General features: G+C 46.3%; 52 protein-coding genes (2 of these 52 cut by a window edge). 24 read left to right on the top strand and 28 right to left on the bottom strand.

Annotated features, from left to right (window positions below; translation table 11 throughout):
* The 3 genes from VHA02S_RS04460 to VHA02S_RS04450 all read left to right on the top strand — a co-directional run.
* On the top strand, positions 1-856 hold the 3' portion of the coding sequence (locus tag VHA02S_RS04460) for an ABC transporter substrate-binding protein (protein ID WP_005452943.1). It extends 137 nt beyond the left edge of the window; the window shows 856 of its 993 coding nt (coding positions 138-993); its start codon lies off the left edge, out of view; it ends in the stop codon at positions 854-856.
* Positions 857-944: 88 nt separating this feature from the next.
* Entirely contained in the window at positions 945-1,844 is a 900-nt protein-coding gene (locus VHA02S_RS04455; RefSeq protein WP_005429511.1) for an ABC transporter permease, read from the top strand.
* On the top strand, positions 1,837-3,078 hold the full coding sequence (locus tag VHA02S_RS04450) for a quaternary amine ABC transporter ATP-binding protein (protein WP_029788248.1): 1,242 nt from the start codon (positions 1,837-1,839) through the stop codon (positions 3,076-3,078). The genes VHA02S_RS04455 and VHA02S_RS04450 overlap by 8 nt, the downstream gene beginning before the upstream one ends.
* A gap of 69 nt (positions 3,079-3,147) precedes the next feature.
* Here the strand turns inward: VHA02S_RS04450 and VHA02S_RS04445 are convergent, their stop codons facing one another.
* A complete protein-coding gene (locus tag VHA02S_RS04445; protein ID WP_005452947.1) occupies positions 3,148-3,363 on the bottom strand; it encodes a hypothetical protein in 216 nt (71 codons plus the stop codon).
* A 198-nt stretch (positions 3,364-3,561) separates the two neighbouring features.
* Here VHA02S_RS04445 and VHA02S_RS04440 point away from each other — a divergent pair, with 198 nt between their 5' ends.
* Both VHA02S_RS04440 and VHA02S_RS04435 read left to right on the top strand, forming a co-directional pair.
* Complete coding sequence (locus VHA02S_RS04440) at positions 3,562-4,071, top strand: copper resistance protein NlpE (protein WP_009697899.1); 510 nt, start codon at positions 3,562-3,564, stop codon at positions 4,069-4,071.
* 193 nt (positions 4,072-4,264) lie between these two features.
* A complete protein-coding gene (locus tag VHA02S_RS04435; protein WP_038899339.1) occupies positions 4,265-5,077 on the top strand; it encodes a 5'-methylthioadenosine/S-adenosylhomocysteine nucleosidase in 813 nt (270 codons plus the stop codon).
* A 68-nt stretch (positions 5,078-5,145) separates the two neighbouring features.
* On the opposite strand, the gene VHA02S_RS04430 is transcribed toward VHA02S_RS04435, so the two are convergent.
* Complete coding sequence (locus VHA02S_RS04430) at positions 5,146-5,532, bottom strand: universal stress protein (RefSeq protein ID WP_038899338.1); 387 nt, start codon at positions 5,530-5,532, stop codon at positions 5,146-5,148.
* A 76-nt stretch (positions 5,533-5,608) separates the two neighbouring features.
* Positions 5,609-6,493: a LysR substrate-binding domain-containing protein gene (locus tag VHA02S_RS04425; protein WP_009697901.1), complete on the bottom strand. Its 885-nt coding sequence runs from the start codon at positions 6,491-6,493 to the stop codon at positions 5,609-5,611.
* A gap of 94 nt (positions 6,494-6,587) precedes the next feature.
* On the opposite strand from VHA02S_RS04425, the gene VHA02S_RS04420 reads away from it, so the two are divergent.
* The gene (locus VHA02S_RS04420) at positions 6,588-7,493 is read left to right on the top strand and encodes a DMT family transporter (RefSeq protein ID WP_038899337.1); all 906 of its coding nucleotides are present in this window, start codon (positions 6,588-6,590) and stop codon (positions 7,491-7,493) included.
* A 121-nt stretch (positions 7,494-7,614) separates the two neighbouring features.
* Here the strand turns inward: VHA02S_RS04420 and VHA02S_RS04415 are convergent, their stop codons facing one another.
* Positions 7,615-8,274, bottom strand: coding sequence for an alpha/beta hydrolase (locus VHA02S_RS04415; RefSeq protein WP_038899336.1), 660 nt, complete (start codon positions 8,272-8,274; stop codon positions 7,615-7,617).
* Positions 8,275-8,569: 295 nt separating this feature from the next.
* Between VHA02S_RS04415 and VHA02S_RS04410 the strand changes: the two genes are divergently transcribed.
* On the top strand, positions 8,570-9,661 hold the full coding sequence (locus VHA02S_RS04410) for a transporter substrate-binding domain-containing protein (RefSeq protein WP_038899365.1): 1,092 nt from the start codon (positions 8,570-8,572) through the stop codon (positions 9,659-9,661).
* A gap of 81 nt (positions 9,662-9,742) precedes the next feature.
* On the opposite strand, the gene VHA02S_RS04405 is transcribed toward VHA02S_RS04410, so the two are convergent.
* From VHA02S_RS04405 to VHA02S_RS04395, 3 genes are all read right to left on the bottom strand, one after another.
* Complete coding sequence (locus tag VHA02S_RS04405; protein WP_005452967.1) at positions 9,743-10,261, bottom strand: glycine zipper 2TM domain-containing protein; 519 nt, start codon at positions 10,259-10,261, stop codon at positions 9,743-9,745.
* A 220-nt stretch (positions 10,262-10,481) separates the two neighbouring features.
* Positions 10,482-10,829, bottom strand: coding sequence for a GlpM family protein (locus tag VHA02S_RS04400; protein ID WP_038899335.1), 348 nt, complete (start codon positions 10,827-10,829; stop codon positions 10,482-10,484).
* A gap of 18 nt (positions 10,830-10,847) precedes the next feature.
* The gene (locus VHA02S_RS04395; RefSeq protein ID WP_005452972.1) at positions 10,848-11,207 is read right to left on the bottom strand and encodes a hypothetical protein; all 360 of its coding nucleotides are present in this window, start codon (positions 11,205-11,207) and stop codon (positions 10,848-10,850) included.
* A gap of 227 nt (positions 11,208-11,434) precedes the next feature.
* Between VHA02S_RS04395 and VHA02S_RS26495 the strand changes: the two genes are divergently transcribed.
* Positions 11,435-11,617, top strand: coding sequence for a hypothetical protein (locus VHA02S_RS26495; protein WP_005452974.1), 183 nt, complete (start codon positions 11,435-11,437; stop codon positions 11,615-11,617).
* A 65-nt stretch (positions 11,618-11,682) separates the two neighbouring features.
* Here the strand turns inward: VHA02S_RS26495 and pncB are convergent, their stop codons facing one another.
* Positions 11,683-12,993, bottom strand: coding sequence for a nicotinate phosphoribosyltransferase (gene pncB / locus VHA02S_RS04385; RefSeq protein WP_005452976.1), 1,311 nt, complete (start codon positions 12,991-12,993; stop codon positions 11,683-11,685).
* A gap of 390 nt (positions 12,994-13,383) precedes the next feature.
* Between pncB and VHA02S_RS04380 the strand changes: the two genes are divergently transcribed.
* Positions 13,384-14,109, top strand: coding sequence for an NUDIX domain-containing protein (locus tag VHA02S_RS04380; protein ID WP_038899334.1), 726 nt, complete (start codon positions 13,384-13,386; stop codon positions 14,107-14,109).
* Positions 14,110-14,140: 31 nt separating this feature from the next.
* Positions 14,141-14,794, top strand: a complete 654-nt coding sequence (locus tag VHA02S_RS04375) for a nicotinamidase (protein ID WP_005452981.1) — start codon at positions 14,141-14,143, stop codon at positions 14,792-14,794.
* A 99-nt stretch (positions 14,795-14,893) separates the two neighbouring features.
* On the opposite strand, the gene sodC is transcribed toward VHA02S_RS04375, so the two are convergent.
* From sodC to katE1, 3 genes are all read right to left on the bottom strand, one after another.
* The gene (gene sodC, locus VHA02S_RS04370; protein WP_017818482.1) at positions 14,894-15,406 is read right to left on the bottom strand and encodes a superoxide dismutase family protein; all 513 of its coding nucleotides are present in this window, start codon (positions 15,404-15,406) and stop codon (positions 14,894-14,896) included.
* Positions 15,407-15,433: 27 nt separating this feature from the next.
* On the bottom strand, positions 15,434-15,898 hold the full coding sequence (locus VHA02S_RS04365; protein WP_009697911.1) for an ankyrin repeat domain-containing protein: 465 nt from the start codon (positions 15,896-15,898) through the stop codon (positions 15,434-15,436).
* A 100-nt stretch (positions 15,899-15,998) separates the two neighbouring features.
* Positions 15,999-17,513 carry a catalase KatE1 gene (katE1, locus tag VHA02S_RS04360; protein ID WP_009697912.1) on the bottom strand — a complete coding sequence of 505 codons (1,515 nt, stop codon included), beginning with the start codon at positions 17,511-17,513 and terminating at the stop codon, positions 15,999-16,001.
* 259 nt (positions 17,514-17,772) lie between these two features.
* Here katE1 and VHA02S_RS04355 point away from each other — a divergent pair, with 259 nt between their 5' ends.
* From VHA02S_RS04355 to VHA02S_RS04345, 3 genes are all read left to right on the top strand, one after another.
* Positions 17,773-18,129 carry a VOC family protein gene (locus VHA02S_RS04355; RefSeq protein WP_038899333.1) on the top strand — a complete coding sequence of 119 codons (357 nt, stop codon included), beginning with the start codon at positions 17,773-17,775 and terminating at the stop codon, positions 18,127-18,129.
* A gap of 188 nt (positions 18,130-18,317) precedes the next feature.
* A complete protein-coding gene (locus VHA02S_RS04350) occupies positions 18,318-19,121 on the top strand; it encodes an alpha/beta hydrolase (RefSeq protein ID WP_038899332.1) in 804 nt (267 codons plus the stop codon).
* A gap of 134 nt (positions 19,122-19,255) precedes the next feature.
* Positions 19,256-20,149, top strand: coding sequence for a DMT family transporter (locus VHA02S_RS04345; RefSeq protein WP_038899331.1), 894 nt, complete (start codon positions 19,256-19,258; stop codon positions 20,147-20,149).
* 101 nt (positions 20,150-20,250) lie between these two features.
* Here the strand turns inward: VHA02S_RS04345 and manA are convergent, their stop codons facing one another.
* The 3 genes from manA to malX all read right to left on the bottom strand — a co-directional run bounded on the left by manA (position 20,251) and on the right by malX (position 24,302).
* Positions 20,251-21,438, bottom strand: coding sequence for a mannose-6-phosphate isomerase, class I (gene manA / locus VHA02S_RS04340; protein WP_038899330.1), 1,188 nt, complete (start codon positions 21,436-21,438; stop codon positions 20,251-20,253).
* A 21-nt stretch (positions 21,439-21,459) separates the two neighbouring features.
* The gene (locus tag VHA02S_RS04335) at positions 21,460-22,638 is read right to left on the bottom strand and encodes a MalY/PatB family protein (protein ID WP_038899329.1); all 1,179 of its coding nucleotides are present in this window, start codon (positions 22,636-22,638) and stop codon (positions 21,460-21,462) included.
* Positions 22,639-22,730: 92 nt separating this feature from the next.
* On the bottom strand, positions 22,731-24,302 hold the full coding sequence (gene malX / locus VHA02S_RS04330) for a maltose/glucose-specific PTS transporter subunit IIBC (protein ID WP_038899328.1): 1,572 nt from the start codon (positions 24,300-24,302) through the stop codon (positions 22,731-22,733).
* Positions 24,303-24,539: 237 nt separating this feature from the next.
* Between malX and malI the strand changes: the two genes are divergently transcribed.
* Positions 24,540-25,562 (top strand): Mal regulon transcriptional regulator MalI, encoded by a 1,023-nt coding sequence (malI, locus tag VHA02S_RS04325; protein WP_005453001.1) that lies wholly within the window; start codon positions 24,540-24,542, stop codon positions 25,560-25,562.
* On the opposite strand, the gene VHA02S_RS04320 is transcribed toward malI, so the two are convergent.
* Together VHA02S_RS04320 and VHA02S_RS04315 are read right to left on the bottom strand one after the other, a co-directional pair.
* Positions 25,559-26,299, bottom strand: coding sequence for a DeoR/GlpR family DNA-binding transcription regulator (locus VHA02S_RS04320; protein ID WP_038899327.1), 741 nt, complete (start codon positions 26,297-26,299; stop codon positions 25,559-25,561). The genes malI and VHA02S_RS04320 overlap by 4 nt on opposite strands.
* Positions 26,300-26,390: 91 nt before the next feature.
* Entirely contained in the window at positions 26,391-26,780 is a 390-nt protein-coding gene (locus tag VHA02S_RS04315) for a VOC family protein (RefSeq protein WP_005453003.1), read from the bottom strand.
* A 157-nt stretch (positions 26,781-26,937) separates the two neighbouring features.
* Here VHA02S_RS04315 and VHA02S_RS04310 point away from each other — a divergent pair, with 157 nt between their 5' ends.
* Positions 26,938-27,414 (top strand): peptide-methionine (S)-S-oxide reductase, encoded by a 477-nt coding sequence (locus VHA02S_RS04310; RefSeq protein WP_038899326.1) that lies wholly within the window; start codon positions 26,938-26,940, stop codon positions 27,412-27,414.
* 152 nt (positions 27,415-27,566) lie between these two features.
* Here VHA02S_RS04310 and VHA02S_RS04305 read toward each other — a convergent pair whose 3' ends face one another.
* The 10 genes from VHA02S_RS04305 to VHA02S_RS04260 all read right to left on the bottom strand — a co-directional run bounded on the left by VHA02S_RS04305 (position 27,567) and on the right by VHA02S_RS04260 (position 39,352).
* Positions 27,567-28,979, bottom strand: coding sequence for an alginate export family protein (locus VHA02S_RS04305; protein WP_005453010.1), 1,413 nt, complete (start codon positions 28,977-28,979; stop codon positions 27,567-27,569).
* 101 nt (positions 28,980-29,080) lie between these two features.
* Positions 29,081-30,667 carry a PTS transporter subunit EIIC gene (locus VHA02S_RS04300; RefSeq protein WP_038899325.1) on the bottom strand — a complete coding sequence of 529 codons (1,587 nt, stop codon included), beginning with the start codon at positions 30,665-30,667 and terminating at the stop codon, positions 29,081-29,083.
* A gap of 3 nt (positions 30,668-30,670) precedes the next feature.
* Positions 30,671-32,077, bottom strand: a complete 1,407-nt coding sequence (locus VHA02S_RS04295; protein ID WP_172461352.1) for a Sapep family Mn(2+)-dependent dipeptidase — start codon at positions 32,075-32,077, stop codon at positions 30,671-30,673.
* A gap of 59 nt (positions 32,078-32,136) precedes the next feature.
* Positions 32,137-32,832 carry a ribose-5-phosphate isomerase RpiA gene (gene rpiA / locus VHA02S_RS04290; protein ID WP_017818469.1) on the bottom strand — a complete coding sequence of 232 codons (696 nt, stop codon included), beginning with the start codon at positions 32,830-32,832 and terminating at the stop codon, positions 32,137-32,139.
* Positions 32,832-34,829: a transketolase gene (gene tkt, locus VHA02S_RS04285; RefSeq protein WP_038899324.1), complete on the bottom strand. Its 1,998-nt coding sequence runs from the start codon at positions 34,827-34,829 to the stop codon at positions 32,832-32,834. The genes rpiA and tkt overlap by 1 nt, the downstream gene beginning before the upstream one ends.
* Positions 34,830-34,841: 12 nt before the next feature.
* A complete protein-coding gene (gene tal, locus VHA02S_RS04280) occupies positions 34,842-35,795 on the bottom strand; it encodes a transaldolase (RefSeq protein ID WP_009697922.1) in 954 nt (317 codons plus the stop codon).
* A 4-nt stretch (positions 35,796-35,799) separates the two neighbouring features.
* On the bottom strand, positions 35,800-36,534 hold the full coding sequence (locus VHA02S_RS04275) for an HAD family hydrolase (protein WP_038899323.1): 735 nt from the start codon (positions 36,532-36,534) through the stop codon (positions 35,800-35,802).
* Between the two features lie 23 nt (positions 36,535-36,557).
* Positions 36,558-37,715: an iron-containing alcohol dehydrogenase gene (locus tag VHA02S_RS04270; protein ID WP_038899322.1), complete on the bottom strand. Its 1,158-nt coding sequence runs from the start codon at positions 37,713-37,715 to the stop codon at positions 36,558-36,560.
* Positions 37,716-37,786: 71 nt separating this feature from the next.
* Positions 37,787-38,497: a ribulose-phosphate 3-epimerase gene (locus VHA02S_RS04265; RefSeq protein WP_005453033.1), complete on the bottom strand. Its 711-nt coding sequence runs from the start codon at positions 38,495-38,497 to the stop codon at positions 37,787-37,789.
* Between the two features lie 9 nt (positions 38,498-38,506).
* Positions 38,507-39,352, bottom strand: coding sequence for a Cof-type HAD-IIB family hydrolase (locus VHA02S_RS04260; protein ID WP_038899321.1), 846 nt, complete (start codon positions 39,350-39,352; stop codon positions 38,507-38,509).
* A 212-nt stretch (positions 39,353-39,564) separates the two neighbouring features.
* On the opposite strand from VHA02S_RS04260, the gene ulaR reads away from it, so the two are divergent.
* The 8 genes from ulaR to VHA02S_RS04220 all read left to right on the top strand — a co-directional run bounded on the left by ulaR (position 39,565) and on the right by VHA02S_RS04220 (position 55,916).
* Positions 39,565-40,341, top strand: coding sequence for an HTH-type transcriptional regulator UlaR (gene ulaR, locus VHA02S_RS04255; RefSeq protein WP_038899320.1), 777 nt, complete (start codon positions 39,565-39,567; stop codon positions 40,339-40,341).
* A 291-nt stretch (positions 40,342-40,632) separates the two neighbouring features.
* Positions 40,633-41,073 (top strand): PTS sugar transporter subunit IIA, encoded by a 441-nt coding sequence (locus VHA02S_RS04250; protein WP_038899319.1) that lies wholly within the window; start codon positions 40,633-40,635, stop codon positions 41,071-41,073.
* Positions 41,074-41,084: 11 nt separating this feature from the next.
* Positions 41,085-42,485 carry a PTS fructose transporter subunit IIBC gene (locus VHA02S_RS04245; protein WP_005453038.1) on the top strand — a complete coding sequence of 467 codons (1,401 nt, stop codon included), beginning with the start codon at positions 41,085-41,087 and terminating at the stop codon, positions 42,483-42,485.
* Between the two features lie 121 nt (positions 42,486-42,606).
* Positions 42,607-45,438 carry a GH92 family glycosyl hydrolase gene (locus VHA02S_RS04240; RefSeq protein ID WP_038899318.1) on the top strand — a complete coding sequence of 944 codons (2,832 nt, stop codon included), beginning with the start codon at positions 42,607-42,609 and terminating at the stop codon, positions 45,436-45,438.
* 133 nt (positions 45,439-45,571) lie between these two features.
* Positions 45,572-47,992, top strand: coding sequence for a GH92 family glycosyl hydrolase (locus tag VHA02S_RS04235; RefSeq protein ID WP_038899317.1), 2,421 nt, complete (start codon positions 45,572-45,574; stop codon positions 47,990-47,992).
* Positions 47,993-48,039: 47 nt separating this feature from the next.
* On the top strand, positions 48,040-50,745 hold the full coding sequence (locus VHA02S_RS04230; RefSeq protein ID WP_038899316.1) for a GH92 family glycosyl hydrolase: 2,706 nt from the start codon (positions 48,040-48,042) through the stop codon (positions 50,743-50,745).
* 144 nt (positions 50,746-50,889) lie between these two features.
* Complete coding sequence (locus VHA02S_RS04225) at positions 50,890-53,346, top strand: GH92 family glycosyl hydrolase (protein ID WP_038899315.1); 2,457 nt, start codon at positions 50,890-50,892, stop codon at positions 53,344-53,346.
* Positions 53,347-53,435: 89 nt separating this feature from the next.
* Positions 53,436-55,916 carry a GH92 family glycosyl hydrolase gene (locus VHA02S_RS04220; RefSeq protein ID WP_038899314.1) on the top strand — a complete coding sequence of 827 codons (2,481 nt, stop codon included), beginning with the start codon at positions 53,436-53,438 and terminating at the stop codon, positions 55,914-55,916.
* 63 nt (positions 55,917-55,979) lie between these two features.
* Here VHA02S_RS04220 and VHA02S_RS04215 read toward each other — a convergent pair whose 3' ends face one another.
* Both VHA02S_RS04215 and VHA02S_RS04210 read right to left on the bottom strand, forming a co-directional pair.
* Positions 55,980-56,345 (bottom strand): VOC family protein, encoded by a 366-nt coding sequence (locus VHA02S_RS04215; protein WP_038899313.1) that lies wholly within the window; start codon positions 56,343-56,345, stop codon positions 55,980-55,982.
* A gap of 81 nt (positions 56,346-56,426) precedes the next feature.
* Complete coding sequence (locus tag VHA02S_RS04210) at positions 56,427-57,293, bottom strand: LysR family transcriptional regulator (protein ID WP_038899312.1); 867 nt, start codon at positions 57,291-57,293, stop codon at positions 56,427-56,429.
* 103 nt (positions 57,294-57,396) lie between these two features.
* Between VHA02S_RS04210 and VHA02S_RS04205 the strand changes: the two genes are divergently transcribed.
* On the top strand, positions 57,397-57,671 hold the 5' portion of the coding sequence (locus VHA02S_RS04205) for a LysE family translocator (RefSeq protein ID WP_038899311.1). 337 nt of this gene lie beyond the right edge of the window; the window shows 275 of its 612 coding nt (coding positions 1-275); the start codon lies at positions 57,397-57,399; its stop codon lies off the right edge, out of view.

The raw sequence follows: 57,671 nt of genomic DNA, 5'->3' as shown, positions 1-57,671 counted from the left end.
TATTCTTGAGCACGGCTACGGCTGTGATGCCGAACTCATCCCTGGCGACACCATGCCAACTGGCACCTCAATGATCGAAAAAGGACAGCCCGATGTGGCACCAGAGCTTTGGAGTAACAGCCTTAAAGATGCACTAGATAAAGGTGTTGAAGAAAAGCGCCTACGCTATGCTGGTAAAGCACTCGTCGATGGCGGTGAAGAAGGTTTCTGGATCCCTGCCTACCTTGTTAAACAATACCCTGAAATGAAAACCATCGAAGGTGTGAAAAAACACGCGAAGCTGTTCTCTCATCCAGAAGACAAAGCAAAATCGGCATTTTACAGCTGCCCAGCTGGTTGGAACTGTCAAATCAGCGCCGGTAACCTTTTCAAAGCGATGGACCTTGCCGGATCAGGCTTTGATATTATCGACCCAGGGTCAAGTGCAGGTCTGTCTGGCTCAATAGCAAAAGCCTACGAACGTGAAGAAGCCTGGTTTGGTTACTACTGGGCACCAACTGCAGTTCTCGGTAAGTACGATATGGTGAAAGTGGATTTCGGTAGCGGCGTTGATGAGAAAGAATTTGTCAGCTGTACGACACAAGCTGATTGCGAAAATCCAAAACCAACCATGTACCCACCTTCACCGGTTCACACCATTACGACTGAAGAGTTTGCTTCACGCTCTCCGGCTGCATACAACTACTTCACTAAACGTGGTTTCACCAATGCAGACATGAACCAATTGCTGGCTTGGATGGAAGACAACCAAGCGGACGGTGAAGAAACCATGTTCCATTTCCTAGAAAACTACCCACAGATCTGGACCGCATGGGTTCCTCAAGACGTAGCTAAAAAAGTGCAAGGTGCACTGTAAGACTTAGACGTTTCGTAAATGGTATAGGAATACCAAAATTGTTGTATGCCGAGGCTCACTTGGGTCTCGGCAAGAAAAGGAAGTAAACATGTCTGACTCGAATTGGCTTAGCGAATTCCCAGAAATGGATCGCTCAGATCTCAGAGCTATCCGCAAAACCCTAGATGGTGCCTACCGCGATTTCTCTCGCGAATACGGCGACCTTATTGAATCATTCTTCGATCCTCTTCTCTCATTTCTCGTTTGGTTCGAAAAACTCCTCATTTCTACACCATGGATGATCATCCTTGGTGTGTGTACCGCGTTGGTTTATGCCGCAAGCCGATCGTGGAAACTGGCTGTCGCGTGTTTCGTGTCATTAATCCTGATTGGGTACTTTGGCATGTGGGAAGACACGATGCGGACGCTCAGCATCATCACGGTGTGTACCATGCTCGCCATTGCGCTCGGCATTCCTATCGGTATTGCCATGGCACGCTCCAATCGCGTGCAATCCGTCGTGACACCACTGCTCGACGTGATGCAAACCATGCCCGCGTTCGTCTATCTGATTCCGGTCGTTATGCTCCTTGGTATCGGTAAGATCCCAGGTTTGATTGCTGTTGTGATCTACGCGATTCCACCAGTCATTCGTTTAACCAACTTAGGCATTCGACTCGTAGATAAGGAAGTTCTTGAAGCCGCCACCGCCTTTGGTGCAAGTAACAAGCAACGCTTAGTCGGCGTACAATTACCTTTGGCAATGCCAACCATTATGGCTGGTATCAACCAAACCATCATGATGGCACTTTCTATGGTTGTTATCGCTTCTATGATTGGCGTTAAAGGCTTAGGTCAGCCAGTATTAAAATCAATTACCAACCAGTATTTCACCCTTGGTCTGCTTAACGGGCTAGCAATTGTGGCACTGGCGATTCTGTTTGACCGAGCGTCGCAAGCTTACGCGAAGCGAACCCAAGCACACTTAGGAGATCTGAAACATGACTAAGCCACTTATTGAAATTAGCGGGCTGTATAAGATCTTCGGACCAAAGCCAAAAACAGTGATTGAGCGAGTAAAACAAGGCCAGAGCAAAGACCAAATTCTGGCTGATACGGGTCATACCGTTGGTTTAAAAGACATCAATCTGCAAATTAACAAAGGCGAAATCTTCGTTATTATGGGGCTATCTGGCTCTGGTAAGTCGACCATGATTCGCCACTTCAACCGTTTAATTGACCCAACCATGGGGCAAATCTTAGTTGAAGGCGTCGACGTAATGCAGCTGTCACCAAAAGAGCTAGAAGAGTTTCGCCGCCATAAAATGTCGATGGTATTTCAACGCTTCGGTCTTTTGCCCCATCGTACTGTGGTTGACAACGTAGCTTACGGCTTGGAAATCCAAGGCATCAAAAAAGAAGCGCGTCTTGCGAAAGCCAATGAATGGTTGGAGACAGTTGGTCTGAAAGGTTACGAGAACCAATACCCTGCGCAGCTTTCTGGTGGTCAGCAACAACGTGTAGGCTTGGCTCGTGCACTGGCGACTGACGCCGAGATCCTATTGATGGATGAAGCGTTCTCGGCACTCGATCCTCTGATCCGTAGCGAAATGCAAGATCAGCTGATTGAACTGCAAGAGAAGCTACATAAGACCATTATCTTTATCACTCACGATTTGGATGAAGCGCTTCGCTTGGGTGACCGTATCGCTATTTTGAAAGATGGCGAATTAGTACAACAAGGTTCTCCAGACGAGATTCTGCTCCACCCTGCCGATGAATATGTAGAGGCCTTCGTGAAGGACGTAAACCGAGCACGCGCTCTGACGGTTGAAACCGTGATGCAGCCACCAGCGTATCGCATTGCAGCAACAACCATTGAAGAAGCCCTTGTTGAGATGAAACGCGTGAAACAAGACTACGCGTACCACGTGACCGATGATGGCTATCAAGGAGTGGTTACCAAAGAGAGCTTGCTAGATGCTGCGAAAACCGATGCAGCACAAGAGCTGGCAGAAGAGATCTACGAAGAAGTGCCTGTTGTCTCTCCTGATTCCGTAATTGAAGAAGTACTTCCAGACACCATGTCTTGTGACTACTCACTGCCGGTTGTGGATGACGAAGGTAATCTGCAAGGTGAACTAGAACGTAGCGCCGTGGCTGAAATCTTTACTGATAATACCGAAGAGGAGTCTCCGTCAAAGGAGGTCAAAACACCACCCGCAATGGATAAAGCATCCTAATACGCAAAAGGCTCATCATCTGATGAGCCTTTTTTATCTGGTGGCGGTTTAAAAATTGCGCTACGAAAGTCAAAACATAAACACAAGGAACACAACCAACAGAAAAATACCAAAATAGCTGATGCGTATTCGCATCGCTTTCGACATTGGTTTGTGCGGACGCTTGCCTAAAGTAATAATCGACAGCCCGATATAACCGGTGCAATAACTCAATCTCCACAGGAAAATTTCTATAATAATAGAACGAACAATTGCTCGAAGAACGACTGTAACCAATTCTTCCATTTTCTTCTCCTATCCCTTTTATTTGCAAATCACTGACGTTAAAGATTTTTTCTTACAGAGGCCGTTCAATGGTTTGCTTTGTTCTGACGCAGGTTTAGGAAACAAGTCTATTATTATCACGGTATACCTAAGTGACCTTAGCATACATGCAACGAGATTACTTTGGTATATCAACTTGTTGATTTAGAGAGGAATAAAATGAAAAAGACACTATTAGCACTCACTGGTGCGGTCGTTATTCTAGCAGGCTGTCAGGATGAGAAACCAGCAGAGACAACTGCGGTTGACATTCCTCAGGCCTCAGAAGTTGAAAGCACCGTTGATGCAACACCGATTGAAGAAGAGCAAATGATCACGACAGATACCTTTGTAGATTCTGGTCACAATGCGCAAAATTCGTTGGATTGGAACGGCATTTACAAAGGCAAACTTCCTTGTGCAGATTGCGCGGGTATCGATACAACGTTAACCCTTAACGAAGACGGCACTTATACATTAGTAGAGCTGTATGAAGGCAAAGAAGGCAACCCTATCAAATCAGAAGGTAAGTTCACTTGGAATGAATCAGGCAACACCATTACATTGGTTGATGAGTCTGGTCCAAACCAGTACTTCGTTGGTGAAAACATGCTAATGAAGTTGGATATGAACGGCGAAAAAGCGACTGGCGAACTGGCTTCATTTTACAACCTGAGCAAGATGCCTTAATACGGTATAACCATTTAATCTAGTCCTGATAAAGGCCAAATCCGAGCCTCCCCCGCTCGGATTTTTTCATTCTTGTTATTTAGAACGACAATCAAGAATTTTCATTTATTAAGAAAAATAACAATTCAACCAATTGACGCAAACGATTGCTATTGGTAGATTTCGCCATCTTTCTCATTTGTAAGTATGTCGTATGCAAATCTTTAAACGTTTCGCTGCACTTTTTCCTGCAGTACTTTCTTTCTCTGTTTTCGCTCAAACTCAACCAATCCTTGTGCAAGGCGCGATGGATATTGAAACCAGCACCCTAGTTGAAGCATTGGATGATGCCAAACAAACCACCATTGGTTCTTGGACCTTCTGGCAAGGTGATATAGATGGCTATCCAGTCGTGGTTTCTCGTACCGAAGTTGGCTTGGCGAACGCTGCAGCCTCTACCACTATTGCGATTGAACACTTCAATCCAAAGTATATTATCAACCAAGGTACATCTGGTGGTCACGATCCTAAGTTATACCGCGGTGACATTGTGGTTGGCGAAGCGAGTTTCAACATGGGCGCTTACAAGTCTGAGTTTGCTAAAAAAGGCAAAGGCATCGACCCAACGAAGTGGCAGAACTTCGACGTAACCATGCGTCTACGTGAAAACGGCGAGTTTGTTGAACACAAACAATTTAAAGCGGATCCGGCACTGGTTGAAACCGCTCTTTCTTTGTCTGAAGAATACAAAAAAGGCAAAGTCGTGAGAGGCTTGATTGGCTCAGCGGACGAATGGAACCGCGAAGTGGATCGTATCAACTGGTTCCATGAAACATACGGTACGTCTGTTGAAGAAATGGAGACTTCCTCTGCGGCATTGGTTGCTCAAGCTTACCAAGTGCCTTTCGTTGGTATCCGTATACTTTCGAACACAGATCAACACAAGCAAGACTTCGATCCGCAAACCGCGGTCGATTGTCAGCTATACACGATTGATGTGATTAAAGCGCTGATCAAAAAGCAATAGTCGCTTTTAGAATCATAAAGGGAGGCTTAGCAAAGCCTCCCTTTTACTTTGTAATCTTGAGTGAGGGCTCAGTCCAAATATACGACGAGCAAGTCTGCCTCAATAGCATTGGCGAGCTTGGGAATAGAAGAGAACAAGCGGCTCATAAACTTATGATGGTGACCACACACCACCAAATCGATGTCATTTTCCTTCGCTATACCAGCCAACTTAATATGTAGATCCCCCACCACCACCATGGACTCGCTAATTGGATAATCACTCTGCTTAGCTAAAGCATCAAGTTCTTGCATTAGCTTTTGCTCGTCCTTCGATTCCAGCGCGACCCTATCGTGATCAACAAAAACAAAAGACACCTTACTGTTTGCATCTCTTGCCATCGCAATAGCTTTGTCGATCACTACTCGACTCGAATCTGATAAATCAACTGCCACCAAAATGTGCGCGTAGCTCATGATACTCTCCCAACTGACCTGCCTAAATTAAGTCTAGCATCACAAGGAATACCACGAAGCAATCACACAATCTGCGCTATAAGCACTGCTGTTTAAGCCAGTTAGTCAACTTGATGATTTCAGGCTGACGAGCACGATTCTTCTTATGTACAAAGTAAAAGCTATCCCCAGTTTCTAAGCCGTGAGAGGGGATATAAACCAAGTCTTGAGCCTTATCCCGTTCATTCAACATAAAGTCATTGGCAAACGTAATGCCTTGGTCATAGCGAGCAGCTTCGATAGCCAGCAGCATGTGACTGAAGTGCTGCATATCAATATCTTTTGGCAACTCAAACCCACCGGCTTTGCACCACTCTGACCAATCTTTACCGCGCTCACGATAGATAGAGTCGGTCGAAAGGATCGGATAGTGCCAGAGTGCATTCGGCATTGGTTGGTCTTGAATTTCTTTCCAGATATTGAGGCTACATACCGGATACAAAGTCTCATCATATAAACGCACAGCCACGTAATTACGCTTAGGCTTCTGCACTGTGATAAAACAGTCACCAACGCTGTCGGTTTGTTCTGGATCTCCTGCAACCATGTTGAGCGTAAGATCAATTTCCGGATGCTGACGCTTGAAGTCCGCCAATCGTGGGATTAACCATTTCACCGCCAGCGAGCTGTAAATTGCCAAGCGTAGACTGCCCTTTTCGCCTTCACGCACTTTTTGACTCGCCATCGCAATGGCACTAATAGCAGGACTGATATCTTCAAGATAACGAAAGCCAGTATCCGAGAGCGATAACTTACGCCCCTGACGAATGAACAGGGCTTCACCAAGGTAGTCTTCTAATATACGAATCTGATGACTCACCGCACTTTGCGTCACGTTGAGCTCCTCTGCTGCAAGGGAAAAGCTCAAATTACGAGCAACGGATTCAAAACAGTGGACCGCTCTAAGAGGTGGCAATTTCATTATCTAAAAATCTCATACTTAAACTAATAAATATCATTTCACTTCATCCTATGACATCACCTACTCTTTGGCAAAGAATGAGGAGAGGAATAACGTGAAAGTCACATCTGTCGGCGCAGCCATGCTGCTATTAATTGTTGGCAACCTAATTGCGGTGCTCTCAGACGCTTTGATCAAAAGCGTCGGTAATGAGGTGCCGGTTTTTCAGTTTGTGTTTTACCGACAATTGTCAGCTGTGATGATGTTATTACCCGTGTACCTACTCACTAAACATGCCCCATTAATGGAAGGCTTTAAATGGCATGCGGTTCGTGCGCACGTTTGGTTAACTGGTGCGATTTTTATGGTGTTTGCCATCTCATCAATGCCACTCGCGACCGCGAATGCGATCTTCTATGCCGCACCTTTAATCATGTTGCCACTGGCAGCCATCTTCTTTGGAGAGAAGCTTTCTGCACAATCTATTGCGGCAGCAGTGATGGGATTTGCAGGTGTACTTGTGATTATTCGCCCTGATCAGATTGATTGGGCGGCGCTATCGGCATTGGTTGTCGCAGTCACTTTGGCGATCAACAACCTGCTAATTCGGAAGTTACCGAAGAACCAATCCGTACCACACACACTTTTGATGACGAATCTAGCCGGTATGCCTGTATCACTCTTGTTGGTGTTTATCGAGGGCGAAGCATGGGATTGGAGCTCATTCCCTGTAGCAGCAGGTTCAAGCTTATTCATCATGATTTATGCAGCAACCTGCGTGTTGGCTTATCGCTCTATCGATAGCAACAAAATTGCTAGCGCAGAATACAGCGGCTTGATTGGTGCCGTGATCGTTGGTTTGATTTGGTTCGGTGAAGTGCCAGATATTTTTATGGCAATTGGTACAGTAATGATTGTCGTGCCTCTGATTTGGCTATCAAAACGAGAACGCCGCAAACAAAAGCAAGCACAAGCCGCCAAACTCGCAGAAGAGCAACATCACCGAGCCCCTGCAGCGTAAGTATTTAAAAAGCCGAGCGTTCATCGCTCGGCTTTTGTATTTTAGTATCCGATATTCATGCTCGCTTCTGAAACTCACTCTATGCGCAGACATCAACACAACACCCGAATTGTCGTTGCCCTTAATTACTTGTAGAAGAGGTGATCTTACCTAGCCCGTACAGCGTGATTTCTCGCTCATTCATATTGTAGATATTGTCAGCCGATGCTGCGTTTATAGTGAAGTAGTAAAAGCCTTCTGGGTCGGGTAATCCCATTTTTCTGTAGTAATCAATGTATGGCTGATGATATTCGTGACCAACAGGAAAGTCTGTGGCAATGTCATCCCCAGCTCCCCAAGAATGCACTCCGATCGTCGCCCCACTTTCTATCGTTCTATTCACGCCAGCTACAAACAAATCTGTACCACCAGAGGCTATTTCTCCATCAGCAGCAATGTAAGAATCTAATTGGCTTGCACGTACTTGGTAAGCGAGCTCTAGGTTTGCATCATCATCAGCAGAGCCATCAATACTAATAAACTTAAGTAGTTTAATCTCTGGGTGCTTTTTCATCATACGTTCAAATGCAGCAGGTGACCCTTTACAAATGACCCCTTGTAATTCTGCCACATCCCCCTTAACTGCAAAGGACAGACTAGGTTCATCTGGAAACAGTTGATCTCCACATTGTGATACAAACAAATTAGGTGCATTAGCTGGAGTAGAAGAATGGCTTTGTCCTTCGATACCACAGCCTGTCAACGCAATCAAAATAATCATCGTCAATGTTTGTTTCTTCATCACTACTCCAATAAAACATCATTCAATAAAGAGACAAATTTTAAACAAAAAAACAGCCTCTTCTATCGATGCTTACATACGCTTACAGACTCTCCCAACGCTCGTCTCGCTGTTAACGTCATCGAACTTGAAATTCAATGAAGCGTTGCCTGCTATAGTTAAAACAGTAAATAACAAAATTAAGGCAGCATTGAATTCATCATTACCTCTCGGAAACTCTCAACACTCGGGCTTTTTTGTGCAAGAAATCGCTCTTGATTCAATTCAGCGCTGCCACTTTTTTGAGGGTCTGCGCATGCAAATTGGTTTGAAAACGACACTTCAATTCCTTGTAATTACAACATTTTTGCTTCTTTCTTTACTGACTAGTTCCTCTAACGCTTCTCCGCTTAAGGTCGGGACTTACCCATGTCCTCCTTTTGTTATTGGTTCTGTTGACAGTGATTTGAACGGTCTCAGCATTGAATTATGGGAGCAAATTGCCAAAGAAATGAGCGTCGAGTTTCGTTTTGAAAACCAACCTTTAGACGATCTACTCAACGCGATAGAAACAGAACAAATAGATATAGGTGTTTCATGTATTTCTATAACTCCAGAACGCGAACTGTTCGCTGATTTTTCTCATTCTTTCTACGAAACCCATCTCGCGATTGCGGTAAAAAACCAAGGCTATCTGCATACCTTGCAATCTATCTTTTTAAACCCGGCTTTGTGGCTCATCGTTGGTGCCATCATATTGGTAGCTGGCTTAGTCGGAGCATTTTTCTATGCGTTAGAAGAAGGGAAAAACGAAAAGCTATATTCAATGAAAAACAGAAGCGGTCGCTGGGTTGAAAGCTTTATTCTTGGCTTGCTGTTTATTACCCGAGGACCGTTTAACTACTTTGAATTTAAAAGCTTAACTGGGCGAATTGTGACGGTATTCATTGGTGTTTTCAGCATGCTTTTTATCGCCAGTATTACTGCAGTTTTGGCTAGCAAACTCACCCTTAGCCAAGGTTATTCACAAATCAAAGGTATCAATGATCTTGCCAATGTTGAAGTCGGTACCAAAACGGCCACCACCTCTTCCTTGTTACTCACTAGCTTTGGCATTCGCCACAAAGACTATGCAGACATGACGGCGCTTTTAACTGCCTTAGACAAAGGTGAAGTCGAGGCGATTGTCGCGGATGATGTTGTGCTCAAATACATGATTGGCAGCAGCAGACTATCTGGGCAATTTGAGGATTTAGAAGTGTTGCCGTACCAACTAGAAAAACAGAACTACGGCTTCATCATCACAGAGAACAACCGTTATGAGGAAGAGATTAACCGCGCGCTGTTACAAATCCGTGAATCACGAAAGTGGCGTAAAACGTTGGTCGACTATTTCGCAGACAAGTAGTATTCACCACTATCTTCTAAAACGAAAAAAGCCCTTAAGTTCAATGAACAAATGGGCTTATGTATTCAATCTAGTTGGCGATTATTGCGGTAGAACCACTTTACCATCTTGAATTGGGAAAGTTTTGCCTGCAGGTTTGCTCTTCATGCGCACAGTCGTTGGTGCACCTGCAACTTCATAAGTGACATCGTAACCTACTACTTTTTCTGAAGTGGTGTATTCAGTGTGACATTGTTTCTCTGTTGAAGTCACAACATCGCCCTTCTGCACATTGTCTTGAATTTCACGCCCCGCCATTGCACCGGCGATGGTTCCTGCCGCCGTTGCAATCACTTTGCCTGAACCACCACCGATTTGGTTACCTAGTGCAGCACCCGCCGCCGCACCGCCAACCGTGCCAAGGATCTTGTTGTTGTCTTTAGGTGCAACTTGGTGCGTCACTACAACATCTTTACACACTTGATGTGGGTTCTTCACGGTTTCAGTTACCGCTTCAACAAGCGTAATGTTTGCTTCAGTTGGTGCAGGTGGCGTTTTGTCTTTACAGCCTGCCAGTACAGCAACCACTGCCGTCGCGATTGCGATAGATTTCATATTCATGGATTACTTCCCAGTACAGTTATCTTTGATTGGCGGTATAGTAAATCGTGAACTGGAATTCACATCAGGTAAAAACAAGCCCGAGGTCATTAGCAGGTTAAAAAACGGCGTTTTATAAACGGAATGTCAGGAGGTAATCTTGAAAAGGTCAATCGGAGCCAGATCACATCAATGCTGACTATGAATCGCCCAGCAACTACTAAGTCAGATTGAGCAAACTTTAAGCAACCACCGTCCATCGAGTCCAAAAGGCGAGCAAAATCGATGCGAACATGACCCAAACCAGCGTCGCGGCTGTCAGTGTACCCACCAAGCTCAAGCGGTAGCTAAAGTAAAAGACAGAGATCAGATACGCCGCATAAGGTATTAGAGAGTAGATACCGAACAGTGCGGTTTGACGCAGTGCCTCCATATCTCGCTCGCTGCCCACAATAAAGTGCGCAATCAATGCGAAGGTCGGAAACAAAGGCACCAAACCTGCAATATAGAAGCTTTTTGATTTAGAGAGCATGGCAATGACGAGTACTGCCACCGCACCGAGTAACGATTTGAGAAAAAGACTGGTCATCAATATCTATCAAACCGTCTAAGCTAAACTCAAAAACAGCTCATCATCTGTCAGATATTTATGACGATGGCTTAGACTGCGTAAGTGCATAAACATAAAGTCAGGAAAACCTGGAGCAATGACGTTGTTTGGCTCCCAGAAGATGCCACCCACGAAAACGTAGCGGCCTTGCTTTTCATCATCATGCAAAGGGTTATTGATTGGTGTCGACAATTCAGCGCGGCATCCTTCAACCACACAGACGATTTGCCCTTTAAAAATGCCAATTACACGTTTAACAAGGTTCGCTTTTATTCCGCACTTCCATGCTTGGCGCGTTGCCCACTCATAACCGTGTTTGTTAATCGCTTTTTTCTGTAAATGCACAACCAAATTCATCGCTCATTCCCGAGTTGACCTTTGTTTGTACTATAACCAAATCGCCTTCTCGGTTTGCCGATTTTAATTTGTCGAAACCATAGAAGATAAAAATCAAGAAACGGGAGCTTTACAACAATTCGCCTTTTCCTTAACGAATTTTAGGATTTTTCTGACAATATAAAACAACTTCTGTTGCATAGAATGGCGTCATATTTATAAAAATAACGACAACAATAAGGTGACGTATGGCTTTTGATGACTATTGGAAGAAGGTTCGTGAAAAGCACTTAAAGAGTGCCAACTTAGAAGGGCTTATTGTTAAAAGAATACGAGCGAATACAGGCAGTAAGAGACTCCCATATCGAACGAAGTGTGGCGCACTGTGTGAAATCAAGTACAACGAAGTGTGCGACAGTCAAAAAGAGTGATGATTCTGCACCACCCTTTTCTCAGTATTTCAACTTTACCGCCGATAAACACCGTTCTTACCGGACTACGCGTCAATAAGGTAGTTATCGCCTTCGTTTTCTAGGCGATCGATCAGTACGCGACACTCATCGAGATCAAGCGGCTGCTCAAAACGACGCTTCAAATTCATCAAAAAGAAGATGTCTTCGCACATCGCTTTCTCTGGCTCATCGCTGATTTTCGCAACAGGTGAGCCGTTGCATGACACCATTTTAATAACGATAGACAAAGGTTTGTACGCAACACCTTGTGCGTTCACGTAATCACCCATATCGTTCGCAAGCGACGTACCAATGCCAAAACTCACTTGAACACGACCTTGGAAGTGCTCACAAATATCTAGCGCTTGATCGAAGTTCAAACCATCGGTAAACACCAAGGTTTTCGTCATTGGATCGATGCCAAGCGATTGATAATGCATAATCATCTTTTCGCCCCATGTGTAAGGGCAGCCACTATCATGACGCACTCCCACATAAGCATTACTGAGTTCTTCATCAAAGTCTTTTAAGAACGCATCAATACCAATGGTGTCCGTTAATGCAATGCCTAACGCGCCATTAAACATCTTTTGCCAACGCTGCAGTGCTACCTTTTGTGAATCACGAACATTCACGAGCGCTTGGTGCCCCATAAACCATTCGTGTGCCACTGTACCGATTGGCGTGAGATCGAGCTCTTTCGCCAAATGGTAGTTACTGGTTCCAGTTAGACTGTCAGGCAACTCTTCGCTCAGATACTGCAACATTGATCGCTGAGCTTGGAACGAGAAACGACGACGAGTCGACATATCAGCAAACTTAAAGTTGGTGATATTACGACGTTTCAGCTCTGCTTTAAGGAGACGAACCTTCTCTTCTAAAACCGATTGGAACTGCTCGACTGGGATCTCTGCCCAACGTGCACGGCTACGCACTTCGGACACAATACTCATGATGATGGTTTCGTAAAGAATGGTTTCTTTCCAAAGACCATTGATGGTAATACGTAATTGGCTTGTGCCATCAGCCATGGTTTTCGTATTGAAAGAAACATCGCGTTGAGGGTTAAAACGAAACGCATGCAGTGCATCAACAAACTCAGGACTTAGATAAGGCGCAACACCTTTCATGTACTCAATTTCTTCTGCAGAGAAGGTAATATCTTGCAGTTTAAGTACTTCAGCTTTCACCTCTGGCAGCAATTCAGATAGGTCTTCTTCACTGCGCACGATGAATTTATAAGACACCATCGCATCGGGATAAAGCGCTGCAACAGCACTCATCATGTTCACTTTGTATACGTCAAAATCTAACGCACTTTGGATGATGCGAGACGAAAATAAATTGGTGGTCATTCGGAGCCCTTCTACACGCCCTTTTTCGTTTATACCCAAATTCCCTCAGCACGGTACAAACCGCATCTTATTGTTTTCCCGACAAAGTTGGGGGAAAGTTCTCAACAAGGCAAACTTGGGTATATAACTTGTTGTTACTAACTTAATTGCGTAAACAATAAACACCCACTTAGGGTTTGTCAACTTTTGTTACTAACCACTCATTTTTATAAGGTTTTTACGCACAAAATTCGGACAGTTATTGTGGATAACCTGAGCAGATAAGCACACCTTTGCTTAAAGAGGAACGCTAGACAACAATGAACACGTTTCTAACAATCGGTTACTTACCCATTGATTGACTACTTGTTATGCGCTAGATTACTTACAAATTATTCTCAGGACCAAATCATGATCGTAACCGTCGACATTATTCCATTCAGACTATCTGGCTGCGCCGATAAGGGGTTGGAAGTGTTGCTGATCAAGCGTTCGAACCCGGAACGTCCGTACCACGGTGTATGGGCCCTACCCGGCGGGTTTGTGTTTGATAAAGACTTGACCCACGAAGGTGGACGCCCGGCGGACGAGAACTTTGAAGCAGCACGACGCCGTATCTGCCGCGAAAAAATCCATACCTACCCTCGTCACTTTAGTGAAGCCTTTGTCGATGGCGACCCAAAACGCGATCCTGAAGATTGGAGTCTGAACATCACTCACTACGCCTTGGTTGACCGTAACAACAAAGAGCAAATCGACAACGCTGGCGTTCCAGAATGTCATCTAAAGTGGTTCCCACTACAAGCAATCCTTGATGGCGAAGAGACCCTCGCTTTTGATCACCAAAAGATGATTGAAAAGGCATGGCAGAAGTTGCGCGCCTCTATCGAATACACCTCGGTCCTATTGTTCGCACTTGATAAAGAGTTTCTGGTTGCCGACATCATTGCCGCCTATCAAGAGTTCGGTATCGACATCAGTCGCATGACGATCAAACGACGCTTGATTGATTCAGGTGTACTCAAGCCAACCAACAAAGTCGCTTCCACTAACAAAGGTAAAGGCGGCAAACCTGCGATGGTCTACACCCTAGCAAGCGACGAAGTAACCTTTTTCCAAAACTGTTTGCGTGGCTAACGCAAGCATAAAGACAGACAAGGAGTCTGCCATGACAGTTCGAGTTAATTACCAAACCACAGCAGTGATCGACGTGGATCCTGAGAAAGGTTTCACCGAACTTTGCCCTGACGAACTGCCAGTCACTGGCGCATTAGAAATCGTTCCAGAACTACTAAAGAACCACGCGAAAGGTCGCTTAAAGCTCGTCAGCCGTGATTTGCATCCACCAAAAGCGGCGTGGGACGCAGAAACACCAGCGAATATGCTTGAACCAGTAGGCTTACCTAACGTGGATATTAAGTGGAACCGCCATTGTGTGCTTGGCACTACGGGCGTTGAACTGTTGGACGGCCTACCTCCTGTTCTGGAGTACGATTTCCAAGTGAACAAAGGCATGGACCCAGACGCACATCCTTACGGTATCTTTTTCCACGACGTGGCTGATACCAAAACCACAGGTGCGAATGAGTTCCTCAAGTTCAACAACATCGATACAGTTGTTGTCGGCGGCTTAGCGCTCGATTTTTGTGTAAAAAAATCCGTCACTCAAGCACTCGACTTAGGCTTCAAAGTAATTGTGAACCTAGCTTCTAGCCGTGCGGTCTTGCCAGATACCGTCGATGCGGTGATTGCAGAGATGAAAGAGAAAGGTGCGATATTTGTCGACAAGGCGGATGACATCATCGTTGAGAACTTCGCGTAATATATGTCGATTTAAATCTAAGCCCATCAGCTTTTGCTTAAAAAGAAAACGGTCCAGCTTATCTGGACCGTTTTTTGTTTGTGGCGTCTAAGAAGGGGATTACTTAATCACACCACACACAATGCGAGCACCGCCGCCGCCAAGTTTCGCCGGATGGTCAGAGTGGTTATCACCACCAGCATGAACCATCAAAGCACGACCTTTTACGTCATCAAGTTTCACTCGTGGTGCCAATACTGGCTGATCCGCCATTCCATGAGCATTCACGTAAAGCGCCGGTAAATCGCCAAGATGATTGTCGTCCGTCCAAGGGAAGCCATGCTTGCCTGTTTTTTCTGGGTCATAATGCCCTCCAGCAGCACCGCCAAGAATGGTTTTACCTTCTTTGGTAATGCTGTCACACGAGCCGTTAGCGTGTAAATGGAAGCCATGCGTACCAGCGGGTAAACCCTGTAGTTTCGGGGTAAAAACGGTGCCGTAATCACTGTCGCTGATCATCACGGTACCAGTTGATTGCCCAGAGCCAAGGTCAATCATTTCTACGCTTACTGTCTCGGCAAAAGTTGGAGAAGAGAGAAGCGTTAGTGCAGCAAGCCATGTTGTTTTATTCATACTGTGGGTCCTATTTATTGTTATTTATCAGTGTTGAAGCGATTTCAACACATTGGATTGACCATAGATCTCGGCAAATTCTTTCAAATTTAGCCCAGCTTTATTGCGCAGCTCTGGTGAACAATCCGCTTGATAGAGGTCTTTAGCTATGCCTATTTCACGTTTGATGAGTGCCCCCATTAATGCAGTGTTACCACGCTTATCTTGTAGGCAGGCGTTGGCTCCGGAGTCGAGCAGCAAGCGAACGGTTTCTCTATGTCCTTGATATGCGGCCACCATCAATGCGGTATAACTTTGGTTATTGCGTTGGTCGATTGGGAAGCCTTGAGAAACAAATGTATCGACCACTTCGTTATTACCAATTCGCGCAGCATCGAAGAACAGTTCAACCAGAGATTGGTATTCCTCTTCCAGCTTGTCTTCGGCGGCCAATAAGCTCAGCGAAAAGCTCAAAGAGAACAGAACGGCACTGAGCAAAAACACGGTTTTCATTTACTCACCCTCATTAACAAAATTGGAGAATGACCCACGGGAGCCCTGATTTTCGGGCAGAAAAGAGCAGATAAATCTCCCGCAGGTCAAAACTTATTGCTTACATCATCGCTTTGTTTTTCACTTGCTTGAGATTGGTATCTGTCGCCTCAGCCAGACGCGTACCGTACTCTTTGTCTGCGCGGTAGAAATAGCTCACCATGGTTTCCTTAACGTCTTTATCCATCACCTTGTTCAGGTCACCCGCTAAGTTGGCAATCAAATCACTCTGGTCTTGCTTGTTCATGCTGCGGAACAACACACCCGCTTGGTAGAAGTTACGAGGATTGCTGATCGCTTTTTGTTGAACAGTGCCAACCAACTTGGTTTCAACTGCTTTAAACTGCGTGTCTTCTGCCAGCGCCAGTTTACGGCTTGGTTCGTAGTTCACATCACCATTGCCTTGCTTCGCGTTGTTGCTCAATCCATCTTGGTTATGGTTATTCACTGATGCTAACGGACGGTTTACTGGCAGTTGGAACAAGTTCACACCCAAACGGTACAACTGTGTATCTGCATAAGCGAACAAACGACCTTGTAGCAAACGGTCTTCCGATGGTTCGATACCAGGAATCAGATTCGAAGGCGCAAATGCCGACTGTTCAGTGTCTAAAAAGAAATTTTCTGGTAGGCGATTCAACGTCATAGTGCCGACTTTTTGATCCGGTACATTCAGCCATACTTTGGTTGCATCCAACCCGTTGTAATCCAGTTTGCTCAGAGCTTCTGGTGACAGCACTTTCACGTAGAGATCCCACTTAGGGTAGTTACCGCGTCCAATTTCTTTGTACAGATCATTGGTTAAATGGTTGAAGTCCTTACCCTGCATCGCAGTTACTTCATCAGGACGAAGGCTTTCAATACCTTGTTGGCTCTTCCATTGGAACTTCACGTAGTTCACATCGCCTTGCTTATTGATCCACTTGTAAGCGTGCACACCAAAGCCATCCATCGTGCGATAGCTTGCTGGCGTGCCTAAGTTGCTATAAACCCAAGTCAGCATGTTGGTCGCACTCGGCTCATGACTGAAGAAATCAAAGAATCGGTTTGGATCCTGAACGTTGTTAACTGGAGACGGTTTGAGAGAGTGCACCATATCCGGGAACTTAATCGAATCACGGATGAAGAACACAGGCAGGTTGTTCCCTACCAGATCCCAGTTACCCTGTTCAGTATAAAATTTAGTGGCGAAACCACGAGGATCGCGAAGTGTCTCTGGTGATCCTTTTGAGTGAATAACGGTCGAAAAACGTACGAAAACAGGAGTTACCTTTCCTTTGTTAGTAAAAGGAGCGGAAACCGTTAAGTCACTAAAATCACCCGATGCAACAAACTCACCGTGAGCACCTGTACCACGAGCATGCACAACACGCTCAGGAATTCGCTCTCTAGCAAAACGCTGCAATTTTTGGATCAGGTGAACGTCTTGCAGTAATACGCTGCCATTTTCACCTGCTGTGATTGAATTCTGGTTGTCACCAACTGGTGCACCATTGTCTCTTGTCAGGGTTTGCGCCTGTAGAGATGTGCTGGCTAAGCCAACTGTAATTAATAAAAAGCTTTTTGACATCTGCATGGTTGCTCTCCAATGCGTGCTAACCATTTGACCAGTCGAGTGGTCAATGGATACTCAAAAGCTCTTTTCTGCCCACCGAGAATATATCTTCAACAATTACATTTGTTTAATGGGAAATAACGATAGATTTAATAGGGAGAACCAATGAAATTTTTGAGGTTTTATCGGTTTGATTAATAAAACCTAGACTCGGGCTGAGAAACTCGACGGAAGAGTTAATACACTGACAGAAAAGCACAGCGATGAAAAGGACACCAGAATGCACCAAGATGAAAAGTTAAATTACGTTGAGTTTGGCACGCGAGACATCAATGCGACTAAACAGTTTTTCGAGCAAGCCTTTGGATGGGGCTTCGTTGATTATGGTCCAGAGTACAGCGCCTTTTCAGATCAAGGTTTAGACGGTGGCTTTTTTGCAGCAGAGCAAGTGAGCCAAACAACAAATGGGGCGGCACTACTGGTGTTCTATAGTTCAGATATTCACGCTACGTTAGCTAAAGTCGAGCAGTTTGGAGGTCAAGTAATTCGTCCGATCTTCGAATTTCCCGGCGGTTGTCGTTTCCATTTCACCGAACCAGGTGGCAATGAATTCGCGGTCTGGTCTAAAAACCATTAATTAATAACAAGCAAAACAATAATTAATGACAAGTAAAACAACAACGTACCATTACATTCGATAATTGACTCGAAGAGTTACAAACCAGCTCGCCTCGCCTTCTCATTTATTGATAACGCGGGGCTTTTAGAGCGGTTAAATCTTATACAGTTGTTTTTGTTCTTTAAATACAAAAGCAAAGGTAAAACATGGAAGTTTTGAAGCGTTGGTTCATCGCCCTTTCAATAGGGGTTGTATTATCGGCATGTGGCGGGGGAGATGGCTCCTCTGTAGACAGCAGCTCCGCATATGTTCCTGCGGAAAAAATACAAGACAATATTTTTTCCAATATCACTGGCGTTAGTTATCCCTACGACATCTACTTGCCAGAAAACTATGATGAGCGCACGACATCTTTGCCCGTCATCTACGTTTCCGACGGTAATGGGACAGGTCAGGGGTTTGGTAACCTCATCGCCAATGCCGAACTCGATGTCATCCTAATCGCCATTCATGAAGGTCCTCCTGGACGCAGAAACATTGATTATTTGCCACCAGGCGTCGATGACTTCTACCTTTTCTTAACCCAAGAACTCATCCCAATTGTTGAAGCCGAATATGATATTGATCCAAATGAACGCACACTGGCTGGACATTCATTTGGAGGCGCAAAAACTGCCTATATCATGCTAACGGAAGACATCGGCGTCGAATTCTTCAAAAATTTCATCATCTCTGACGGGTCATTTTGGCGCATTGATGACACCATCTATTCTTTGGAGGAGCAACGTTACGAGGCTTCACCATGGTTAGAAGCCACCGCTATATTGAGCTCAACAAACATCGGAAATCATCCATCGGTTGATGCTTTCTATAAACATATCCAATCGAAGGGCTACATGGGTTTTAATTTGCCACCGCTCATCGAGTACAAAAAATTAGATCACGGGAAGATGTGGTACCACACCTACAGAGACAGTCTACCAATCTTGTTTCCAAAAGAAGAAATTTAAGACCATCAAAATAAGTCAGTGGTAGCCAGATTCGGAACTGACATTGCATTTCTGGTTGATCTCATCCTTGGTTTAATCCACTGTTAGCGCAACAATTAATCAATGGGGCGCTAGACCTCGACCAAGGATGTATCATGACTGCAGCCAGTTTTTTTCGCTTACTTTGTCTCGCTGCTATTTGGGGTGGCTCGTTTCTGTTTATGCGAGTCGCCGCTAATACGTTCGGACCGGCTTACTTAATCGAGTTTCGTGTTGCATTTGCGGCAATAGCATTGCTCTTGATAGCTTTCTATCTCAAAAAGAAACTTGCCTTCACAAAACACATTAAGCACTTTTTCATTATTGGCTTGTTTAATAGCGCCGTGCCCTTTCTGCTTTTTGCTTACGCTGCTCAAACACTAAATGCGTCGACCTTAGCCATTCTCAACTCAACCGCACCGATATGGGGCGCGTTAATTGGTTTTGTTTGGTATCGCAGTCCTTTAACGGCAAAAGCCATTCTAGGTATGATGATTGGTATTGGTGGTGTGGCTGTACTTGTCGGCTTGGATTCTTCAACCATCGGCAGAGAGGCTATCTTCCCCATCGGGGCAAGCCTAATGGCTTCTTTCAGCTATGGGATTGCAACCAACTACACTAAAAATGCTCCGCAAGTTCCAGCTTTCGACAATGCACACGGCAGTATGTGGGCAGCGGTTATTTGGGTTCTACCGTTATTACCTTTTCTACCAATGCGCGCTGAACCGAGCAGTTTTGAATGGAGCTCCGTCATCGCTCTTGGCGTTGTGTGTACCGGTTTCGCTTATTTACTCTACTTCCGCTTAGTTTCGGATATTGGTCCTGCTTCTGCCTTGACCGTCACTTTCCTTGTTCCCGTTTTCGGTATTTTATGGGGTTACTTGATTCTGGATGAACCTGTCGGTTTTAACACCATCATAGGGACAATTTTGGTGTTAGGCGGAACCATGTTGGTGACAGGTTTCTCACCTGTTGCAATGCTGGCAAAGCGAAAACAAAGAGTGGCATAACGACCGTTGTAGTACACAGTCACTTTATTTATGCCCAAGTAACATCAAACCATTTGAGACCGCGGGAATAGCGGTCTCAGTGTATGAGATAGACAAAGCACTCAGTTATACGCTCTTGCTAGCAAGCCACTCCCTCGATATTGGTAAAACTTACAATCGTTAGTGATAAATGCAGATTCTCCGGCTTTAAGGGTCAGACTTGTCTCTAGTGTCATGATCTCAACTTCGCCTTCAACACAAAAAACAATCTCTGCACCACGCACAAACTGTTGTTTGCATTCACCATCGGAAGAGAGAATGTCAAAACCAAAATCATCTACCGGAATTGGATAGCTCAACTTGCCCTCTTTATGAATTGGCGGCAGCTTAATCAGTTCCGGTTGCGTGGTGTGAAATGCCGTATTTGAGATAAGCTCATCCACATCAATGTACTTGGGCGTTAACCCAGCTCTAAGCACGTTGTCAGAATTCGCCATGATTTCCAACGCTGTACCTTGCACATACGCATGAGGCGTTTCGGCATGGAGAAACATCGCTTCACCAGGTGCAAGTTCTATCGTGTTCAACATCAACGGAGACAGCAATCCAATGTCTTTCGGGTAATGCTTTTGAAACTCAGCCACATAACTGAGCACTTCTCTTTCCAATGCCGTCTTTGGACCACGCTCTAATGCCGCGTCCAATTCTGCCAAGGCTTGAATTTTATGAGTTTCGTTCAACGTCATGATCGCCGTGAAGAAACCTTTCAACCCTTCTTGATTTGGGTGCTCGGCTAACGCGGTCACCTCGCTGTCTAAACTGCATATGCCGAATTGGCGGAACAGAGTCAGTATTTGTTCTATCGGACGAAAGCCATTCATCGCCTTGTAGAAAGTCAGCGCATAGACTAACTCTGGCTTGTGATTGGCGTCTTTGTAGTTGCGATTAGGAGCATCAAGTGGAATGCCTTGTTCATTCTCTCGTGCAAAACCAAGTTCAGCTTTACGCTTGTTAGGATGAACTTGAATCGAGAGCGGAGAATCCGCCGCAAGCACTTTGAATAGGTACGGAAGTTCACCGAAACGCATCATGGTGTAATCACCAAACATGCTTGCTTTGTCTCTCGCAATCACATCAGATAATAACTCACCGGTTGCTGCGAGGCGCGAGCAACCATTAGGGTGCGCTCCCATCCAAATTTCAGCTTGAGGTTGATGTTTCGCATTGTCGATGCCAAATAGTTTAGAAATCGACTCTTTGCTTCCCCAAGCGTAGTTTTGAATCACGTTATCTAGCTTGAACAGTGACATCTCACACTCTCCTGCGGTGTTTTAACGCTGCAATTCGATAGCTTGAATCAAGGCTGAAACGCCCTGCTCGACTTTGCTTCTCGGGCAACCCAGATTGAGTCTGAGATAACCTTTACCGGAATCGCCATAAACATCTCCAGACATGATGGCGACATTGAATTGTTCAATTAACGCCTGATTAAGCAGCGTCATATCTAGATTCAAAACAGATAAGTCAATCCAAGCTAAATAGGTCGCGTCTGGGATAAGGTAACTCACTTCAGGAAAGGCACTTTCAAGTGCTTCTTTCACGTATTGATGGTTAGCCAATACATACTCGTTGAGTGCCTTTAACCAATGCTCTCCGTGACGATAAGCCGCCATCGTACCAAGCACGCCCATGATAGAAGGCGATGAAAGACCATCCACCTCTTTGAGTTTATGCAGGTAACGTTCGCGAGTTGGTGAATCCGCGATCAACGCATACGCGCCATTCAAAGCTGGAATATTGAATGATTTAGACGCCGATGTAACCATAGCCCAATCTTGTGAACGACCAACCCCCACGTAAGGGATGTGACGCTTAAAGCACACATCCATGTGGATCTCATCCGAAATCACTTTAACTTGGTGTTGGTTACAAAGCTCCGCCATCTTTTCCAATTCGCTTTGGCTCCACACTCGCCCTGTTGGGTTGTGAGGGCTGCACAACAACAGCACAGTGTTGTTCTGGTCAGCGAGTTTGGTTTCCAGATCTTGCCAGTCAATTTCAAATCGACCCTGCTGTTTGATGAGCGGACTGCGAACGCACGCACGACCTTGTCCTTCAATCATTTTGTCGAACGCATCATAAGCTGGCGTATGGAACACCACGCCCTGTCCCGGCTGACTCCATTGCTCAATCAGTTTTGACACAATGTAGATAACCGATGGTCCGTACACCACTTGCTGAGTGTCGATTTCGCAGTCAAAACGAGTTTGATACCAGTAGCGAATCGCGGACTTAAAATCCTCATGATTCCAGCGGCTATAACCTAATACCGGATGCTCTAAACGTTGTTTAAGCACATTCATTACAGGCTCTGGGGCAGCAAAATCCATATCTGAAATAGTAAACGGGAGCAGACCCGCTTTACCAAATCTATCCTGAACATAGTCCCACTGCGTGCAGTAAGTGCCAGTGCGATCAATCGGTGTATCAAAGTCGAAATTCTGAGTCATACGAATATTCCAATATTAAGGTCCCTCGTCACAATCTCATTGGGGGGGAGGATGGAGATTGTGCCGAGGGGGAGCATCTATCAAGGCAATGATTAGCTAGCAGACATGATGGCTTGCATTTCATTCTTCACTAGGTGAACTTGCGTGCCAATCACGACTTGCAGGTTGTGCTCATCAAGCTTCACTACACCCAGCGCACCGTTGGCTTTCAACTTTGCATCGTCGACCAAACTCATATCGTTAACAGACAAGCGAAGACGAGTGATGCAGTTATCCAAAGCCGTGATGTTCTCTTTGCCACCAAGGGCTGCCAATACTGCGGCACCTTTGCCAGATTCGTTGATGAATGCCGCTTCAAGTTCTTTGTCCACTTCCGCCGTATCGACTTCACGACCTGGTGTTTTTAGGTTGAACTTAGTGATCGCAAACTTAAATACTGAGTAATAAACCACGAACCAAACACCCGCCACCAGCGGTACTAAGTACCATTTCGTTGCCGTGCCTTGCAGGATACCAAACACCAAGAAGTCAATCAGGTTGCCGTCTGTGTTACCGATGGTGACATCAAGCAAGCCCATCACCATAAAGCCCAGACCAGTCAGAATCGCATGGACGAAGTAAAGCACTGGTGCAACGAATAGGAACAAGAATTCAAGCGGCTCAGTGATACCGCCTACCACACAAGCTACGACGCCAGAGATAAGCAGTGCTTTAATTTTTGAGCGGTTCTCAGGGCGAGCACAGTGGTACATCGCAAGAGCTGCACCCGGTAAACCGCCTAGGAAAGTTGGCATTTTACCTTGAGACAAGAATGCCGTGATTTCCGGTGTAAATGCCGTTGTGTCAGGACAAGACAATTCAGAGTAGAAGATGTTTAATGCGCCAGACACGGTTTGACCACAGACGTCCATAGTACCGCCTGCTTCAGTGAATCGAATCAGCGCAACCAAGATATGGTGAAGACCGATTGGCAGCAATAAACGTTCGCCTGTACCAAACAGCATTGGACCGAAATCACCCGCGCCTTCAATCACATGACCGATACCATTGATGCCTGCAGCAAAGTAAGGCCATACGAATGGGATAAATACACCGACAACGCCCAGTACCAATGCAGAAATGATTGGAACAAAACGAGCACCACCAAAGAACGCTAGCGCATCTGGCATTTTGAAGGTGTAAAAGCGCTGGTGAAGTTTCGCAACAATCACACCAACGATTACCGCGCCAAGGATACCAGTATCAATCGATTCAATGCCGATGATGCTTTTCACACCGTAGGCGGCACGTTCCGCTTCACTGTCTAGTACACCAGCGACGGTTAGGAAGAAGTTGATCGCAAGGTTGAACGCAGCATAGCCAACGAAACCCGCGAAACCTGCCACGCCTTTCTCTTCACGCGCTAACCCAAGCGGGATAGCGACTGCGAACATTACAGGTAAGTAAATGAATGCGACAAGACCGATTTTGGTCATCCACATAAACAGGTATTGCAAAGGGGTGTTGTCTAAAAATGGGATGGCTTCTTTGATAGCAGCGCTAGAAAACGAGCTGCCGACACCAAGAAGAATACCTGAGAATGCCAGCAGCGCGACTGGCAACATGAAGGTCTTGCCGAGGCTTTGCAAGAACTCCCACATGGTCGATTTATTGCTTTTAGACATAGTTTGTCTCCGGAATTTGAGAACTTGTAGGGCTCATACACATCACATTATGTGCGCATGAAGTGTTGTTTTTATGCACTCAATATACGCTGCTAAAAATTTTGATAAAACGTTTTACCAAAAATTCTGTGATCGAGTTAGATATCTTTTTCCACAAACTGTCTAGGGCTTTTAAAATCAACCTAATAGGGTTACAGTTTGATGATAAAACGTTTTTCTAATCCATAAAGTGAATCTATGTCGTCAAAAAAAGTGACCATTACAGAAGTCGCTAAACATGCTGGCGTGTCAGTTACCACCGTCTCTATGGTGTTGGGGAATAAAGGGCGGATCTCTCCAGACACAATAGAAAAGGTCAACGCTGCGGTTGAAGAGCTTGGCTATATCCGTAACCGTGCCGCTGCCAACTTGCGCTCCAACTCCAGTGAAATCATTGGACTGATCCTCAAAGACATCAGCGATCCCTATTACGCGGAAGTCGCGGCAGGACTGAGCGAAGAAATCGAGCAGCAAGGTTACATGCTGTTTCTGGCTCAAAGTGGGGATAGCCAAGAAAAGTTTGAGAAGTGCGTATTAACCATGGCACGCCAAGGTGTCGGTGGGATTGCCTTTTGCCCGATTGGTGAAAGCCAGCAGTTCAACGTCGAAAACCTCAAGCAGCACAATCTGCCAATGGTGTGCATTTCACGCGCTTCGGTGGATAAGCAAATCGACTACGTGGGACCAGACAACATGTACGCTGCCAAGTTGGCGACGGAGCATCTGGTTAAGCAAGGTCATCGCAGAATCGCTTATGTCGGCGGTGCGAGCAGTTCTTTGTGTCGTGCTGAGCGTATTGGTGGGTATTGTTCAACTCTGATGCAGTTTGGTTTGCCTTTCAAACCAGAGTGGGTGGTCGAGTGTGAGAAAAGCCAAGCGTCTGCCGCTCAAACTGTGCAGCAATTGTTGTTGGAACATCCACAGATTACCGCGGTTCTTTGTCACCATTCCTCGACGGCACTAGGCGCGGTTTATGGCATACATCGAGCAGGGCGATCCATCGGTAAAGATCAGTTTATCGGCGAGCAAGTATCGGTGATTGGTTTTGATGACGTTGAAGAAGCAGAGTTAATTGAACCACCGCTCACCTTCGTTAATTCCAATGCACGAGAGATGGGAAGACAAGCGGCAAAACGATTGATCAATCAACTCAAGCAAGAAGACAGCGAACCTTACAGCTTGATCCTGCCTCCCAAACTCATTGTTCGTGAGTCGGCTTAACCCAACACCACTTCCACGCCTTGCTTTCTCAACTGTTCGAGGTCGCTTTTCGGAGCGGCTTTGTCGGTTAACAACACAGAGATTTCACTCGTTTTACCAATCGAAGATGGGTAGATTTGCCCAAACTTGCTTGAGTCCGTCAGCACGATATTACGGCGCTTTTTCGCAATGATGGTTTCAGCGATTTCTGCACGCATCATGTCTCGGCTAGTAAAGCCTGTGTCTTGATGGAAACCGTCAATACCTAAAAAAGCCGTGCTGAAGTGAATGTTCTCAATACACAGCTTAGTCAGCGGTCCAACCAAGCTCTCGCCTTGATGCTGATACACACCACCAAGCAAGATGATGTTGGCTGAAGTGTTTCGGATGAGGTGGGCGATGTACGCCGATGGGGTAATGATGGTGACGTCACCACGTTCAGCCAATGTGCGAGCTAAAAGCGCATTAGCACTGCCGCCTTCGATTAACACGGTTTCGTTTGGTGATACCAAATCTGCCGCTTTGTTGGCTAACGCTTGTTTGATGTCGAAACGCACTTCGAGTCGCGTATCAATATCGTCACTTTGTAGCGCCGTCGCAGCGCCGTGTACGCGCTTTAAGTAGCCTTGTTGCTCAAGGAAGTTCAAATCCTGCCTGATGGTCACGCCCGACACGCCAATGATGTCAGAAAGCTCCGTCACTTGAACGCGTTTGCGGTCATTAACCAATTGCAGGATTTCATTTTGTCTTGAGTTCACAGGCTCGCTCCTTTTTGATGAGCTTGCAGTATACGCCCGAACACTTTCATATGAAAGCAGCCTGTGAACGATGGAAGTAAGCTAAGCTGCGTTACACCGTAAGCTCAAGACGGTTGCCATCCGGATCTAAGATGCAGCTTTCATAATAACCATCACCTGTTTGTCTCGGACCGTCGACCCATTGGTAGCCATCATCTACTAAGGTTTTGGTTAGTTGGTCCACCGCCTGCTCTGATCCTAAGGCGAAGGCAAAGTGTGCCAACCCTGTGACCTGCATTGCATGAGATTTTTCACAGGCGGTCACACCTTCCATCGACATTAACTCCAATCGTGCGCCACTTTCAAACGAAAGAAAGTAAGATGAAAATTGCTTAGTTGGATTGTGATATTTATCGTTAGACACCGCGTTAAAGTATTTCTCATAGAAGGCTTTAAGCTCTTCCAAACGTTCAGTCCAAATCGCGATATGTTCAATTTTCATTAGGATTCCCCTAGCTCTTAACTGCGCTCAATCTAACGAGGAAACGCAGCACAAAAAAGAGAGCAAATCACTTCTGAGTTGTTCCTGTTTTATGGTTGGAGTTGTGTTTGAGCGAAAGTGATGCCCATAATGACGCAAAGTTTTTCAGGACAGAATGATGGAAGAGATTTACTTCGCAGGCGGCTGCCTTTGGGGCGTTCAAGAATTTATGCGTCACCTTCCGGGCGTAATCAGCACCGAAGCAGGACGAGCAAATGGCACGACGGACAACACTCAAACCGAATACGATGGCTACGCGGAATGCGTGAAAACCCAGTTCGACCCTGAACAAGTGTCGGTTGAAACTTTAATGGGGTATCTGTTTGAGATCATCGACCCGCACAGTGTTAACAAGCAAGGTGAAGACGTAGGTGAGAAGTACCGTACTGGTGTCTATAGCCAAAACGAACAACACCTAGCGATTGCTAAAGCGTTTATCGCAGCCAGACCAGATGCCGATAAGATCGCCGTAGAAGTGCTGCCACTCACGAACTACGTGCCAAGTGATGATGAGCATCAAGACCGACTCACGCGGTTTCCAAACGACTACTGCCATATCCCGTTAGATTTGCTGCATAAGTACAAGCAAAACTAATGGTATCCACTGAGCACTTCCCAATTTTCAAATAAAAAAGCCCAGCATGTCGACTGGGCAAAATTGCTGCTTAAAAAACATGACGTGCCTTAATCAAGGCAAATAGGACAGATAAAAGCAGTATGCTTGGATATTTATCGTCTATCGCAATACTAGAAGTTGTAGATCACTGCGATTTCGGCACGAGTAATGTTATCGCTTTGAGGACCGACAACATCACGCGTATAGTCACTATCCAACGCATAGTACAGGTTCAACTCCGTTTTTAGGTTGCCCGTAATGTAGTTGTGGAACTGCAGATAAAATTGAGTGTAAGCGTATTTTTCATCAGAGTTTTCACCGAACAAAATATCCTGATTTAAGGTATAAATCGCATCGTCTGTATCGGCGCGCCACGTTGACATAAAGCCAGTGATAATGCTCTGTTTTGGCATGTACTCAATAACTGAATAACCGCCAACCTGCATCGCGTTACCGTAAGCCCCGTCATGAGCAAAACCTAGAGGATCCCCCGTCCATAGTGGGTTGAACGTGTTCACTTTATCGCTATCCTTGCTTGTTCCCGATGCATAATGAAGGTTTAAACCTGCACGTACATTCCAATCTGCACTCCAGTTGTAGTTCAGATCTGCATAAGCCATATACGCTGAAATATCTTTGCCAGCATGGTCACCAAACTGATAAACACCATCAACCATGTACCCGAAGCCTTCACGAACAAAATCATGTGCGTGCAAGCCCAGCACTTGAATATCCACATCCCCATCCGGAGCATTAACGAATGAACTGTTGGTCACGTCATTGCTCATGAAATAAGCCTGCATTGCGCCATAGTCCGTGCGCCAATTCGCAAAGATACCTGTGGAGGTTTTTCCGTTGGTTTTGTCATCCCAGTTCCCACTCCAACTGCCATCTTTGCGCAATGGGAAGACTTCTTCACCGTAATAAACATCAAAGTTGATGCCATTCACTCTGTATTTGGCACTCGCCGCATTCCAACTCGATTGCACGGGTGTTGGTTCTCGGTTCATCATTTGCCATTCATTGAGGTAGATCTCTTGGCGTCCTAAACGTGTGCTCAAATACTGTTCACCATCATCGAGCAGCTTGAACTCTGTGAATAGTTGGTGGAAGTCAGTACCAGCATCATCTACCGGACCAGGGTTATCTAAGTTGGTGTAGTTGGTGCGGATTTCACCGTAGATTCGAGCCCAATCTTGGTATGTCACATCAGTAGCAAACTGCATTCGGCTACGGAACTCATTTTTCTTACGTACATCAGAGTCATACATATGATTCCAACGATTATCAAAAGCCGCTTTAATGTTACCGCTAAATGAAACTTTCCACTCTCCATCATCAGTAATATCAAGGCGTTTTAACTTCTCTGAAAAGCTCTTTTCGCTCTCCGCAAGATTGTCTACGTAGCTCCAATCTTCATTTGCACGATCACCCCAAAACACGATTGGGTTTCTTTCAGACCATGTAGGGGCTTCGGTTGCGTGTAGCGCACCAGAAATACTCACTGCAAGCAAGGTTAGGGACACTTTTGTTATATTTTTCATAATTATATTTCCATATTTTGGGTACAGAAATCCCTACCCGTGGTGCTCGCACCACAGGAGGGTTCACTTGTTATTGGTTTTTTATTTGTAGGGGGGAATGATTAAGAGTCGACGCCCAGCGCTTCTTTAATACCTGACGCAATGGTAATAACGTTCGCACCGTAGATGACCTGAATTCCTTTTGGCATTCTCACCACGCCAATTGCATTCAGTTGTTTTTTCCAGACATCATCTGCTGCCGCTAACGTTTCATCATGTAGGGAAACCCTTAAGCGTGTGGCGCAGTTTGAAACGTTATCGATGTTCTCAGCACCACCCAGCGCTTTAATAATTTCGACTGGAAGACCTGCAGAGTTCTGCTCTTTTCTCTTCTTGAAGTCTGCTTTTGAGTAAAGAGCGATATCTGCATCATCGTCCTCTTCACGACCTGGTGTTTTAGAGTTGAACTTCAGAATCACGTACTTAAATGTGTAGAAGTAAACAACGAAGTACAGTGGGATAATCCATAGCAACGCCCAAGCATGTACCTTCTCTGGCTGTAGTAGGTTTGGCACCATAAACAACAGTTGGTTACCATGAATAGAGACGCCAAACATCTCAGTAATGACATAAGCCAAACCATTTAATGGCACGTGCACAGCAAAGAACAAGAATGGTTGAACAAACAAGAAAGTGTATTCAAGTGGCTCTGTGATCCCGATAACTGCTGCAGTAAATACGGCAGGGATCATAATCGCAGCGACTTTCTTTTTGTTTTGTGGTTTCGCGGTGACATACATCGCATAAGCCGCACCTGTAAGACCACCAATCTGAATTGGAATACGACCACTAGTAAAGTTATGTGTGATGTAACCAGTTGCCTCAGGGGAGCTCATTTGACCATTCATGATATTACGTACGCCTTCGTACACAACGCCATCAATTTCCATTACCCCACCCACACGAGTGTATTCAATTGGGAAGGCGATGAGATGGTGGAGACCAAATGGCAGTAACCCCTTATCAAACACGCCGAATAGGAAAGAGCCAAAGATACCCGAGCTAGTAATAAGCGTCGTGATAGATTGCAGCCCACCAGCGATCGGTGGCCAAGCATGATAAGCGACAAAGCTGATCGGCATAATCGCAAGATAAGCAAAGATTACGACAGCACGTGGACCAGAGAAGAAGCTCAGCATTGCTGGCATTTCAAATTTGTAGAAACGGTTGTGCAGTGCCGCTGTGATACAGCCCACAATGATCCCGCTAAAGATCCCCATGTTGTATGAGAATACGCCTAGGTTTTCACCCCATAGTGAATTGAAATTTTGTGCGGCAACTTTGTCGTAACCCATGTTGTTAACAAGGTAATCAACACTGGTCGTTTCCGGTGTCCAGCCGTTAAAAGCGGCAATGGAACCAATCGCGACGTTGAAACACATAAACATGGTAAAGCCTGTAAATGCTGCCCAACCTTTTTCAGATTTTGACAAGGCAAAGGCTAAACCAATCGCAAAGAATGGTGGTAGGTTTCGCATTACCATCAAACCAAGATCGAGCATCAGTTTGAAGAACGCAAAAATGACAGAGTCTTGAGCTGACATTTGGTTTACAACGCCAGCACCTATCCCTATAAAAATACCTGCAATGACCAGTACAATGATGGAAACCATCATACCGCCGGCAAGTGCTTGAACCTTATCTCTCATAATTTACTCCTGAAGTGATATGAGAACTTTCACGTATATCGTTATTGCTTTTATTAGTGACTCTAGGTTGAGCTGTTCATTTGGCTCGTGCACAAAGGTCACTTCTTCAGGGAAAGTTGGTCCAAAAGCTACTCCATGCTCCAATGCACGCGCGTACGAAGCCGCGCCTTTACTAAAGCAATTTGCATCCGTTCCAGTAACATCGGAATAAGCTTTCCCCATCGCTTGGATAAGGGCACTTTCGGGAGAGAGGTAGGATAGAGGTAAGTACTGATGTTCGACAAAGTTCACACCAGCTTGTTGGGATAAAGCCAGTAATTGGGAACGAACTCTCTCGATACTCAGTCCTTTAGGAAACCGAAAATCAAAATCCAAATTGTAGCCATGCGAATCCATGTTGATGGCAGAAACACAACGCGTTGTGTATCCCATCTCATCATCGTTATGGTATAGACCTAACTTATGCCCGACGTAGTCATTTGCAAAGTGGGAATCAAGCAAGTGGACCAAGCTGGCAGAGTTTGGATCTAATCCTTCCACATGACGCATAATGTTGACGAACTTGTCCATGCAGTTATCAACTTTATGCGGGTTGCGGGATTTCTCCCACGGCGTTGAAATCTCAACGCGGTAATGTGACTGACAGTCAATCACATCAGCAAAAGCAGCAAACTGATGCGCTACTTTTTCAGCACTAGAGCCTGCCAATTCAAGCACCAAAAAGTGACAAGTGGATGTTCTATCTCGTTCACTCTCGATGCGTCTAATTTGGCATGCGCTATCACTGCTTCTGGCAGAAAATTGCTTCCCCAATGACGCATACAAAATACCCTTTTCACCGTTGACGATTGGGAAGTCGCCATCTGGAGAAAAGCCATATTCTGGCTGCGGATTGTGTTGAAAGTAATGCTCTACACATTCCCAAGTTGTCTCTTCTGCACCACCAATAATGACTCTTATTTTCTTATTGAGAGGGACAGTAAGTTGTTTAAACAACTTGAGGATGTACAAGCTAGCAATCAGTGGACCTTTGTTGTCTGTTACGCCTCGTCCAAAAACCTTGTTATCAATTTTAGTCATGCGGTATGGCGGCGTTCGCCATAGCGTCTCATCCCCTGCTGGCACCACATCAACATGGTGCAGCAGAGCGATTTCTTGATCACCTTGCCCAAAGCTTATATCCAAAGCATAACCTTGGTGATCACGCACTTCTAAACCTTCTCTTTCAGCAAATTTGATTAAGTAATCAAACGCTTGTCTAATTTGATAACCAAACGGAGCATTCTCTGTTTGTGTCGTCAAATCACGTACTGATGGAATAGCAACTAGCTCAGATAAATCGTTAAGTAACTCATCAATATGCTGTTCAAGATACTCGATTGCTTCTGTCGAAAACTTGCTTTCCATCATGTTTAATCCCTTAAATCCCTAGCCAAGAAGAGGTTATTAATAAACTTGTTATCAGGCTCTCAATTTACCGATAACCAACGAACGCCTTGTGTATTTGAAAACGCCATATAGTGCGCACGGCATTGAGAAAATATGCCATTCTCAACCACACCTGAAAGGGAGTTCAGTCGCTGTTCTAATTCGGTTGGCTCACTCATATCTAGACCAGAAACATCCAAAATGATATTGCCATTATCAGTAACGCAATCAGGGCGTTGCAAAGGACGACCACCAAGGGATTTTAAGGCGAGAATAACTGGCATTTTCGCCGCTGGGAGGACTTCAATTGGCAGAGGGAATTTCCCCAGCGTCTCCACTAAACGTCCTTCATCTGAGATGGTGATAAAGCACTTAGTCATAGAGGCAATGACTTTTTCACGCCCTAAAGCCGCGCCTCCACCTTTGATTGTGATGCCGTTTGTTAACCCTTCATCAATGCCATCAACGTAATAATCCACGTACAAGCAGTCTGCGAGAGGGATTTCTTTCAAACCTGAACTCTGGATGGCTTTAGAAGAGCGTTCTGAACTTGATACACAGTGAGCAAACGCCACGCCACTAGCTGCCAATAATTGGACAAATACTTCTGCTGTTGCACCTGTACCAATTCCAATAACCGTATCTGGAGTGACATTTTGTAGAATGTGGTCCAAGGCTGCTTTCGCAGCCTTGACTCTTACACATTCATCCACCGTATTTGTGATGAAAGTTTCCATTACGCGTTCTCCATCATACGCTTGGCAGTATCAACAACGTTTGCCACAGTAAAGCCGTACATTTCAAAGAGCTGATCAGCTGGTGCAGACTCACCAAAGCTCGTCATACCGATGATCTCTCCTTGTAAGCCAGCGTACTTAAACCAATAATCTCGAATACCAGCTTCAATCGCGATACGCTTGGTCACATTGGTTGGGAGAACGTGTTGTTGGTATTGTGCACTCTGCGCGTCAAACACGTCGGTTGCAGGCATCGAAACCACACGACAGCGAACATTGTTCAACTGCGCCTTTGCTTCCATAGCAAGAGCAACTTCAGAACCCGTGGCAATGAGAATAAGCTCAGGTTCACCGTCACAGTCGGACAAGATGTAACCACCTTTCGCGATGTTTTCTAATGTCTCCTCATCACGCTCAAATTGAACAAGATTCTGGCGCGAGAAAATCAGTGAAGTTGGACCATCCGTTCTCTCGACAGCGGCTTTCCAAGCGACTGCGGTCTCGACTTGGTCACAAGGACGCCATGTGCTCATGTTTGGCGTTAAACGCAGTGATGCGATTTGTTCCACAGGTTGATGCGTTGGACCATCTTCACCCAAACCAATTGAATCATGCGTGTAGACAAAGATGCTGCGTTGCTTCATCAATGCGGCCATACGCAATGCATTACGTGCGTATTCCATAAACATTAAGAATGTGCCGCCATAAGGAATAAAACCGCCGTGGAGAGCAATGCCATTCATCATGGCTGACATGGCAAACTCACGAACTCCGTAACTAAGGTAATTACCTGAAGCATCCTGAGCGGTAATCGCTTTTGAACCAGACCAATTCGTTAGGTTTGATGGAGTTAGATCTGCCGAGCCACCTAGGAATTCAGGTAAGTGCGCGCCAAAGGCCTCAATCGCGTTTTGCGATGCTTTGCGAGTCGCGATAGTCGCAGGGTTGGCTTGCAAAGTTTTAATCACATCTTCACTGATTTGAGTCCAGTTTTCTGGTAGGTCGCCCTTTACTCGACGATTAAACTCTGCTGCCAGATCTGGGTATGCCGATTCATATTCCACAAAGCGATTCGCCCATTGTGCTTCCGCATCTTTACCTGCAACTTTGGCATCCCACGCTTGATAGATTTCATGCGGGATTTCAAACGGGGCGTATTCCCAACCTAGGTTTTGACGTACTAGCGCTACCTCTTCTTCACCTAACGGTGCTCCATGACAATCGTGGCTTGCTGATTTGTTTGGCGATCCAAAGCCAATAATAGTTTTACAGCAAATTAACGTTGGCTTACTGGTTTCTGCCTGAGCCTCTAGAATCGCTTGGCGAATTGATTGAGCGTTATGACCATCAACATCCGCAATGACGTGCCAACCATATGCTTCAAAACGTTTAGGCGTATCATCCGAAAACCATCCCTCAACCTCGCCATCAATTGAGATGCCATTGTCATCCCAAAACGCAATCAGCTTGCCTAAACCTAATGTGCCAGCTAACGAACAAGCTTCGTGGGAAATGCCTTCCATCATGCAGCCATCACCCATAAACACATAAGTGTGGTGGTCAACGATATCATGACCTGGACGGTTAAACTGATCAGCTAATACCTTCTCAGCGAGTGCCATACCAACACCATTGGTAATGCCTTGACCTAGCGGACCAGTCGTTGTTTCAATCCCCGGTGCATAACCATATTCTGGATGTCCCGCAGTCTTAGCATGCAACTGACGGAAAGATTGAATATCTGCCATCGTCAAATCATAGCCAGACAAATGCAATAAGCTGTAAATCAGCATAGAGCCATGACCGTTAGAAAGAATGAAACGGTCACGATCCGGCCAATTAGGGTTGGTGGGATTATGTTTTAGAAAATCACGCCACAGAACTTCCGCAATATCCGCCATGCCCATCGGTGCACCAGGGTGACCAGAGCCAGCTTTTTGCACCGCATCCATACTCAATACACGAATCGTGTCTGCAAGTTTATTTCGAGAGATCATCTTCACTGCTCCTTACAGACGTGCTTCAATCATTGCTTCTAGTTTGCCTTGGTCTACGGCAAAGTTACGAATACCCTCAGACAACTTCTCTGTCGCCATTGGATCTTGGTTCATTTCCCAACGGAACTCAGCTTCAGTCATTGCCGTTGGCGCAGGGTTCACATTCGTGCGTTGAGCATAAAGCTTTGGTTCAACCTCACCCTCTTGCGCTGCAAGTTGATCTAAGATTGCAGGACCAATCGTTAGACGATCACAGCCAGCTAGAGCGAGCACTTCGTCAGCATTACGGAAGCTAGCACCCATAACCACAGTGTTGTAGCCATGATCTTTGTAGTAGTTGTAAATCTTAGAAACCGAGACAACTCCCGGGTCTTCATGTGGAAGGTATTCTTTTTGATCAGTATTGTTTTTGTACCAATCTAAGATACGACCAACAAATGGAGAGATAAGGAATGCCCCCGCTTCTGCACACGCTTTTGCCTGAGCAAAGTTAAACAGCAGCGTTAGGTTACAGTTAATGCCTTCTTTTTCGAGTACTTCTGCTGCACGAATGCCTTCCCATGTTGACGCCAGCTTGATCAAAATGCGCGCTTTCTCAATGCCAGCTTCTTGGTACATGGCGATCAATTTTCGCGCTTTCACCAAACTGGATTCTTTATCAAATGATAAGCGAGCATCAACTTCAGTAGAGATACGCCCTGGTACGGTTTTTAAGATTTCCACGCCGATGTTGACCGCCAATTTATCGCTTGCATCGATGATCTGCTGTGCTCTATCTGCGCTTTGTTTTTTCGCCCATTCAATCGCATCTACAATCAAGTGATCGTATTGAGGCATCTCTGCCGCTTTAAGCACTAATGAAGGGTTTGTCGTCGCATCTTGAGGCTGGAATGCAGCAATCGCATCAATGTCACCAGTATCAGCAACAACCGTTGTGTATTTTTTCAATTGTTCTAATTTGTTCATAACTCTATCTCGATAAGTTGATAATCAATTGCGCTAGCGAAATTTGACTCATTGACGATAAAACAATGTCTGCATGCGAGACATCTAAGTGCTGAGTCAGGTAATTGGTTACCGCAACTGTTGAAATACCTGCCGCTCGAGCCGCTGTAACTCCTGGAGGAGAGTCCTCAAAGGCAATGGCTTGACTGGCAGAAACTCCGAGTTTTTCTAGGCTAGTGAGATAAACGTCCGGAGATGGCTTACGACGTTCAATCGAGATTTCTTCTGCTCCGGTGAAACAGTCAAAGTAATGTTCTAAATTCAGGCGCTTCAGAATCGGCATGTAATGCTCGTATTCAGAACTTGTTGCTAACGCCATCTTAAGCTCCATTTGCTTTGCTGTGTCTAGATAGCAGCGAACACCTTTTCGTTCTGTTTGAAGTGCAATCAGTCGATAAGCATGACTAAAGACTTGTTGTCTGATTTCATCATCAGATAACACTTGCTTTGAATGATATCGATAAAGGTCACAAAGAGAGGTTGCTGGTACTGAGCTCCCAACTAGACCAGCAACCTGGAGTGGCGAAACATCAATCCCGAATGGCTTCATTAGAGCTTCCCAGGCCCTAAACAAACAGGTTTCTGTATCGACGAGTAGACCATCGAAATCGAAGATTAACGCTTGAATATCACGACGTTTGATGTCCTCTCTATCCACATTCAACGCTGCAAATTTCATTGTTTTTACTTCGTTTCCCATGTTCTCAACCCCTTTTTGTTCTGCTATACCAAGCTGGCGTGCAGAATCGTTTTCATCTCTTCGCCTGTTGTCAAAGGTAGGTTGAAGCAAAACGCTGGTTCTAATGCCTTTACGTCTTCCTCTGTGACTCCTACCTGCGTTAGGTTGTGCTCTAAACCAATTTGCCCTAAAAACGTGACTAAGTGCGTTGCTAGCGATTGCGCTTTTTCTTCAGTGCTTCCCACGGCACCAAATAGCTCAGCAACTTTTGCGTAACGTTCTGGTTGTTTACGCCATTGCAGTTGAACATAAGCGGGATAAACCACCGCTAGTGTCAAACCATGAGGTAAATTCGTTTTTCTACTACCTAAGATTTCCCCTAGAGGATGCGGTGCGCCTGCGCCACCATTAGCCAAGGAGATCCCAGCCAACGTATCAGCGCTTGCCAATCGACAACGACCTTCGATATCGGAGCCGTTCTTCACAACAGCAGGCAAGTTTTCTACCACCAGCTTCATGGCTTCTAGCGCCAAACTATCAACTAATGGTGAAGGCTTTGTGCCGGTGTACGACTCAAACGCATGTGAAAACGCATCAAAACCAGTCATCGCTGTCATACGAGGTGGTAAGGTCAGCATTAATTCAGGATCAATAATGGCTTCACATGGATAAAAATCAGGATGGAACAATGTCAGTTTTGAGTGGCTATCAAGATCAGTAATAACCGCTGCATGAGTAACCTGAGAGCCCGTTCCAGATGTTGTTGGTATTGCAATCAAAGGCACAGTTGATGCTGGCAGCGCCTTAATATCACCAAAAGGCGAATCATAATTATTAAACCAGTGTGCCCAATCAATTGTGTCAACCTTCATGGTTGCTGCGATGATCTTCGCGGTATCGATCGATGAACCACCGCCAATGGCAAGTACAACGTTACAGTCAGCTTCGATACCAACTTGTCGTCCAAGCTCAACAACCGTCGTTGGCGGATTAGGTACAACGCCATCGAAGTGCGTTACATGAATATCTTGTTCGGCAAGCAAAGCAAAAATACGCTCATAAGCTGGTTTAACTGCTTCAAATATCGGTTCAGAGACAATCAAACAGCGTCGACCGTATTTGGCAATCATATGACCAATTTGGCTCACATTGCCCGGGCCAAAGCTCAGCTTAGTCGGTTGGTAGTGATTAAAATGTGTCATGGCAATTCCTTGGTTGGTGTCGAGCCGGAGCATTTCGAGGGGGAAGTTCAGCCCGACACCATTAACTCTAATTAAGCTAGTTCAGCGGCAACGGCTTCTTCAGCAGCATTCAGTGCAGCACGGAAATCTTTTACGCCAGCTGTAATGCCTTCTTTGTGACCGAAGATGTTGGTTGATGCCACCATCACATCAATGTCTTCTTTCAACAGCGGCTCTAGGTTGTGGTTACGGATACCACCGTCAACACACAATTCACAGTTAGGGTTACGCTCGTTAATTAGCTGACGCGCTTCGCGAATCATTTCAATCGCAGACTCACGCCATAACCATTCATCGTTGTTCACGCCATGAATAACAATGTGAAGTCGGTCTAGGTAGTAAATTGCTTCTTTAACGAAAGAGACAGGAGTAAAACAGCCAACGGTTAGACCAAACTTCATGTTGTAGTCACGGCAGTACTTCATCATGTACGCCAATGGCGCACCCAAGAAGTTCTCTGCTGGAAGAATCAGCATGTCTGCGCCAGCTTTAGCAATCTTTTCTACAAATAGACGATCACAATCTTTAAAGTAAGCGTGGACTTCGATTGGCTTATCCGTGTACTGACGAATACCTTCAACGATTTGATGACCACCCATAAGCTGCATGTTTTTCAAATCATGCATATCAGCAGCATCACAGTGAATGTAATCCGCACCCGCGTCAGACACTTCTTTTACGATATCTGCGATGTGGCCGTAATCTACGTGTGCAAGACCTGCTGCGATTTTTACTTTTTTCATTGTGTTTCCTTAATAGAAGTAAGAGTGTTGGCATGAATGCTGACCTTCAGACACGATCAATCTGAGGTACTGCCCAATGCCGCAACCGTTGTTATCTGTGACAATTAAGTTCGCTAACCCACGAATGGCTGGACTAGCGTTTTCCATTGCTACGGGTTCCCCAACAACGCGTAACATTTCTGCATCGTTGTCTCCGTCACCAAAAGCAATGGTGTATTTCGGATTCAGGTTGAGTTGATTAAGTAGGTGAAGAGTTGCGGTGCCTTTGTTCGCTCCCTTCGCTGTGATATCAAGCTTGTTCGGCGTTGAAAGATCGGCTTGTACATGATGATGAATCAGCGCATCACGTAATTCACAGAGAGCGACTTTGTCTTCGCTAGAGACCAAGACTTTATATACATCACCACATTCATTAAGTAGTGAACGAACACTCGGCACAATTTTCATGTTGTCCTCAACGCCCAGTGCCAACATCTGTTGCTGAAGACCTAAGAAGTGTTCAGATTGTTGAGTCGCAAAAATGCCGTTTTCGCAGTAAAGCGTGAAGTAAAACTGACCAATATTGAGAGTGTCGAGTAATGCATTGAGTGCATTTGAACCAATGACTTGGCTATCGTTAATGCTGCCTTGAACATGGTCAAACTGGTAGGCGCCATTACAGCAAATCATCGGCAGTTCAATGCCAAGCTGCTTGGCAAAAGGAAGCATCAGGTTATGTGGACGACCACTTACTAATGTGACTTTATAACCTTCACTAATCGCAAGTTTGATCGCTTCGATATTGTTACTACTGATTTGATTATGGTCATTTAACAGTGTGCCATCTAAATCGATAATGATTGCTTGATACTTCATTTTGGTCTCCAATGACTCTTTGTGACGCAAAATGACTATAAACGGTCAAATGACGTCACGTAAAGTCATTTTTGACTTAAAACGATTCAAAACAGGCTAAAGATCACAAAAAACGGTCACAAACAATTCAAAAAACGTCATTTTGATTTTTTATTTGCTCAAAACGTCAAATTCGGTCAAAATTGGTCAAAACAAAAATCAAGGACTTAACTATGAATGAAGCTCAGCGTCATAGAAGGCTTTTGGAGTATCTAGAAAATCACACGTATGTCAGCACGAGCGACTACGTTGAGATGCTTGATATTTCTCTATCAACAGCCCGACGCGACATAACAAAACTCGCAGAAGACGGGAAACTCACGAAGATCCGCAATGGTGCGGAAGTGATTAAATCAGAACAAGTAGCCACACAATCTCATGTTGCTTCTCATTTCATTCCTTCAGAAAAAGACATTGAGAATTTTGCAGCTAAATCTCGGATTGCCCAAGCCGCCGCTGAAATGTGTGATGAAGGTGATAGTGTGGTGGTAAGTGGCAGTAACACAACGTTATTGTTGGGTGACTATTTAGCTGGCAGCAACATTCAAGTAGTGACCAACTTTATGCCACTTGCTTACCAACTCATTCAGAAGAAACATTCTAGTTTGATCATTCTAGGTGGGCAGTATCTACCAGAGCGTCATATTACCATCTCACCAGATGCTGAAAATACTGACGACTATTCAAGTCGTTACGTTTTCTTCACAGGTACCGGTGTTTCGAAAGCTGGCGTGTACACTTCTGATCTCTTGGTTTACATGGCTGAGAAGAAACTATTGGAATACGGTGATCGTCTAGTAGCATTAGTCGATAGTAGCAAGATAGGCAAACACGGCGGAAAGCTTCTGGCTTCTGCCTCTCAACTTGATACCCTAATTACGGATCAAGGTGCCGATGAAACAACACTTAAAGCACTAGAAGAAGCTGGCGTTCAAGTAATTACGGTATAGCAACGTATTACCATAGACATAACAGCCGGAAGCAACAGTCATGTTCTTCCGGCTTTTTCAATTAATATTTGATTCCCTTCTCGTTTATTTTCAAGCTTCATTATTAATTTCAAAATAAATGGAACATAAGTCACAATACTAATTACCTTCTAGCTCATTGATATTAATGACTTCTATCACACTTAGCTCTCAGTGATACAAAAATATAGTTATTGGTTTTTTTTTACTATTTCAGAAAACCGTAACATTAATTAAATTTGCCTCATTACTTCAGTACCAATGAGTCAAAAAATGATTACAGAACTAACAAACGTCAATTTAATTAAAGGCAACCTTCAAGCAAATAATAAAAAAGAAGTCTTTGAAGAGCTAGCACAGATGCTATTCGAAAATAATCGAATCAACAGCAAAGAGGCTTTTTTAACCGACATCGAAGCACGTGAAGCATTAAGCGTTACTTCAATGGACGGCATCGCTTACCCACACGCAAAAAGCAAAGCGGTTACAGAGCCTGCAATCGCTGTTGGCGTAAAGCGCGAAGGCATCGAGTATGGCGACGAAGAGGGAGTCAAACCGACCGTATTCTTCATGATTGCCTCACCAGATAACGGTGCCGACCACCATATTTATGTTCTTCAAGAATTATTCGGTAAATTTAGCGAAGAGTTTATTGAAGATATTCATAACGCAAAAGACGAAAACCAAATACTAAATATTTTAATTAATTCATAAGGCGTGAAATTATGAGTACAATCACAGCTCAAGCTAGTAATAATAGCGATTTCAAAAAAATCCTAAGTACCATGAAAGGTCACCTTTTATTCGGTACTTCTCACATGCTTCCATTTATCGTTGCGGGTGGTGTACTACTAGCGCTAGCGGTAATGGCATCAGGTAAAGGTGCGGTTCCAGCAGACGGTTTATTGGCTGATATTTCTAATATCGGTATTAAAGGTCTGGTGCTGTTCCCAATTATTCTTGGTGGCTTCATTGGTTACTCAATTGCAGACAAACCAGCTCTAGCGCCAGCGATGATCTCTTCTGGCATCATGGCTGATATGGGCGGCGGCTTCCTTGGTTGTATCGTAGCGGGCTTCATCGCAGGTGGTGTGGTATTCCAACTTAAGAAGATTCCTCTTTCTGCTAACATGACTGCGTTGGGCGCTTACTTCATCTACCCTCTACTAGGTACGCTTATCTCTGCAGGTATCGTTCTATGGGGTATCGGTGAGCCAATCAAGATCTTCATGGCGTCTATGAACGAATTCCTAGCTTCTATGGCTGGCGCTTCTAAAGTGGTTCTAGGTACGATTCTTGGTGGTATGACTGCATTCGATATGGGCGGTCCAATCAACAAAGTAGCAACGCTATTCGCTCAAACTCAAGTTGATACTCAACCATGGCTAATGGGTGGTGTTGGTATCGCAATCTGTACACCTCCTCTAGGTATGGCACTAGCAACATTCCTATTCAAGAAGAAGTTCACTAAGCAAGAACAAGAAGCAGGTAAAGCAGCAGCAATCATGGGCTCTATCGGTATCTCTGAAGGTGCTATCCCATTCGCAGCAAACGACCCTGTACGCGTTCTTCCTTCAATCGTTGCTGGTGGTATCGTTGGCTGTGTGTTCGGCTTCCTAACAGACGTACTGCTACACGCACCATGGGGCGGTCTAATCACAGCACCTGTATCAAGCAACATCCCAATGTACGTTGTGGGTATCGCACTTGGCTCTCTAACAACAGCAGTTATCGTTGGCTTCTGGAAACCAGTTGCTGAAGAAGAAGCAGAAGACGAAATCGTTGAAGCAGCACCTGCACAAGCTCAAGCGGCTCCAGCAGCAGGCGAAGGCGAGTACGACATCGTAGCAGTAACATGTTGCCCATCTGGCGTAGCACACACATTCATGGCAGCGAAAGCACTAGAGAAAGCAGGTGCAGCAGCAGGTCTGAAAATCAAAGTAGAAACTCAAGGTCAAAACGGTATCCAGAACCGCATCACTGACCTAGATGTAGCAAACGCGAAGCTGGTTATTCTAGCTCACGATATCCAAGTAAAAGATGCTCACCGCTTTGCAAAAGCAAACGTTGTTGAGTGTTCAACGAAAGAAGCGATGCGTAACGCAGCGACTCTTGTGAAAGCTTAAACCTTAAGCTCCTCCCCCTAAGAGCCCTTTCCCCCAAAGGGCTCTATTTCAAGTTTTTAAGTTTTAGTAATACCCCTGATTTTTTTAATTATATAACCCTACTATTCACAAGGCTTTAAAAATGAAATTCAAACCTTCCCTACTCGCTTGCGCAGTTCTCAGTGGTCTAGTCGGTCTGACTGGCTGTAACGACGACACAACCAACATTTATGAAGGCGGTGACACCAACCCTGCACTGCCGGATATTCCTGACGGTGGCAAGCCAGTATGTCCTCCAGTTGGCGATGGCGACTGTGATGACAAGCCAAACCCAGAAACACCTGAAATCGACATGGGTGTTCACATCCCGGTAGATTTCGCCGATATGGACGTAACACGCTACGTCAACCCATTCATCGGCACAGGTAACCTAGGCAACACCTACCCTGGTGCAACCACACCACACGGCATGGTGCAGCTTTCTCCAAACAACGGTTCTAACGGCTGGGAATACATTTCAGGCTACTACTACCACGACGCACGTACTTCCGGTTTCTCTCATACCCACCTTTCCGGAGCAGGTGCTGGCGACTTGAACGACATTCTCGTCATGCCAATCAACTCACGTTCGGATTACATGATTGATGAAGGTTCGGCAACGCTAAACCTAGAAGCGTCTCGCTTCCAACATCGTGACGAGCAAGCGACAGCAGGTTACTACAAAGTCGATCTATTGGATTACGACATCAAAGCTGAATTGACGGCGTCTGATCGCGTTGGTGTACACCGCTACACCTTCCCTCGTGATGAGAAGTCAGAAATCATCGTGAACACTGGCTTCAAAATTAACTGGGACTACACCTCAGATTCTTACTTGAAATGGGACAAAGACAATAACCGTCTTGAAGGTCACCGTTTCTCTGATGGTTGGGCACCAAGCCAAAAAGAATTCTTCGTGATGGAATTCGACCAACCAATCAAAAACGTTCGCTTTGCTTACTACGATAAAGAGCAAGGTCGTTACATGGACGTGCCAGAAGGCATCACTGAAATCGGTAACGAGACACGCGGCAAGTACCAATACGCGCGCGCTTACGTTGAATTCGACACATCCAAAGACGGCTTAACGGTTGAAGCGAAATTGGCACTATCAAACGTTGAGATCGGCGAGAACGGCAAGTCTGGTGCTTCTCTTAACATGACAGAAGTTGCGGGCATGAACTTCGATCAAGTACGCGAAGCGGCAACGAAGAAATGGGAAGACGAACTCGGCAAGATCCAAGTCTCTGGCGACGAGGATTACAAACAGACATTCTACACCGCGATGTACCACTCGTACCTAGGTCAAACCATTCACTCTGACTTAGATGGTCGCTACCGCCAAGTTCACCAAGGTCGCAATGCATACCCAGATGGCAACACACCTTGGGGCGACAAGATCGATACGCTGAAAGAGTCAATCCGCACTGCCGATGCCAACAAAGATGGCAAAGCAGACTTCACGCGCTACGACACTTTCTCTTTGTGGGATACCTACCGCGCAGTTCAACCGCTGTCTTCGATTCTTGAACCAGATCGCCTAACTGACGTGGTGCTGTCTATGCTGTCTTACGCCGAAGAAGAATGGGTAGATGACAAAGGCAACGTGCGCAAAGGTCGTCTGCCTGAGTGGACATTCAAAGGCAACGAAACCGGCATGATGATGGGCATGCACTCAACGCCTGTGATTCATGATGTGTTGTCGAAAGGCTCACTAGAAAAACGCATGATCGATCTTGGCTTCACAGAAGCAGAGCGCAAAGACGTCAAAGAACGCTTAGTTGAAGCAATGATCACTGACGCGCGCGCCGCAACGAGCCAAGGCGTAGCATGGATCAAAGAGTACGAAGAACAAGGTTACGTGCCAGCGCAATTGCACGACACTCCACCAGATTCTTACGGCGGTCACTCACCATTTAAAGACTCTTGGACAGCATCTTACTCGCTTGAATACTCAATGAACGACTGGGCAATCGCGCAATCGATCAAAGAAGTATTTGGTGAAGAGGACCCACGCTACACCGAGTTCGCTAACCGTTCTAAAAACTGGCAAGCGCAATTCGACTTCGGTGGTAAGCAATACCAAGGTTGGTTCAAAGCCCGTGACTACGATGGCGAGTTTATCGATGCAGGTTGGGTAGACCCAATCACCGGTCGCGCGGTTGGTAAAGACTGGCGTCCAGACATGTTCAACTGGGCATTCTCTGAGTCGAACGGCTGGCAATACTCGTTCAGTGTTCAGCACGACATTCATGGCTTGATTGACCTGATGACACGCTTCGACAAGACACAAAACCCTGAAGCAGAACGCGGTGACTTATTCGCAGCACGCTTGGATGAGTACTGGTCAACCTACCCAGACCGCAACGCTGGCGACAACCAATTCCCAGTGTTCAACACAGGTAACGTTGGTCAGCACGTTCAAGGTAACGAACCAGATATCCACGTACCGTACTTGTACAACTACGTAGGTCAACCTTGGAAAGGTCAGGCAGCCATCGCCGCAGCAACCAACATTTGCTACAAGAACACCGCTGACGGCATTTGTGGTAACGATGACTTCGGTACGCTCTCTGCGTGGTTCGTGTTCCGTGCGCTTGGCTTCTACCCAGTGAACGCTTCTTCTGGCATCTACGAAATCGGTACTCCGCTGTTTGAAAGCGCGTCTATCGATGTCGGCAACAACCAGAAGTTCACGGTGACCGCGAAGAACGTTAGCCGCGAAAACATCTTCATTCAATCGGCTCGCTACAACGGCAAAGACTTCAACCGTACTTACCTGACTCATGACGAAATCATGTACGGCGGTGACTTGGAGTTCGTGATGGGCGACAAACCAAATCAACGTTGGGGCTCTCTAGAGCAAGATCTTCCACCAGCACAAGGCATCGGTGAGTTCTTGCATGAAGACGAGATGCCAGCAGGTTCTCGTTAATCCCAATAGTGACAACTCAGCCGGGGGAGCGCATCTCCCGGCTATCCCTACAAGAAAATTTTATAAGCAGTCCTTTATAAACAGGCTCTTATAAACACTTTTTATATACGAATAACGACAAAACGGTATGCACATGTTTAAACGTAATCTTATCTCTTTGGCTATCCTGGTTGGTCTGACGGGTGGCTTGGCTGGCTGTAACAGCGACAACGATTCTTCCTCTTCACTGCCTGGCGATCCAATTGTTGATCTTGCGGTGTTGAAATACGTCGATCCAATGATCGGCACAGCAGCTTCAGGTCATACGTTCCCGGGCGCGACGGTACCGGCAGGTATGGTTCAACTGTCTCCAGATACTTTCATCGGTTCTAACACAGACCATGAATCAGGACTTAACCCTTGGCACTCGGCATCTGGCTACTGGGATTCATCCAACTACGAAACTGGCGAAGTGGTTAACACTGACGTTCCGCTGTACGGCTTCTCACATACTCACCTTTCAGGTACAGGCGCAACGGACTTAGGCGACATCTTGGTTCTGCCATACGCAGACATGGCGAACACACAACTGAACTCTTTCGACAAAGCCAATGAAGAAGCAAGCGCAGGCTACTACAAAACCAAGCTAAACCAAGGTCAAATAGAAGTAGAACTGAGTGCGACCAAACGCGTTGGTTTGCACAAATACACCTTTGCTGATGGCGCAGACCGTAACGTGAAGTTCGATTTGGGTCATACCCTGATGAACAACAACGGCAAGTCTTTGAAGAACAAAGTTGAAGTGGTGGACGAATACACCATTCGCGGTCGTAAAACCTCAACTGGCTGGTTCCAAGGACAAGACCACCAAGGTCAAGACATCTTCTTCTATGCGAAATTCAACCAACCAATCGCCAAAGCACTGTTGGGTGAACAAGATCTAGAACCAACGCGCGAAATGCGTAATGGTGCGGTTTACTCAGGCGATGAACTGACCGCTTACCTAAACTTCGGCACAGGCGAAGAGCCAATTGAAATCCGCGTCGGTATCTCTCCAGTAAACTGGCAAGGCGCACAGAAAAACTTAGAAGCAGAAGCACCAAGTTTCGACCTAGCAAAAGTAAAAGAAGACGCAGAATACGCGTGGGCTGAGAAACTTGCAAAAATCAAAGTCGAAGGCGGCACAGACGCAGAGAAAACCAACTTCTACACTGGCATGTACCATATGATGATCGCACCAATCGAGTTCTACGATGTGGATGGTCAATACGTGGATATGCTTGGCACGGTGCGCACACTGAAAGATGGCGACACACCAAACTACTCGATTTACTCAACGTGGGATACGTTCCGCGCGGTTCACCCAATGTGGACCATCATCGACCCAGATCAAGCAAAGCTTTACGTGAAAGACTTGATCCGTAAATCCAACGACGAGTTTGGTCTATTGCCGAAATGGGAAGGTCACGGCTCAGAAACCGGCACCATGATCGGCTACCCATCAGCAGCGATTCTGGGCGATGCGGTAACCAAAGGCTTGATTGATGCAGAGCAGGCTTACACGGCGTCGGTGAAATCAGCGCGTTACACACCGCATGAATACCCACAGATTCATGACGACATCCTAAGCTCACTCATGGCAGGTCAGCTGAATTACCACGAGAAAGAACAGTGTGTTCGTTACCCGAACTGGAACTCAGTGTCGTACTCGTTAGAATTCTCATTCTACGATTGGACGATCGCAGAAATGGCAAAAGCCGCTGGCGATATGGACGCGTATGAAGAGTTCAAAGCTCGTTCTTACAACTCTTTGAAACACTGGGATGCAAAAGCAGGTAACTCAGACGGCACAGGCTTCTTCGTACCAACAGAGCTGAAAGAAGGCGACCCATGTGCACTGAAATACGCTTCAACTGACTTCGACCCTTACAAATCTGACGCGTTCTACTACACAGAAGGTAACGCGTGGCAGTGGCAATGGGCGTTCATGCAAGACTTAGACAAGCTGACTGAAATCATGGGCGGCACGCAAGGTCTGAACGACAAGCTGAACAACCTATTTACTGCCGATCCAAATGGCGGCGAAGCGCACCAAGACATGACAGGCTACATCGGTCAGTACATTCACGGTAACGAACCTTCGCACCACGTCATCTACTTGTACAACCGTACTGAAGAGTCTTACAAGGCGCAGGAATACCTAGACCAAGTTTACGACCAGTTCTACAAACCGACGCCAGACGGCATCATCGGTAACGAAGACGTGGGTCAAATGTCGGCGTGGTACTTGATGTCGGCACTGGGCTTCTACCAAATCTCGCCAACCGATCCAACCTACAGCATCGGTCGTCCAATCTTCGACAAAGCGACGGTAGACATTGGTTCTGGCACGTTCACGGTAACGGCTGAGAACAACGGTCCAGACAACATGTACATCAAAGAAGTGACCATAAACGGTAAGCCTCTGGATGTGTACAACACCTTCCAGCACAGCGAATTCAAAGCAGGCGGCGAACTGCACTTCGTGATGACAGCTGACAAGTCTGAAGCAATGCAAGCCAACCTAGGCGAATAATGATTTTGAGGGGACCTCGTGTCCCCTTTTCTCGTGGAATAAAAACAATGAAACTAAAAAGAACCCTACTCTCTACTGCAGTGTTAACCGCCATGCTTGGTCTTGCTGGTTGTGGCAGCGACTCTGATCCAGAAACTCCAGTTATCTCTACCCCTACTTTGGAATTCGTTGATACCTTGATCGGCACTAAAGGTCTTGGCAACGTCAATCCGTCTCCAGTTATGCCAGAAGGTATGATTCAACCGTCCCCAGATAACTTCGATCCAAACGGTTGGAATGGCAAAGGCTCGCCTGTTGAATACGATCCTGTGCACAGCTTGCTTTCTGGCTTCTCAATGACCCACATTTCTGGCGCAGGTAAAGGCGACTTAAACGACTTCGCCTTCTTGCCATACACAGGCTTTAATACCGACGCCGTGACCATGGATAAAAGCTCGGAAGTGGCAGAAGTTGGTTACTACTCGGTTGACCTTGTAGAAACTGGCGTAAAAGCTGAGCTTTCAGCAACCGACCGCGTGGCGTTCCAACGTTACACTTTCAAACCGGGTGAAGACCGCAAAGTACGTATCGACCTGCAACACGAACTGTTAGAACAATACGGCAACCATTCTCGCAGCATCTACTACAAGCGCGTTAACGACACCACAGTCGTAGGTGCGCGTACCTCAAACGAATGGGGTCAATGGCAAACCGTGTTCTTCGCGGCAGAATTCTCTGATCCAATCATTGAAGAGAACCTGTACACCAAGCTGGCTTCTGAGAGCAAACTGACTCCAACTGACGCTACCGAAGTCGGCTTAGAAGATTACCGCGGTTACGCAGAGCACAAACCAATGCCGGGCGAACCAGAACCTGACCCAGAACGTTTGGCAAAACGCGCAAACGATGTCCTGACTCATTTGAACTTTGGTAAGAGCGATGAGCCATTAGTGGTCAAAGTAGCGATTTCTGGTACTGGCGTTGACGGCGCATTGAAAAACCTAGAAGCAGACACTAACGGCTGGGATTTCGACAACGTCGTACAACAAAACCGCGTGGCTTGGGAAAACATCCTTGGCGAGTTTGAACTGGAAGGCGGCAATAAAGCTGACAAGACCATGTTCTACACCTCCCTCTACCGTACGTTCGTTGCTCCATTCCTATACCAAGACGTGGATGGCAAATACCGTGGCATGGATGGCAAAGTGCACCAAGCAGAAGACGGCTTAGTGAACTACTCAGTGTACTCAATGTGGGATACCTTCCGCGCCGCACACCCACTGAAAACCATCATAGATAAAGACCGCGCGATTGAACACGCACGCGATCTATTGAACAAATACCAAACAGGTGGTGTGCTGCCAAAATGGGAACTGCACTCGGATTACACTGGTGAAATGGTCGGTCATCCTTCAGTCTCAGTTATCGCCGATATCATGGTCAAACACCCAGAAGCCTTTACTGCTGCCGAGTTTGATTTGGCGTTGAAAGCCGCTGACGAAACGGTCAACTTCAACCTTGATAAAACCGAAAGCTGGGTGCCTTACCAAGACGCGTGGAACGGTGACAAACGCTTCACGGTCATGACGCGTCACAACGACTACCAAGAAGACGTCGGCTTTATTCCAGCTAACACCAAATGGGCGCCGGATTCTGGTGACAAACCGGGTTACGTAGAAGGCTTAAAAGTCGATAAATACGACGAGCTCGTGAACGAGTCTGTGTCTTACGGTCTTGAGAACGCATACTACGACTGGTGTATCGCCCAGATCGCTAAACTTGCGGGCAACGACCAACAGTACGACCGCTACATGGCTCGCTCAGAGTCGTTCAAGAACTACTTCGATTACAACCCAGAGCAATACGGCAAACTGCAAGACACCAAAGGCAACGCATTGGGTGCAACGGGCTTTATGCGTCCGGCTTACATGAACAGCGGCAGCAAGGTTTGGGCAAACAACCTGAAAGCCGAATGTTTGGACGAGAACATGGCGCTGTCTATCCCAGACGGTATGGACTACAACGCGTGTAAAGACCGCAAATCACTCAACGAAAGTGACGTGTTCTGGCCTTACCGCGCCGAGCACCGTAGTGAAGACTTCACCGAAGGCAATACATGGCAATGGACATGGTTTGCACCGCACAACTTGAACGGTCTGGCTAACGTGATGGGCGGTGAGCAAATCGACCGTACTGACTTCTCTCTTCCTGAAGACGTAACCGAACAAGGCAAAGCGGCATTCTTAGCCAACTTGAATGCGCTGTTTAATGCGGACTCCAACGCTGATACGAGCCAATCACACGACATGTCTGGCTACATCGGTCAGTTCGTGATGGGTAACGAGCCTGATCACCACGTGCCTTACCTCTACAACTGGACGGCAGAGCCTTGGAAGACACAAGAAATCGTCGACCAAGCGATGAACGAGTTCTACCACCCAACGCATGAAGGTCTGATTGGTAACGAAGACGTCGGTCAGATGTCGGCCTGGTACGTGATGTCTGCATTGGGCTTCTACCAAGTCACACCGGGCGAAGCAAGTTACACCATCGGTCGTCCTCTGTTCGACAAAGCCGTGATTCCAGTGGCGGACGGTAAATTCACCATCACCTCAGAAAACAACAGCCAAGAGAGCATCTACGTGAAGTCGGTGACCATCAACGGCAAACAATTGAGTGACAACTTCAGCTTCGCGCACAGCGATTTGAAAGACGGTGGTGAACTGCATTTCGTCATGACTTCAGACAAATCTGAAGCGATGAAAGCGCTGTAGCTGACACCCACTCAAATAACACCCCCAAACTACTTGGCGTTGTAACTAGGCGACATCGTTGCAACGTCAAGTGGGGCGGGGATAAAGGGGTACACCCTCGCCCCTTATTTTCTGTAGAACCTTCACTTCTGTGGAACCATAAAAATGAAACTAAAAAGAACCCTTATCTCTACCGCTATTCTCGCTGCCATGTTTGGTCTTGCTGGTTGTAACAGTGATGACGACAACAGCAAGTCTGGTACTCCATCCCTCGACACCACACTAACTCAATACGTCAATCCATTGATTGGTACAGGCGCAGATGGTCACACCTTCCCTGGGGCGGTTGTGCCTTACGGTTTGGTGCAACTTTCTCCTGATACCGAAATGGAAGGCTGGGGCTCTGCTGCCGGTTACTTCGACCACGGCAAGCTGACTGAAATCCCAGTGTATGGTTTTTCCCACACTCACCTTTCTGGCACAGGCATTACCGACCTTGGTGACATCTTAGTTCTGCCTTTCACCAAGAAAGAAAACGCCGTTTTCAACACCTTCGATAAAGACAACGAAACCGCAGAAGCGGGCTACTACGCGGTTGAACTGAACAAAGGCGAAATCAAAGCTGAGCTAACTACCACGCAACGTGTTGGCTTCCACCGCTACACCTTCAAAGAAGGCACTACGCCACACATCAAGGTCGATTTAGACCACACTCTCAATAAAGGTCACTTCAACAACCGCACCATGAAGGGTGATTTGGAGTTCATCGACGCTTACACCATTCGCGGTTTACGTAGCTCGAACGGTTGGGCGAACAACCAACACGTGTACTTCTACGCCACCTTCAACCAACCTATCGTCAAAGCCATTGCTTTAGTTGACGGCGCAGAAACGGAAATCGATGTAAACAACGACAACATCGACGCAGTGAAAACCATCGCTTACCTAGAATTCGCACCATCATCAACACCGCTAGAAATCCAGGTAGGCTTGTCACCAACAGGCACAGAAGGAGCGGAGAAAAACCTAGAAGCAGAAGCGAAAGACGCGTCATTTGATACTGCGCGTGCTCAAGCCAACGATGCATGGCACCAAGAGCTTAGCCGCATGATGGTATCTGGCGGCACGGAAGATCAGAAAGAGATCTTCTACACCGCGCTTTACCACGCCTCTATCGCGCCAATGATTTTCCAAGATGTCGACGGTCAATACCCAGCGATGCGTACTCGCATTCAAAAAGACGCGGGCGACACACCAAACTACTCTGTGTACTCCATGTGGGATACCTTCCGCGCTGCGCACCCACTGAAAACCATCATCGACCCAGAACGTGCCGAAGAATTTGCCAACGACCTGATTCGTAAATACGAAGACGGTGGCATCTTGCCGAAATGGGAACTGCACAGCCATTACACTGGCACAATGATCGGCTTCCCTGCGGTTTCTATCATTGCTGACGCGATGGCGAAAGGTTTAGACATCGACCCACAACTTGCCAAAGAAGCGGCTGAGTTTACGGTGCGTTACCACGAGGCGTCTGAATTCCCAGATTGGACGGAAGACAACAACATCGGCGCAGCAAACGTTGTGCAAGTGAAGGTGTACGAAGAAAACGGCTTTGTTCATCACGGTTACTGGAACAGTGCCTCTTACACGCTTGAGTTTGCTTATGGCGACTGGGCAATGGCAGAAATCGCGCGCATGGCTGGCGATGTAAAACTGCAAGAAGAGTTTATGACTCGTGCCGACAACTGGCTCAACCATTGGGATGCAGAGACGGGCTTCTTACGTCCGAAAAACCACCCGCTGAGTTCATCACCAAACAAACCGCCTTTGGAGTTCAACCAACCGATTGATGAAGATCGTTTGGATGAGTGTGAAATGGTTGAGTGGCCAGAAGGCACAGGTGTGATGAAAGAGAAATGCCCGCTGCTACCATTCGACCCTTACTACGTGGACGAGTTTGCCTACACCGAAGGAAACGCGTGGCAATGGAAGTTCCAACCAATGCACGATTTCAACCGTCTGAAACAAGAAATCTACCAAGCAGACTTGGCGCAAGGCAAAGACACCACGCCAGAGAAAGCCTTCCGTGAAGATTTGGACGAGCTATTTAATGCACGTTCTTCAAACACAGGTGAAGAGCTGCCAGACCTAACGGGTTATATCGGTCAGTACATGCACGGTAACGAGCCATCGCACCACATTCCTTACCTATATGCGCTAACGGATGAGCCATGGAAAGCGCAGGAGTATCTAGACCGCATCATGTCAGAGATGTACACCAGCGAGCCAACTGGTTTGATTGGTAACGAAGACGTGGGTCAGATGAGCTCTTGGTACTTGATGTCGGCAATGGGCTTCTACCAAGTGACGCCTGCGGATCCGGTCTACACCATCGGTCGCCCTATGTTTGATGAAATCACCATTCCAGTGGAAGGCGGCGAGTTCACAGTCATCGCAGACAACAACAGCCCACACAACAAGTACGTGAAGTCCGTAACCATCAACGGCAAACCGCTGGATGCCAACTTCACCTTCAAACACAGCGAAATCAAAGCGGGCGGCGAGCTTCACTTCGTCATGACGGGTGACAAGCAAGAAGCGCTTCAAGCTCAGTAACGTTTTATGTAACTCGTGTTTAAAGAATAAGCAGATAGATTAACTCAGTGGCAGGAAGTGACGCGCTTCCTGCCTAAGGAATCAAGATTATGAACTTTACGAAAACCGCTATCGCCACCGCAGTGATTGCAAGTGTTATTGGTTTGGCTGGCTGCAACGATGACGACGATAACACCTCACCAAGCGTCGATACTTCCAACCTAAAATACGTCGACCCATTCATTGGTACCGGCTTTAACGGACACACCTTCCCGGGTCCCGTTGTGCCAGAAGGCATGGTGCAACTGTCTCCAGATACCGAGCTGATCGGCTGGCACTCTTCATCAGGTTACCACTTCGATAAAAAGACTCTATTTGGCTTCTCCCACACTCACCTTTCTGGCACGGGCATGGGCGGTTTAGGTGACATTCTGTTCCTGCCGTTTACCGAAGATAAAGCTAAATACATCGAAGACAGCGACGACTACCGCGAAGCGATTTCGGTCAAGATGGACAAAACCTCAGAAGTGGCAGAAGCGGGTTACTACTCTGTGAAGATTGCTGAGAACGGTATCAAAGCTGAGCTTACAGCTTCTGAACGTGTCGGCTTCCATCGTTACACCTACCCACAAGGTCAACCACAACGTCTGAAGATTGACCTCAACTCCATCCTTAACAGTGACTGGGGCTCGACCTCTCTGCGCAACAAACTGACGGTGAGCGAAGACGGTCATACCATCACGGGCGAGCGCGACGCAGCGCACTTCTCTGGTTGGGCGAAAAACCAAAAAATCTTCTTCTATTCGACTTTCGATAAGAAGATCAAAGACGTCTACATCCTTGCTAATGGTAAGCCTGTTGACGGCCTAACGGCAGAGCACGTTTCTGAATTGATTTACGATGACCAAGGTAATCCAGTTAAGCGTGTCAAAGCGGACGTCACTGCCTACATCGAATTTGAAGATGAAGGTTCACAAGAGTTGAACGCGCAAGTGGCGTTATCTGCGGTTGACTCACAAGGCGCAGAAAACAACTACGATGCCGAAGCGAATGTCTCTTTCGATACTGCGCGCAACAACGCACGTGAGAAATGGGCAAAAGCACTCAACTTCTCTATCGAAGGGGGCACAGAAGATCAGAAAGAGATCTTCTACACTGCGCTTTACCACACCAAGATTGCGCCGATGGTGCATCAAGACGTGGATGGTCGATTCCGTGGCATGGGCAAAGGCTCGATTCGTGAAGGCGAAGGGGAATACTCCATCGCTTACGGTCAAGCAACGGAAGAACAGCCAAACTTCTCGGTTTACTCTCTATGGGATACCCAACGTGCATTACACCCACTAAAAACCATCACAGAGCCAACCCGCGCGGTGCAATACGCGAAGAACCTAGTTCAGAAGTACACTGAAAGCGGCTTGCTGCCAAAGTGGGAACACTTAGGTGACGAGACAGGCACCATGGTCGGCTACCCAGCGGTAGCAGTGATTGCGGATGCGATGACCAAATTCCCAGAAGAGTTTACTCAGCAAGAGAAAGAGCTGGCACTGAAAGCCGCGATCGACTCTTCAACTTACGAGAACTACCCTGCATTGCAAGCCGATTGGGATCAAGGCGTATTGGATCGCACTTTAACCAAGCACATCGATTACATTGAGAAAAACGGCTTCACGCCAGCTATCCAACGTGTAGATGGTGAACCAGTATTTGAAGACTACACGGTTGAGTCTGTTTCTTACGGTCTGGAAAACGCGTTCTACGATTGGGCTATCGCGCAAATCGCCAAAGCAGCCGGTGATACTCAAGCGGAAGAGCAATACCTTGAACGCTCAAAAGGCTACAAAAAATACTTCGATTACAACCCAACGGAATACGCAGAACATGGCGTGACGGGCTTTATGCGCCCAGTGATGATTGATGAAACCTTCATGACGCCATTCGACCCATACGGCACAGAACACAAGACAGGCAACTACACCGAAGGTAACGCGTGGCAGTGGACTTGGTTTGTGCCGCATGACATCGCGGGCTTAAAAACCATCATGGGTGGCGATGCTGAGTTCCAGAAAAACCTAGAAGCCACCTTCACCGCAGAAAGCCAAGGTACAGAAACACCGGATATGTCTGGTTTGATTGGTCAAGTTGCGTTTGGTAACGAGCCTTCGCACCACATTCCTTACCTATTCAACTGGACAGCAGAACCATGGAAGACACAACAAGTCGTCGACCACATTCTTGATGACATGTACTTTGCTGCGCCAGAAGGCGTCATTGGTAACGAAGACGTGGGCGCAATGTCCGCTTGGTATGTAATGTCTGCATTAGGCTTCTACCAAGTGAACGCAGCAGAACCTATTTACACTGTGGGTCGTCCGCTATTCGACAAAGCCGTGATTCCGGTGAAAGGCGGCACGTTCACCATCACCACAGAGAACAACGCCGATGACAACATGTACATCAAGTCTGTCACCATCAATGGCAAAGCTTTGGATAACGGTTTCTTCTTCGACCATTCCGAGTTCAAACCGGGTGGTGAGTTGCACTTCGTGATGACGGGCGATCAATCAGAAGCGATGAAAGCGCCTCAATAAGTCCTATCACTCTTCCCTCTTCAAAGGTCAGTTCGCAAGCGCTGACCTTTTTTCATACACAAATCAATCGATGTTCTGACCAATGCGCCACAGCACGCCACTAGGATCGTGCAAACAGAACTCTCGCATCTTCCAAGGTTGATCAATCAGTTCCGTCATCTTGGTTCCGAATGATTCCAAATCTACACTTGAAACATGTTCATGCCAGCTGACAACATCTTCCACCAACAAATGCATCATGAAATTATTGCAATGTTTCGGCTCATAAAAATCTTGCAGCAAGAATGAGCAACTGCCCTTGAAGAAGTACGCCACACCACCAAAATCCGAAGGCATCTCAAAACCCAACGCCTGATAAAAACGCTTTGATAGCTCATAATCTTTCGCCGGAACAAAAGATTTAATTTCAACAATATTGAGGTTTTCCATTTCCTAAATTTCCATTATGTAGCACGTATTCAACCACTCTAGGTAACTCAGCGCGCCCTGACTAGGGTCTCTCTTTGTTTCTTAGGTGCAAGGCACACACTCCGCCATTTGGTTTTGCAGCCAATGGACAAATTTTTGTTCCAGTTCAGAACGTGCTTTGTCTTGAGTCAATAAGACATAGTCATGCCCTGACGGCACAAAACCAAATGGTGCGACAAGGTTGCCACGTTTGAGATCGTCCATCACCAAAGGATAAGAGCCCATCGCCGCACCTAAACCGTCGACTGCAGCTTGAATGCAAAAATAGAAATGCGCGAAAGACTGTTCCGCCTTTCCGTTTATCGACGCTTCACCAGAGCGCTGCATCCATTCTTGCCACGCTTCAGGTCTAGTTTGGCTGTGTAATAGCTTCACAGAGTTCAAATCACTTTTCACTTGCTGCCAGTATTCAGGTGAAAACACGGGACCCACCCACTCTTCCACCAGCTTGGTTTTGGGGTAGTGATACAAAGGCTCAAAGTCATCTCGACGAATTGCCATAGCAAGCCCTGTCGAGCCGAGCGTTACAGGTCCTCCCGCAGTCGAAAGCCGAACGTCTGCGTCACAACCATCATTAAACGCGGAAAGCCTTGGCATCAACCAACGCATGGTTAACGTTGGCTCACAAGAGACTTCAAGGTATTGGTGCTTCTCCTGCACCAGCTTGTTCATGCCAGTTTCCAACGCTTGGAATGCTTGCTCGGTATAGCTTTTCAGCATCTCACCCTCTTTAGTGAGCAGCATATTGCGCCCCTGTTTGTAGAACAGAGGCTGAGCCAGATAGGTCTCCAACACTTTGATCTGCTTACTCACTGCGCCATGCGTAATACTGAGCTTATTTGCTGCCTCACTAAAACTCGCAGACGATGCTGCGACATGGAAAACATGGAAGGATTTAAGATGCCTCATCTGTGACTTTTTCTCACACTTAGCGGAATTTGTTTCGATTATAGTCTCCGAACTCTCGACCTACAATTGCCTCATTCATAACAACAAAGAAACAGGAAACACCATGGAGCTTTTCAGCCTTGCCTTATTAGGCATACTCATCGTTATCAGTCCCGGAGCCGATTTTGTCTTGGTTCTTAGAAACAGCCTCAACAGGGGCAGACAAGCCGGAATTTGGAGCGCCGTGGGCATCAGTCTTGCGATTTCGGTGCACATTACCTATTCATTGCTTGGCATCAGTTACTTAATTTCACAGAACGAATGGTTGTTCAGCTTGATTCGCTACTTAGGTGCGGCTTATCTGATCTATCTCGGATTGAAAGGGATTTTTGGGGCTGA

Source organism: Vibrio harveyi NBRC 15634 = ATCC 14126 = KCTC 12724 (genome assembly GCF_001591145.1).
Classification (GTDB): Bacteria; Pseudomonadota; Gammaproteobacteria; order Enterobacterales; family Vibrionaceae; genus Vibrio; species Vibrio harveyi.
This window is presented reverse-complemented; position numbering and strand designations above follow the sequence as displayed.

What these genes read in the sequence shown, in the direction of transcription:
- VHA02S_RS04455 (WP_005429511.1), top strand. Translation starts at nt 945, where the DNA reads ATGTCTGACTCGAATTGGCTTAGCGAATTCCCAGAAATGGATCGCTCA.
- VHA02S_RS04450 (WP_029788248.1), top strand. Translation starts at nt 1,837, where the DNA reads ATGACTAAGCCACTTATTGAAATTAGCGGGCTGTATAAGATCTTCGGA.
- VHA02S_RS04445 (WP_005452947.1), bottom strand. Translation starts at nt 3,363, where the DNA reads ATGGAAGAATTGGTTACAGTCGTTCTTCGAGCAATTGTTCGTTCTATT.
- VHA02S_RS04440 (WP_009697899.1), top strand. Translation starts at nt 3,562, where the DNA reads ATGAAAAAGACACTATTAGCACTCACTGGTGCGGTCGTTATTCTAGCA.
- VHA02S_RS04435 (WP_038899339.1), top strand. Translation starts at nt 4,265, where the DNA reads ATGCAAATCTTTAAACGTTTCGCTGCACTTTTTCCTGCAGTACTTTCT.
- VHA02S_RS04430 (WP_038899338.1), bottom strand. Translation starts at nt 5,532, where the DNA reads ATGAGCTACGCGCACATTTTGGTGGCAGTTGATTTATCAGATTCGAGT.
- VHA02S_RS04425 (WP_009697901.1), bottom strand. Translation starts at nt 6,493, where the DNA reads ATGAAATTGCCACCTCTTAGAGCGGTCCACTGTTTTGAATCCGTTGCT.
- VHA02S_RS04415 (WP_038899336.1), bottom strand. Translation starts at nt 8,274, where the DNA reads ATGAAGAAACAAACATTGACGATGATTATTTTGATTGCGTTGACAGGC.
- VHA02S_RS04410 (WP_038899365.1), top strand. Translation starts at nt 8,570, where the DNA reads ATGCAAATTGGTTTGAAAACGACACTTCAATTCCTTGTAATTACAACA.
- VHA02S_RS04405 (WP_005452967.1), bottom strand. Translation starts at nt 10,261, where the DNA reads ATGAATATGAAATCTATCGCAATCGCGACGGCAGTGGTTGCTGTACTG.
- VHA02S_RS04400 (WP_038899335.1), bottom strand. Translation starts at nt 10,829, where the DNA reads ATGACCAGTCTTTTTCTCAAATCGTTACTCGGTGCGGTGGCAGTACTC.
- VHA02S_RS04395 (WP_005452972.1), bottom strand. Translation starts at nt 11,207, where the DNA reads ATGAATTTGGTTGTGCATTTACAGAAAAAAGCGATTAACAAACACGGT.
- VHA02S_RS26495 (WP_005452974.1), top strand. Translation starts at nt 11,435, where the DNA reads ATGGCTTTTGATGACTATTGGAAGAAGGTTCGTGAAAAGCACTTAAAG.
- pncB (WP_005452976.1), bottom strand. Translation starts at nt 12,993, where the DNA reads ATGACCACCAATTTATTTTCGTCTCGCATCATCCAAAGTGCGTTAGAT.
- VHA02S_RS04380 (WP_038899334.1), top strand. Translation starts at nt 13,384, where the DNA reads ATGATCGTAACCGTCGACATTATTCCATTCAGACTATCTGGCTGCGCC.
- VHA02S_RS04375 (WP_005452981.1), top strand. Translation starts at nt 14,141, where the DNA reads ATGACAGTTCGAGTTAATTACCAAACCACAGCAGTGATCGACGTGGAT.
- sodC (WP_017818482.1), bottom strand. Translation starts at nt 15,406, where the DNA reads ATGAATAAAACAACATGGCTTGCTGCACTAACGCTTCTCTCTTCTCCA.
- VHA02S_RS04365 (WP_009697911.1), bottom strand. Translation starts at nt 15,898, where the DNA reads ATGAAAACCGTGTTTTTGCTCAGTGCCGTTCTGTTCTCTTTGAGCTTT.
- katE1 (WP_009697912.1), bottom strand. Translation starts at nt 17,513, where the DNA reads ATGCAGATGTCAAAAAGCTTTTTATTAATTACAGTTGGCTTAGCCAGC.
- VHA02S_RS04355 (WP_038899333.1), top strand. Translation starts at nt 17,773, where the DNA reads ATGCACCAAGATGAAAAGTTAAATTACGTTGAGTTTGGCACGCGAGAC.
- VHA02S_RS04350 (WP_038899332.1), top strand. Translation starts at nt 18,318, where the DNA reads ATGGAAGTTTTGAAGCGTTGGTTCATCGCCCTTTCAATAGGGGTTGTA.
- VHA02S_RS04345 (WP_038899331.1), top strand. Translation starts at nt 19,256, where the DNA reads ATGACTGCAGCCAGTTTTTTTCGCTTACTTTGTCTCGCTGCTATTTGG.
- manA (WP_038899330.1), bottom strand. Translation starts at nt 21,438, where the DNA reads ATGTCACTGTTCAAGCTAGATAACGTGATTCAAAACTACGCTTGGGGA.
- VHA02S_RS04335 (WP_038899329.1), bottom strand. Translation starts at nt 22,638, where the DNA reads ATGACTCAGAATTTCGACTTTGATACACCGATTGATCGCACTGGCACT.
- malX (WP_038899328.1), bottom strand. Translation starts at nt 24,302, where the DNA reads ATGTCTAAAAGCAATAAATCGACCATGTGGGAGTTCTTGCAAAGCCTC.
- malI (WP_005453001.1), top strand. Translation starts at nt 24,540, where the DNA reads ATGTCGTCAAAAAAAGTGACCATTACAGAAGTCGCTAAACATGCTGGC.
- VHA02S_RS04315 (WP_005453003.1), bottom strand. Translation starts at nt 26,780, where the DNA reads ATGAAAATTGAACATATCGCGATTTGGACTGAACGTTTGGAAGAGCTT.
- VHA02S_RS04310 (WP_038899326.1), top strand. Translation starts at nt 26,938, where the DNA reads ATGGAAGAGATTTACTTCGCAGGCGGCTGCCTTTGGGGCGTTCAAGAA.
- VHA02S_RS04305 (WP_005453010.1), bottom strand. Translation starts at nt 28,979, where the DNA reads ATGAAAAATATAACAAAAGTGTCCCTAACCTTGCTTGCAGTGAGTATT.
- VHA02S_RS04300 (WP_038899325.1), bottom strand. Translation starts at nt 30,667, where the DNA reads ATGAGAGATAAGGTTCAAGCACTTGCCGGCGGTATGATGGTTTCCATC.
- VHA02S_RS04295 (WP_172461352.1), bottom strand. Translation starts at nt 32,077, where the DNA reads ATGATGGAAAGCAAGTTTTCGACAGAAGCAATCGAGTATCTTGAACAG.
- rpiA (WP_017818469.1), bottom strand. Translation starts at nt 32,832, where the DNA reads ATGGAAACTTTCATCACAAATACGGTGGATGAATGTGTAAGAGTCAAG.
- tkt (WP_038899324.1), bottom strand. Translation starts at nt 34,829, where the DNA reads ATGATCTCTCGAAATAAACTTGCAGACACGATTCGTGTATTGAGTATG.
- tal (WP_009697922.1), bottom strand. Translation starts at nt 35,795, where the DNA reads ATGAACAAATTAGAACAATTGAAAAAATACACAACGGTTGTTGCTGAT.
- VHA02S_RS04275 (WP_038899323.1), bottom strand. Translation starts at nt 36,534, where the DNA reads ATGGGAAACGAAGTAAAAACAATGAAATTTGCAGCGTTGAATGTGGAT.
- VHA02S_RS04270 (WP_038899322.1), bottom strand. Translation starts at nt 37,715, where the DNA reads ATGACACATTTTAATCACTACCAACCGACTAAGCTGAGCTTTGGCCCG.
- VHA02S_RS04265 (WP_005453033.1), bottom strand. Translation starts at nt 38,497, where the DNA reads ATGAAAAAAGTAAAAATCGCAGCAGGTCTTGCACACGTAGATTACGGC.
- VHA02S_RS04260 (WP_038899321.1), bottom strand. Translation starts at nt 39,352, where the DNA reads ATGAAGTATCAAGCAATCATTATCGATTTAGATGGCACACTGTTAAAT.
- ulaR (WP_038899320.1), top strand. Translation starts at nt 39,565, where the DNA reads ATGAATGAAGCTCAGCGTCATAGAAGGCTTTTGGAGTATCTAGAAAAT.
- VHA02S_RS04250 (WP_038899319.1), top strand. Translation starts at nt 40,633, where the DNA reads ATGATTACAGAACTAACAAACGTCAATTTAATTAAAGGCAACCTTCAA.
- VHA02S_RS04245 (WP_005453038.1), top strand. Translation starts at nt 41,085, where the DNA reads ATGAGTACAATCACAGCTCAAGCTAGTAATAATAGCGATTTCAAAAAA.
- VHA02S_RS04240 (WP_038899318.1), top strand. Translation starts at nt 42,607, where the DNA reads ATGAAATTCAAACCTTCCCTACTCGCTTGCGCAGTTCTCAGTGGTCTA.
- VHA02S_RS04235 (WP_038899317.1), top strand. Translation starts at nt 45,572, where the DNA reads ATGTTTAAACGTAATCTTATCTCTTTGGCTATCCTGGTTGGTCTGACG.
- VHA02S_RS04230 (WP_038899316.1), top strand. Translation starts at nt 48,040, where the DNA reads ATGAAACTAAAAAGAACCCTACTCTCTACTGCAGTGTTAACCGCCATG.
- VHA02S_RS04225 (WP_038899315.1), top strand. Translation starts at nt 50,890, where the DNA reads ATGAAACTAAAAAGAACCCTTATCTCTACCGCTATTCTCGCTGCCATG.
- VHA02S_RS04220 (WP_038899314.1), top strand. Translation starts at nt 53,436, where the DNA reads ATGAACTTTACGAAAACCGCTATCGCCACCGCAGTGATTGCAAGTGTT.
- VHA02S_RS04215 (WP_038899313.1), bottom strand. Translation starts at nt 56,345, where the DNA reads ATGGAAAACCTCAATATTGTTGAAATTAAATCTTTTGTTCCGGCGAAA.
- VHA02S_RS04210 (WP_038899312.1), bottom strand. Translation starts at nt 57,293, where the DNA reads ATGAGGCATCTTAAATCCTTCCATGTTTTCCATGTCGCAGCATCGTCT.